Here is a 41,663-nt window from a genome sequence, read left to right as displayed (position 1 = left end):
GCTTGATTTATAGTGCTGTCCAGGAAATACTGACCAATGAATCTTATAAAGAAAAAGCCGGAAAGATTGGGGAGGGATTCAAGAAAAGCGGAGGAGCCAGGAAGGCTGCCTCTTTTATTCTTGATGTTATCGATAAGGAAGGATTAGATTAATAATATGATACCCTGAGTTGAACTTTACATCAGAGTTTTTATAGCTTATCTTTGCATTCAAAATAAAATAATTTTAAAAATAGTAGAAAATAACCGAATTTTTTCTGTTAGGGAAGCTCGTCCCCCTCATCTTCTGGTAGTATTTTATCTTCTTCTGACTATCTGCTCATTGTAATTAAAAAACTTGACTTTTTATATTTATTTAGATAAAATATAAATATGAAAAAAATTTTATATATATGAAATATTGATGATAGAGATTATCAGAAAAACAGTTAATCATAAAGTCAGATTTTCTTTCCTAACCAGAGAAATCAAAATCTCAGAATATTTAGGAACTTTTGTATATAATAGTAGGCTTTTAGATATTGCCGCAACTCTAAATATTCTAAAGAAATTCTATTTCCAACCCTAAAGGTTATGGAAAATATAACTTCATTCCAACTTATGAAATATAGATTTAATTAAGTAATGTTTAAGTTAAAACTATAAGAGATTTGTTATGTCTTATCATATGGTATAAAAAATTGAGGAGGAATTGTTATGATTTTTGATAAACTGAAAAATGCTCATAAATACTATTGTTTAAATCCCCACTTTGAAAAAGCATTTAATTTTTTAAAGACCACTGATTTAGAAAATATTGCTGCAGGTGAGTATGAAATTGATTGGAAAAATGTAGTTGTTTTAATTCAAGAGTATACCACAATGTCCGATCCTCCATGGGAGTGTCACAAATATCATATAGATCTGCAGTATCTCATCTCGGGGATTGAAAAGGTTGGTTATCGTACAATTGAGGGTACTAAACCATCTGGACCTTATAAGGCAAAAACTGATTGTTATCTTCTTGAGAAAGTTGAAGATGGTAACTATGCGACCCTTGAGGGCGATACAATTATACTTCTTTTCCCCGAAGATGCTCATCTTCCGCGCTTAGTTTACAATAAACCGATTCCGGTTAAGAAATGTGTAATAAAGATTATTATATAAGCTAATAGTAGAAAATTATTTTAGAGGTGCCAGGCTCTTTGTAATTGAACCTTAACATAATAATACAGGAGATGGTTCTCTTATGGACAGTTTTTTCTGATATTATAGACTGCTATTATATTGGTCATTTCTCAATCCAACGGGAGCATCTAATTAATAACTAAGGCAGCCTGCATCAAAACAGTTCCGAAATCTACCACATCATCATCCGAGACATCAACCGATGAATCATCTTCTCTTGTGATGATGGTTATTATGAAAGATTTCTAAATGACCTAACCAAATAATACAGGAAGAGTGCTTGTGAAATCTATACCTACTGCAAGAAGAGAAACCCTGTCTGGTAAAGTAATTAATCAACCGGCCTTAAAAATATATCATGATGTATTGTGGGAAACCTATATAAAATAACAATTAAACATGGATAGAGTGATATTACACGTATTATACGAAAACTCTAAAAATGTATGGTGAACAGTATAAGAATATGCTGTTTCCAGATAAAAACATTATAAAAGGAGGAAAATCTCAATGAAGAAAGTGTTTGCAGGAATACTTGTACTGACCTTAGTGCTTGGTATGGTTGCAATGGTAAATGCGGCGACCGTAACCATGACTCTGGGTCACTTCGGTAAGCTGCCGGAGACTGGCGATCCTTTAGGAACCGCCGCTCAGGCCTTTGCCGATAAGGTCACAGACCTCTCGGGAGGAGAGATCAAAGTTGACGTCCGTGAAGACAGCGTCTTGGGCAATGCTAAAGAGATGATCGAACAGGCCCAGCAGGGCTTGATTGAAGCCTGTCTGGTATCCCAGGGCACGCTTGACAAATTTGACATCCGCTATGCATTTGTCACTGCACCGTATATGTTCTCAGGCTATGAACAGGCTTATGCTGTGATAGACGGACCTTTTGCCGAGTGGGTGAATGACGGTACGCTGGAAGCTGCCGGCTTGCACAACCTCGGTGGGTGGGATTATGGCTTTCGTATGCTAAGTAACTCCATTCGCGAAGTGAAAACACCCGAAGACGTGGCAGGTCTGTTAATACGTACCCCTTCTGAAGTGCAAAAGGTTGCTTGCTTCGAAGCCCTGGGCGCCACCGTACAACCCCTTGCCTTCACCGAGCTTTTGCCTGCCCTCAAGCAGGGTACTTTTGACGGCCAGGAGAACCCCATCGCCACCATTGTGAGTTTCAAGATGTGGGAAGTCAACCAGAAGTACGTCAGTTTGACTCGGCACACCTGGGAATCCGTCAACCTGACGGTGAACTGGGATTGGTGGCAGAGCCTGACCGCAGAACAGCAGGGTTGGATTCAGGAAGCCCATGTGTATGCCCGTGACATGATGCGCTCCATGATTCAGGATGCTGAAGCTCAGTATGTAGAGATCCTAGAAGAGAACGGTGTCGTTGTGACTAAGGTTGACCTATCGTTGTTCAAAGACAAGATGGGTCCCGCCTGGGATGCCGTTGCCGAATATGCTGGTGATACTGAAGGATCTATGCTTGCAAAATTTCTCGAGATTGTTAGCCAAACCGAAGACTAAAATGTTTGCCTGAACACAGCTTGTAACGACGCGTGGGAACACAATCACAAGCAAAGGTTGTTTGCGCTAACGCGTTTTGCAGTAGGCATTGAGTTATTAATAGAAAAATCTGAATGGCAGCACTCCGGGTGCTGTCATTCAGCCATTTTAAGAAACTGAATGAAGGAGGCTATTCAAGATATGATTGCACTCATTGTGAGTCTGGTTCTCCTTGCGCTGATGTTTATTGGGGTTCCAGTATGCGTCACGATGGGAATTACCAGCGCCAGTGCGTTTATCGCGCTGGACATGCCCAAGATGCTGACGGCTCTGGCGCAGCGCGTATTTTATGGAACTACGGGGTTTACGATGCTGGCAATCCCGTTTTTCATTCTTGCGGGAAATCTAATGAACTGTGGTGGCATTACTGACCGCATCTTTAACTTTGCCAATGCGATGGTCGGGCACTGGCCGGGTGGGCTTGGGCAGGTGAATGTGGTTTCCTCGGTAATTTTCTCGGGTATGTCTGGTGCAGCCGTTGCAGACGCTGCAGGGCTTGGTTCTATTGAAATGAAGGCCATGAACGACGCTGGATTTGACGAAACATTTTCCGCGTCCATCACTGCCGCATCCTCTACCATCGGGCCGGTTATCCCGCCCTCGATCCCGTTCGTGGTATATTCGTCATTTACTTCCACCACCGTACCGCGCCTATTCGCGGCAGGCTTTATCCCCGGACTTTTAATGGCATTGGCCATGTCGATCTGTGTATATTTCATCTCTAAAAAGCGAAAATACCCCGTTAGCTCCAAGATGCCTTGGAAGCTACGGTTAAAATATCTATGGCAGGCGCTTCCAAGCCTGACAACGATCATCATCATCGTCGGCGGAATCCTCGGCGGCATCTTTACCCCCACCGAGGCGGCCATTATCGCAACATTCTATGCGTTATTTCTAAGCTGCCTAATATATAAGCAAATCTCCTTCAAAGGGATTTTCAAGGTGTTGTACGAAAGTCTCCTGACCAGCTGCAAGACACTGTTCATCATTGCCGTGGCTAACTTCCTGGCATGGTTTATGATCCGGCTGCGCATCCCCGATCAAATCATTTCAGGCTTGCTGAGTGTAACAACAAATCCGCAGCTGCTGATATTGATTATCATAGGTATCTTACTGATTCTGGGTATGTTCCTGGAAGGGATCGCAGTCATCTTGATTGTTACTCCCATTTTTCTGCCTATTATCGCGCAGATCGGGATGGATCAGGTGCAGTTCGGTGTAGTGCTCATACTTGCCAGTATGATTGGACTGTTGACGCCACCGGTGGGCATGAGCCTGTATGCAGTATGTTCAATCACGAATGTGGACCTGATGTCCTTATCCAAGGCAGTGCTACCGTATGTAGTCGGTATCTTCATTGTGCTGATACTATGCGCATACTGGCCTCCGTTATCAATGTGGATTCCCACACTTTTATACGGCTAAGGAGGGAATACAATGAAAATCATCACAGTTCTTAAAAAAGCCGATGAGATACTGGCCAACATTCTTAAGGGAGTCGCGGTCGGACTGTGTCTGATCATTGCATTCATGTTGCTGGGGCGTGTGATATTACGGCTGCCGTTCTTCACCTCATCGATGGCCTGGTCGGAAGAGATTGTGGAGCTGACCATGGCGTGGATGATCCTGACTGTGACGACGCTCTTGTTCCGCAGCGGCGAGCACTTTCGAGTGGAATTGCTTGAGAAAAAGTTTAAAGGAAAAGCCTTGATGAAATACGTACATCTGTTTATTACACTGGTCAACTTGCTCTTTATCGGAATGCTTTTATACTATGGAATCAAGTTTATGCTGCCCCAGACCCAGTTTTCTCCGATCCTGAAGATCAACCACCGTTTCTACTATGCCAGTATTCCCGTGAATGCTGTCTTGATTCTGTTGTACCTAATCCGTGATCTGGTACGTGATATCTTGGCGTTCCGCAGGTCGTAAATGAAAAAATGAAACAGGGGATGATTCTATCTAATGGAAACCCCAGACTTTTAATTAATCTTTGGTCTTAAGAGAAAAGAGATTAAATAATGAGAGGCTATTCCAGCTAAAAAGCCATAAAACATATTGGTAACTAAAGCAATGAGAATAGTAATAACCATAGGAATTATATTTTTACTGGTTTTTACTTCTTGTGCGAATTTCAATAACCCTATTCCTACCATAAACATCATTGTTCCAATAATAGCTGTGGGAAAAACAGAAAAAAGACTAGCAATAGAAGCTGAGAGGAAAAGTCCCAGAAAGATTTCTATCAAACCTTCCAGTATATTAGCTCCGCCGGTTCTAGCCCCAAAATAATACTGACCAGCTAATCCTCCAGCACCATGACAGGTAGGCATTCCACCCAAAAAAGGAAGGATTATATTCATAATCCCTTGATTCCAGGCTAGCTGTTTTTCGCTTACTTTTTTTTCTGGCCAATATTTTTTAATCAGTGAAGAAGTAGCTATAGTAGCATTAGTAGCAGTTAGTGGTACTTGAGCAAATCCAGCTAATAACAAGGTCTGCCATACTTCTTTTAAAGAAAAAGTAGTAAAGGCTGGAATGCTCAGAACCGGAGAACTAATTTGGTCAAACTGTCCTTGTATGAGCATAATAAATAGGCCAATAATCACCAGGATAATAGCGGCCGGAGCGTAACGGTTTTGCCTGAACAGTAATACAATAATAATAGCAACAATGCTGATAATCCAATTAGTAGAAATCATTTTATAGGCTTGAAACATTAATAATATACCCAGGGTAACCTGAATTCCCCGGATTACAGAATTCGGTGTTATTTTGGAGATTCGTTCAATGATTCCAGTTAAGGCAAGTAGAATCCAGATTATTCCCATCCCAAAACCGGATGCATAGACCATAGATGGAGTCCATTGTTGGGCAATTGCCACAATGGCAATAATTTTCATAGGTTCAATGGGAACCGGAAGACGATAGATTAAGCCGGTAATAATATTACATAAGCCCATCATGACCAGGAAGCCGGCTGGGTTCAGACCACAGATCACAATATAACCGATGGCTAAAGGGAAAAGTGTACCGAAATCTCCCATAGAACCGGCTAATTCTCTTAGATTAAATTCAAAAGATTTAATTTTCATTTCAATAACCCCAATGATCTTGATTATACAATGATTTACCGCGAAAATAAACTCTTATTCCTTTAGCATACAATGCTTACCACTCTGTTTGCTTCCTCTATATATATTGTTTTTATGGAAAGTCCGTATAAGTTAGAAAGTGTATCTGAATTGAGTGTCTCTGCTGATTGACCAATGCCAAGTACACCTTCTCGGTTTAAAATGGCTACTTTTCCATTTAGAAAGATGGCATGTTCTGGATTATGGGTAGTCATAATTAATGCATATCCTTCATCAGCCAGTTGGCGAATCATCTTCACTGCACGGTGCTGATTACCATAATCTAAGTGAGCAGTGGGTTCGTCAAGCAGAATTATCTTTGGTTGTTGAGTGATTACTCTGGCAATTAACACCATTTGTCTTTCTCCACCGGAAATTTTTGTATATGGTTTATCTCTGAGATAAGCAATATCAAGACGTTCCAGGGACTCGTCAGCAATTCTATAATCTATTTTGCTAGGAGTTTTAAAAACACCAATATATGGAGTTCTACCCATAACGGTAAATTCTCTAACAGTGAAAGCATAGGCAGGAATATGGATTTGTGGAACATATCCGATTATCTGTGCTACATCGCGAATATTCATCTTTGAAAGAGACTGACCGTTTAACCGTATTTCTCCTGATTTTGGTTTGTAAATATTAGCAATACAATTTAGAAGTGTTGATTTGCCAGAGCCGTTAGGTCCTAATATAGAAAGTATTTCACCATTATCCAGATTAAAAGTAACATTACGAAAAATCGGACGGCTATTATGGTAATTAAAACTAAGATTTTTCACTTCTAGAATCATTGCATTTGCCTCCTTTGTTTAAAAAGGATAAATATAAAAAAGGGAGCCCCTATTACTCCAGTTAGAATTCCCAGCATGAGTTCAGCGGAGGTAAGTGTTCTGCAAAATATATCTATGGTTAGCATAAAAATCCCTCCGAAGATCATAGCTATGGGAAGCATTCTTTTGTTATCAGAGCCAATAATCATTCGGGCGGTATGGGGAATAACCAAACCAACCCATCCAATTGTACCTGATAAGCAAACAGAGCTTGCTGTGATTAGAGTGGAAGATAGAATAAATATTCCTCGAGTTGTACTTAGATTAATGCCAAGCGTTTTCGCTTCATTATCACCCAGGGATAGTACATTAAGCCTGTATCTTAAAAGAAGGATTATAATCATGGGCAGCAAAATTGTAGGCAGTATAGGGATCATTGCATTAAAAGACACTTTAGCAAAAGAACCCATCATCCAATAAGTAATTTCAGCTAACTGGGTGTCTGTATCTGCTACAAATTTTATAATATTCATTATAGAAGACATCAAGCTGCCAATAACTATACCTGATAATACTAACACAATAGTAGATTGATTTCGGATCAGTCGAGGTATGGTTACAGTTATAGCTACAGCAATCAAACCTCCGGCAAATGCACTAAGTTGAATCATAGCACTATCCTGACTTAAAAGGATAGCTGTGGCAGCACCTACAGACGCACCAGCTGATACACCTAACAGATCAGGGGATACCATTGGATTTTTAAAAATACTCTGATAAGTAGCACCTGAAAGCGCTAACGCTGCTCCAATAATAATGGCAGCAATTGTTCTTGGCAAACGTAGATTCATGACTACAGCTTCTTGAATGTTATCCCAATTGTTGTCCATAGTGAAAATTTTTGAAAAAACAATCCGGAAAGTGTCTCTAAAAGGCACAGTATATTGCCCTATTGCCAGTGATATTCCTAAAACGATAAATAATAAAGCAAGTGAAAACAAAAAAATGCCATGATATCTGAAAATATCAAATATATTTTTCTTTTCTAAAACAATCTCTCCATTTAAAATGGAGAGATTGTTTCTATTTTGTTTTATTTTTTTCATTTATATAAATTTAATGATTTATTTACTGTACCGGAAATTCTGCTGAACCATCTGGACGAAGTCCGTCAAGCATATACTCAGCCTGTGTTTGGTTCAATTCAAAATTAGTGTAATGCTTATAGAAGTCAATAATTTCATTTATCATAGATTCTCTGGTAATGCCATTTTCCTTTGCTATTTCAGGTTGAATGCACATCAGGGCATAGTGGATTTGTAGTTGACTTTCCAGACCAAAGCGATCCCAGTTAAAACAACCATAAGGATTGGTGTATAGTCTGTTATTAGATAAAGCCTTTAAATCTTTCCAGCCATCAGTATTTTCCAAAGCATTTTTATTTACATGTTGATAAACACCCGCACATATTATTAGATCTGGATTTAAATCCCAAATTGCTTCAGGAGTAACTTCTCCAGAACTTAGTTTCATTACCTCAGCTGCATTATTACCACCTGCAGATCCAATCCAGTCAGAAATGATACTTCCAGCAGCCATAGTAGTGTTTACGCTGGATGTTTGTCCAGCAATGTAATATACAACCGGACGATTGTTTTCTGAAATACCGGAAGTAACTTCTCTTACTTTTTCCAGCTTAATTTCAACAGCAGAGCACCAATGGTTTAATTTATCCTGATATTCTCCTCCGAGGACTTCGCCGAGAATAGTATAGGCCTGTATCATGGTAGCATAGTCACTAAAGTTAATATTAATAGCAGGAATTCCTACATCCCGGATCTGTTGGGCAAGACCACTTGCAGCAGTGGTTGGATGAATGATAACTAAATCCGGTTCCAGATTAATAAGGTTTTCAATGGAAGGAGTTATCCCTCCCAGAGCCGGAATATTAACACAATCAGGGTAAAATAGTTGGGTCCAGGAGTTCATTGTTCCCGGGTTGTTAACGGCTAATCCAACAATTAGTTCCCCAGCTCCCATCACAAAAAATGAGGAAGTACCCGCTGGCCATAAGTTAACAATTCTCTTAACTTCACCGGTTATTGTTACTGTGTCACCACTCATATCCGTGATAGTAACAGTTCTTTCTGCTGTAACAGAGCTGGCAAAGAAAAAGAAAATTGTTATAGCTACTAAAATAAGTAATAAAGTATAATTTTTTAGTATACTGTTAATTTTTTTTATTTTCTTCATAATCTTACTCCTTATTTTATATTGTTTTACTTATTATTTAATAGGATCTTCACCAAATATTTCATTTCGGGGTATAAAACCATCAGCTTTCTTGTCAATGGCCAAAAACATCCTGGCAAATTCTTTTGCTGGGTTTTTGTGTAAAGCAGTCTTGGGGATGGCTAGAGCGTGTGCAATGGGTGTAGCAATTACAGTATTTTTTTCATCCACTGCAAAACTGACTTTTGCATATTCTTCAGCTAAAGCAGGATTAGAAAGGTTCATAATTTCAGGTAATTCAGCGTAGTTCTTGCCAAACATCTTGACTGCTGAACCATACATAAAAAGATATTTTGCCTCTTTTTGATTATGGAATGGATTAGGGTCTTTTTCCATCCCTATATGACCTGGATGGTTCATTAACCTGTCTGTAAGACCTGGCTTATAGTTGTCAGCTAAGAGCATTGTCATCACGGCACGGTAACCACCTGGATCACCATAAGGATTACTGTGTTTGAATGTTGCCTCTTCTGCCAGTAGTTTTTCTTCCCAATTGTCGCTGTTTATATCTTCTCCAATTACAACCATCCTGTTGCCAGCCCAGATACGGTAACCTTCAGCATACTCAGGTATCATCATGGAACGAATAATGGTATCATCTGCAGAAATCAATAAATCACATGCTTTTCCATTGATACAATCTCGTATGAGATCTACAGAACCACCAGGAACATAGATGGCAGGTAGATCAGGATGCAATTTATTCCATTTTTCGACAGTATCTTTAACTAACTTCATAGATACACCTGCACATAAAACATTCAAGCGATAGGGAGCGAGTTCTGCTTCAAGTGTGGAAACTGCTACTAACTTTTCTTTACGAACATCAGTTACTTTTTGTGCCAGTATACCTAAAAAATTACGTAACATAATTCCCTGTGCCTTGCTGTATTTGTTACCATAATATTTAGTGATCATTTCACCGCTCATTCGGAGTAAATATAGGTCAAATATTTCATTTCTCGGTCCACCAGGGGGAGGTCCTTTAAATTTAATTCTTGGTGCACGGCTCTTGTTCATTTCGGATAAGCAGGGGATTTCACCCATCATCATGCCTGGTTCGTTAGGCTTGGGCATGTTATACATGTCTAAGCGAGGTTCCAGCTGATCAAGGGATTTTCCCTTAAGGACTACACAGAATAGGCCTTGGTCTATATCGATTGGAAGTGTACTATATTTACCAGCTTTACGGTAGACAATTTCAGGTTTCATTACTTCTAATAGAGAGATCAGTGCCTCATCATCAATATTTTGAAACAAGGTCATGCTCTTCAATTCCGGTAGAAAATCACTATAATTTGGCATATTACCCTCCTAAGTAATTTTTGTTATATTAAAGAAATGTTATAGAAATAAAAAAACGCCTTAGAAAGGCGTTATAAAAAAAAGCTGCAAAAATACAGCCTTCTGAAACGTTTCCTTTCCAAGTGGGAGGCATGGTGGCTAATTCATGCCCTCGAATACAGTTTTCCCTGTATTACCGTTTGACAGTGCCATTTATCACTATCAAATCGGAAACAAAAACAATATTATCCTTAAGTAAATTATATTATAATGATTTATTATTAATATAATAATTATAATTCAAGTAGGGAGATTGCAAAAAACTACTAAGAATATTACCATTCTTTACCAGTGAAGTCAATAAACTTTAACTAGGGGACGGTTCTTTTGTGTTTCTTTTTGAGCTGATTTGTGTTAAAATATCCAGCAGGGGTATCACAATGCCAAGAAAAGCAAGAGTAAAAAGCAATACAGGGATTTATCATATTATTTTAAGAAGTATTAATAAACAAAATATATTTGAAGATGATGAAGATTATCAAAAATTATTAAAAACATTAAAAAAATACCAAGAAAAAAGTGGTTATGAAATTTATGCTTATTGCCTTATGAGTAATCATATTCATCTTCTGATAAAAGAAATAAAAGAAGAGTTAGGAATTGCCTTTCGTAGAATAGGAGCAAGTTTTGTATATTGGTATAATTGGAAATATGCCCGCAGTGGACATTTATTTCAAGATAGGTATAAAAGCGAAATAGTAGAATCAGATCGTTATTTTTTGACAGTTCTACGCTATATTCATCAAAACCCATTGCCAGCAGGAATAGTAAAGAATATATCTGATTATCCCTGGAGTAGCTATGGTGAATATATTGGAAAACCAAAGATTTGTAATATTAACTTTGCCCTTGGCCTGTTTTCCCCAGATAAGGAACAAGCCATAATATTGTTTAAAGAGTTTAATCTAACTGAGAATAAAGACCATTGTTTATCATATGAGGTAAAGGGAAGACTTCACGATATTGAGGCTTTAGATTTTATTAAAAGCATTTCACAGGTTAAAAGTCCTTTAGAAATACAAAATTTTGAAAAGGAAAGAAGAAAAGATATTATAAGAAAGTGCAAAGAACGAGGATTATCTCTTAGACAAATCGAAAGACTAACAAGACTAAGTTTTAGTATGATTCGTAGAATATAGTGAATGACACAAAAGAACCGTCCCCCTATGTTATGTTGTTTAATCTGGAATAATGTTGTATTATGATTATGGAATTTATTTTTTATTAAAAATAAAATATGATTATTTAGTAAAATATAATTTCAGTATGGTAAGATGACAGGATAACGAATTAAATTTCTTTGGAAAGACTTTAAATAAGAATTAATTTAGAGGAGGGCATTAGTAAAAATTTCTACCAAATTTATTAAATATAATACCTATACATTAGAGTATCTGTATATTTTTAAGAGAAACCCACATGAGTTAATTAATTTTTAAGGAGAAAAATTAAATAAAGATGGATATTAAGAAATCATTTAAATTAATAATTGCTTTTTTAGTTATAGTATTCTTTTTAAGCGGTTGTCTCTCAAGGGTAATACATGTTACCGGGGTGGCAATCAACGGAGGTAACCAAGTTTTAAAGGTGGGGCAAACACTGCAGTTATCCGTAACGATTGAGCCAATAGATGCCACAAATACGGTGGTGTTCTGGGAATCAAGTGACATTAACAAAGTAACAATAGATGAAAATGGATTAGTTGAAGCCATAGCAATGCCCGGAGCTGAGATTACTGTTATTACTGAAGATGGTGAATTTGAAGACACTATAGCAATCTCAGTGATACCGGCAAGTTCTAGCACTTCAAATAACACCTGTGACCCCTGCAACACCTGTGACCCTTGTAACACTTGTGACCCCTGCAACACATGCGAACCGGAATGTGACCCATGCGATCCATGTGGAGACTGTTATAATCCGTGTGAATGTGAATCTGATAGCTGTAGTACCTGTAATTGCTAATACTATATAAATATAAGAACAAACATTTAAGATAATTTCTGTTTTTAGAAAAGCCCGCTGATCAGGAAAAGATATGCTATCAGCGGGTTTATTGTTTACTTATAAGCTTAGTGTAAGAAGAAATACTGATGAATTTCACCCACTACAATTACTACTTCAGCAATTTAGGTACTGATTGTATTTTTTCAAAAAATACCATCCTGACTATTACTCTTTTCTAAGACCATAATACCTACCCCCTACCTATAGACAATAATTATTCAAATATGAATATACGCACTTGAATTTTTAATTGAAGAGATCACATCTGTTTAGGCATATTTAGGTATATAATTGTATTGATTTATCTTCATAACCAATATAAAATAGATGGATGTTCTCTTATAAATATTTCAACTCGTAATAAGAGCATTATTTTTAAAAGCGAGAATAAGATTAATGAATACACAAGATCAAAATACTCCTGAATGGATTATAGCAAAAATTAAAGAGTTAAAACGGAAAGATTTTCAGATTGCGAGAATTTCCGGAGTACATAAAAACAGTTTTTCAGTACAAAAGGATTCTGAGGAGATCCTGGCTGAATTATCAGGTAATTTGATGTTCAATATTGAAACAGAATTAGATTATCCCACCGTTGGAGATTGGGTATATGCCCAATTTTTTAATCAGAATAATTTAGCTATTATTCATGAGATAATCCCCAGAAGAACAATCTTAAAGCGGAAAACGGCTGGCAAAAAAATTGCTTATCAGCTGATAGCTGCCAATATTGATATTGCCTTAATTATTCAATCGCTTGATCAGGATTTCAACCTCCGTCGGCTGGAACGCTATATAACCATTGTTAAAGAGGGGAATATTCAATCGATTATTCTGTTAAGTAAAATGATTTATTATCGCAAACAGAATTAGAGGTTAAAATTTCAGATGTGCTCTCTATTATGCCAGAAGTCAGGGTGATAGCTTTCAGTAATTTGAATAAGTATAACTTGATTCAGGTATCCGAGCTACTGGAAATGGGGAAAACTTATTGTTTAATTGGTTCATCAGGAGTAGGTAAAACTACACTCCTTAACCATATTTTAGAAACAGATAAATTTAAAACACAGGAATTAAGGAGAGATGGTAAAGGAAAGCATACTACCACCAATCGGCAATTGATTAATCTTTCCCAGAAAGGAACTATAATTGATACTCCCGGTATGCGTGAGCTTGGTTTGATAGATTCTCAAAAAGGCATAAGTGGAACTTTCCAGGAAATATCAGATTTAGCTCAGAAGTGTCTTTTTAAAGATTGTACCCATACTATAGAAAAAGGATGTTCGATATTAGCTGCCTTAGCTGCTGGCACTCTTTCTCCAGAAAGATATAATAATTATATCAAGATGAAAAAGGAATCTGCTCATTATGAAATGTCTTATTTTGAAAAGAGGAAAAAGGAGAAACAAACCGGTAAATTATATAAAAATATTTTAAAGGAGCACCTTAGAAAAAAGAAGTGGCAATAATAATTAATTGCTTATTTCTCATAAAGCTCATAGTTTTCCTGTAACAGTTTCTCAGCCCAAATCAATTGCAATAAGCTTAACTCATCCTGATAATCAGTTTTTGCTTCATCTTCGTAATATTTTAGTTCTTCCAGAATTTCAAGGGAAAAGCTATCTTTGCCAAATTTTTTCCAGTCCTCCTGGAGAGTCTTTATCGGGTGGCTACCCAGTTCTAATTTGAAATTGGTCATATTTATTCTGCTTTTTAGGTCTTTTGCTGCTTCAATATAACATTTTTTATTTACCTTAGAGCGTATGGCAAATATACCCATTTTTGGTTTCATCAATTTATATTGCAATTTTAATTCCTTTTTCCTATTCATAAGTAATCACCCTTATTTTTTTGCTAAGTATTATAAAATTTTTCTACCAACTAAAAGTATAGGACTTAGAGGTCTATACCTGAATAACATTATAAATATACCATAATTTGATCCATCAGGTAGCAAAATTAATATATTGCCTTAGGTTAGTATTAGATCTTTAAGGTGTATTATAATTAAATATATATTGGTAGTATAATAAAAATTATTTTTGTATTACTCTTAACCAGATTAATTTGCTAAAAAAATATTAGTATAGAATATAGCTTACAGGTTATAGCTGATTTAAATAATTTATAAGAAAGATAGTGCTTTGGATAAGAAGAATTGTCAGATAAAAAACGCCACTACTATCGCCTCTTGGAGTGGAGGGAAAGATAGTTGTTTGGCTTGTTTTAAGGCTATGGATAAAGGGTATCAGATAGGATTTCTGTTAAATTTGATTTCCAGAAAATTCCAGCGATGCTGTTTTCATGGAATTCCCAAAAAGCTAATACAAATACAGGCGGATTTGATGGGCATTCCTTTGTTCCAAAAGGAGGTTAGCGATGATATGGCACTTTACGAGCAGGAGTTTAAGGAAGCTGTAACTTCTTTGAAATCAAAAGGTAGTCGAGAGATGGTTTTCGGCGATATATACTTAATGGAACATAAGAATTGGGTAGAAAGAGTTGGTCAAGATTTAGATATAGAAGTAATAGAACCTTTATGGGGTATAACCACTTTGAAAGTTATGGAAGAATTTATAGATTTGGGCTTTAAAGCGGTAGTAGTAAGTGCCCAAGCGTCGTTATTTAGTAAGGATATTATTGGTCAACCAGTTGACAGAGAGTTTTTGGCTATATTGAAAAGAAAAGGTATTTGTCCTTGTGGTGAAAATGGGGAATATCATACTTTTGTCCTGGGTGGACCCATCTTTAAAAAGGGGGACCTAAGAATTAAGAAAAGCCAGGTAGTTTTTAAAGAAGGCTTCTGGTCGCACTGGTTTTTAGATATTCAGGATTATATCCAAGTCCCCAAATAATATTTTTTCTTCCTACTGTTGTTAAGGTGTTAATGATAAAAAATTAATTTCGTTTAACCGGAGGAATAACTGCAGGATGAATTAGAAATAGCGTTGTTTTCTGGGAGTATCGAGGAGAAGTACCAATATAAACTAATGGCGAAGTGATTTTGGAAGGGTGTCAGCTTAAGGAGCTTAAGGAGTAGGATTAATTTATTAGTAATAATTAATAAAGGTGGAGATAATGAAAACAGAAATTTATTATTTTTCCGGAACTGGCAATTCCTTATATATGGCAAGAGAATTGCAGAAGAAAATCCCAAATTCCTCCCTAATTCCCATAATAAGGCTATTGCCTACAAAGGCTATTATTAAAACTAATGCTGAAGCGATAGGATAGTATTCCCGGTACATGGCTTGACTATTCATATAGCAGTGAAAAGATTTCTCAAAAAGGTTGATATCAGCACTGCAGAATATATTTTTGCCATTGCTACGTGTGGTTCTACTTTTTTCAGGGGATTTGAACTGATGGATAAATTATTAGCCAGAAAGAAAAAACAATTGCGTGCCCATTTTATTCTTACTATGGGTTTGAATGATCCGAAGAATGAATCTTATCAAGATCCTGATGACGATGAAATTGTCAGATTAGAAACGATTGTGCAAAAAAGATTGAATTCAATTAAGAATATCATAGTTAACAAAAGGATTAGTAGGGAAAAGGACATAGAATATACTATTGGTTTTTCCTACCATCCTCTTATTAATTATCTTTTAGAAAAGGCTGTCCTCTGGGGAATGGCCTTTTCTGAGTATATAGGAGGAGTAAATTATTTCTACACAGATGATAAATGCACAGGGTGTGGTATCTGCGAGGAAATATGCTTAGCACAAAAAATAAAGATGAGGGATAAAAGACCGGTATGGCAAAAGAATGTATTCTGTTATATGTGCTATGCCTGTATTAACTTTTGTCCAGTTAAAGCTGTACAAATCAATAGCATTCCAGGTGTTAAATCATTTACAGCAACATCAGGCAGATATTCTCATCCTTATGTAAAAGTAAAAGATATTGCTCTACAAAAGAATGAGAAAGCTGGTTAATATAATTTTAGGCTTTGATGCATTTGAAGTAAATTGGTTGATGTTAATGATTTTACAAATAACATAAAAAAGAATCTAAATAAAAAGCAATTAAAAATCTCAGTTTGAAAATAAACATTAAGAAAAAGAGATGAGGATAATTTTATGAATAAAGATAAAAAAAGAAGAATCGCTATCCTTACCGGAGGAGGAGATTGTCCGGGTATTAATGCAGTGATTCGAGCGATTACCAAGAAGGCAATTCTGGAATATGATATGGAGGTTATCGGGATAAAAGACGGATATGAAGGATTAATTCATAATCAATATCGAGCCTTGAACTATGATGATGTTTCCGGGATTCTTACTTTAGGAGGCACCATACTGGGAACAACCAATAAAGCTAATCCTTTCCAATATGCAATTAAGAAAGATAATAAACTTATATATGAAGATCGTTCCAGGGATGTTTTAAAAAATATCAATGCTTTAAAAATTGAATGCCTGGTCTGTATTGGTGGTGACGGTACACTGTGGATTTCCCATCGTTTTTATCAGGAAGGAGTGCCAATTGTAGGAGTGCCCAAGACCATTGACAATGATATCAAAGGCACCGATATTACTTTTGGATTTGATACAGCGGTTTCCATTGCTACAGAGGGAATAGACCGTATTCATACTACTGCCCAATCTCATCATCGTATTATGATGATTGAAGTTATGGGTCGTAAAGCAGGTTGGATTGCCCTTCATTCCGGAATAGCGGGAGGGGGAGATATAATTCTAATCCCGGAAATTCCTTATCAGGTTGATAAGATTATAGAATATATTAATAAGAGAAGAGATACGGGACGTCATTTCAGCATTATTGTCGTGGCAGAAGGAGCCAAACCGGTGGGGGGAGAAGTTGTGGTAAAAAGAGTAGTGAAAGATAGCGCTGATCAGGTTCGTTTAGGCGGAATTAGTTTTATTTTAGGTGAGCAGCTGGGAAAAATGATTGATTTGGAAACTCGTTCTGTAGTTATGGGGCATTTACAGCGCGGAGGTACTCCAACACCCTTTGATCGTATTCTGGCAACTCGTTTAGGTTCCAAAGCAGTTGACCTGATTGTAGGGGAAAATTATGGGAAAATGGTAAGTGTACAAGGTGATCATTTAAAAGATTTCCCCTTAGAAGAGGTTGCTACGGGTCCCCGTTTAGTTCCGACTGATCATGAGCTTATCAAGTCAGGCCGAGAAATAGGGGTATGCTTTGGAAATTAAAAAACCCTGATTAAGATTATTGACAAAAATGATTTTTCATTATATTATTAATTACTACGAAAAGAATAGTATTAGTAGTGATATAGGAGTGTAAACTTTATGAGACTATCTACGCGTTCCCGATATGGGACGAGATTAATGTTGAAGTTAGCTTTGAATTACAGTAAAGGTCCCGTTTTTTTAAAGGACATTGCTCAGGAGGAAGAAATTTCTGAGAAATATCTGAGTCACCTGGTTATCCCACTAAGAGCAAGCGGGCTAATATATTCTTTACGAGGTGCACACGGTGGATATCATTTAACCAAATCTCCTGCTCAGATAACTATAAAAGACATAGTTTGCACCTTAGAGGGAAATTTAAGCCCGGTTGAATGTGTAACAAATCCCTCCATTTGTTCAAGAGTTAACGATTGTCTGGCTCGGGATATCTGGGGAACGCTTTACGAAAAAATATCTGAAACCCTTGATTCAGTTACCTTAAAAGATTTATTAGGTTCAAAAGAATTAAAGCAACAGCGTGCTAAAGAGAAAAGAAGCGAAGAACAGTTGGAAAAATATGATAATTTACCTATTTGACTATTTACTTGCGTTGTTGAGAAATAGTTCCTCAATAGAATTTAACAGCCTTAATGCTTAATGAGAAAAAAGAAGTCAGGATTTTTAAGAGTTGATAGGGGGAGAGTTCCCTACTAACTTTAATTTTAAAAATAGCCTTGAGGAGAATAATTAAATGGTTATGCGAAGAGTGTATATGGATAATAATGCTACTACACCATTGCATCCGCAGGTAAAAGAAGAGATGATTAGAGCAATGGAGGTATTTGGCAATCCTTCCAGCATGCATCAATTTGGACGGGCTGCCAGGGTAATGATGAAAGAGGCAAGGGAAGTAGTAGCTTCTTTTATTGGGAGCAAACCGGAGGAAATTATTTTTACCGGTTCAGGGTCAGAAGCAAATAATACAGTTCTTTCTATTTTAGCATGTCCCTCCAGACAATGTAATTGTTCTGAGGCAATCAAATTTAATAAAATCATTACTTCGGTTATTGAACATCCTTGTATACTGGAGACTGTAAAGTGCTTGTCAGATAGAAATATAGAGGTAAAGTATCTTAATGTAGATAAATATGGAAAGATTAGTATAGAAGAGCTGAAACAAGAGCTAAAAAAAGGACCAGCCCTGGTATCTATTATGACTGCCAATAATGAAATAGGAACTATCCAGGATATTAATAAAATTACTAAGTTTGTACATCAATATGGAAGCCTGATCCATACAGATGCTGTTCAGGCAGTTGGGAAGATCCCGATTAGTGTCAGTGACTTAGAAGTAGACTTTTTAACTCTCTCTGCTCATAAAATTTATGGACCCAAAGGTATTGGTGCTTTATATATACGTAAAGATACACCATTTTGTCCTTTAATAAGAGGAGGACATCAGGAAAGCGGTCGTCGAGCTGGAACGGAAAATACTTTAGGTATAGTAGGATTTGGTAAGGCAATAGAGATGTGCAAAGAAGAAATGTCCTCTGAACATGAGAGACTGTTGCTATTTAAAGAAAAGCTAAAAGAAGGATTAATGAATAAAATTGAGCATGTTTACTTTAATGGTCATCCAGAAGATTGTCTGGCTAATACTTTAAATATTTCTTTTCCCGGAGCAGAAGGCGAATCAATATTGCTTTATCTTGATCTGGCGGGGATAGCAGTTTCCACCGGTTCAGCTTGTGCCTCGGGTTCACTGGATCCATCACATGTATTGATGGCAATAGGTATTCCTATAGAATATGCCCATGGATCTATCAGGATAAGTATGGGTAGAGATACTACTGAGGAGGATATTGATTATATGATTGGAGTATTACCGGGTATCATAAAGAGAATAAGAAGCATGTCTACAGTTGAGGCGGGAGGCATAAAAAATGAATGAGAGAATAGACTGGGTTTATTCTGAGAAACTAAAAGAACACTTTATAAATCCTCGTAATATCCTTAAAAATGAGGATTCTTACCAGGATGACGGCAAAGGCATAGTAGGTAATATGAAATGCGGAGATCAGATGCTTATAGTGATTAAGGTAGATAAGAAAAAAGGTATTATAACAGATTGCAAATGGAAGACTTATGGTTGTGCCAGTGCTATTGCCAGCACTTCTATCTTATCAGAGATGGTAAAAGGAATGACCCTGGAACAGGCATATCAAATTTCTCCTAAAGATATTGCGAAAGAATTAGGCGGATTACCGGTACATAAAATACACTGTTCAGTACTGGGTGATAAAGCCCTAAGAGCTGCTATTAATGACTATTATAGACGAAATGGCATGGAAGATAAAATTACAGAGGCAGAAGCAGGTATAGTATGCAAATGTATGAATGTTACTGATGAAGAAATCGAAGAAGCGGTATTAGATGGTGCCCGGACTTATCTGGATTTACAGGAAAGAACTAAAGCGGGAACGGCATGTGGGCAATGTAAAGAAGATATTTTAAGACTTCTGGATAAATACAAGAAAGAACATTTTGGAGAAAACAAAAAATAATTTAATAAAGAAGGTGAGAATATGGCTGTTGATCCGGTTTGCAATATGGAAGTTGATGAAAAGACTTGCAAGTATAAAAGTGAATACAAGGGCAAAACTTATTATTTCTGTGCTCCCGGATGCAAAATGGATTTTAACGAAAATCCTGAAAAGTACCTAAAAGAACCATCCGGAAGAAAAGAAAGAAAAGAACCACCACCATATGGACCCTGTTAGTGAAAAGAATTAGGATTGGGTCTGAACTGAATTAACTTAATACTTATTTCAAAGCCCAATCCTGATTTATTTTTAATTATATTTTAACGGATTTATTGTTCATAATTTTTTCCAGGGAAAAATACCGGTCATAAATCAAAAGTCCTAAATTGGCAAGGGCAAGGGCGACAAAACCAGCCAATCCGGTTATGCCTACTGTCAGGTCATTCCCTCCCTTAATGACCATTAACGGTATACCAAAAGTTGCATTAAGAGAACCGTGAAGGATAGCTGCTGCTATAACCGATTTTGCCTTTAAGCGTATATAGCTGAGGATTGGTGAAAGAAGCAGTATAAAGATAACCATCATTATAACACCGATTTGGGGATGGCTGGGGTAATTATGTCCCTGCAGTATAAGGGGTGCATGCCATAGTCCCCAAATCAGGCCAATACAAATGGAGGATTTCCAGAATCCCAGATGAGCTAATTCTTTTTGCAGTAATCCTCTCCAGCCCAGTTCTTCTCCAAATCCAGCTACTGCATTAATGGTAATCCCAGCTATAAGTGCCTGCAATACTGCAATCCATAAAGGGTGAACCGGAAATGCTGCAGCTTGAGCTTTCATCTTTTCTATCTGTTCAGGGCTAAGAGTAGATTCCAAGTTTTCATAAAAACCGGCCAGTTCCGGAGAATATTCCACGGTAGGTAAAAACAAACTAATTCCCAGGGCCATAAAAGCTATAATAATCGGGAGCAGCCATGCTATAAAAAACCACCGATTCAATTTGAAGGATATACCTAGTGGTTCTTTAATGCTTTCTTTATACATAACCTTCTGAACAATGATAGCCGCCAGCATAGGGATAAACATATATGTCGTTGCTATGATGAGTGAACCAGGCATAATCCATTTGCCACCCAGAGAAAAATAAATAAATACCAAAAGATAACTCAAGGATAAGGTTAATCCAATGAAAATAATTGCTTTCTTCGTTTTTTTATTCATTAAAATTATTCCTCACCCGGCAAAAAGATTATTCTTCAGCCATTAAAAAGTCTTTAGTTCGATTCTTTTCCATAGTAAAAATTATAGGATAGATTACTAACTCATTCAAATAAAATGTTAGTAATTATCATTGTTAAGTCATAAAATTTGAAAAGTTTAAAAAATGTTGAGAATTCAAGGTTATACCCAGATTTGTAATATGACTGCGGGGAAGGATCAGCGTACTTATGATTTAGCCCTGGCTATTTTTAATGATGAAATTGAACATGAATCTTGGTTTTCTGAGTTCTTAGGAGAAGGGTCCTCGGGTCACTTTTTGCGACGTGGTGAAACATCTCCTTTTGTATCAAAGTTTTTAAGATAAATGTATACTTTTAAAATATAGGAAGCTAAATATTTAAATATAAATACTTGAGTAATTAAATTAGGGGCATCATTTATAGCAAATATTATAATACTTGATACCCTAATTTTTTTCTTTTTTTTCTATTATTTATAGTATAATTATTTTATACAATTATACTTTTATTTATATTAAAGCATAAAACTAACTTTATGGAATGTTGCGGTAATATTAATTAAACTATTTTTTATAAGATGAGGAGAGAAAAAGAAAAAGTTTGAATAATAAAATTCATTATAAAAGTGGTTTAATCTTTTTAATTTTACTATTTTTCTTTTTATTGTATTCTCTAGTCTTATTTGCGCAAGAACGTAGTTTTCAGATTACTGATTACCAGGCGCAAGTTCAGATTCTAGAAAATGGAGATGCCCGAGTCAGCGAAATATTTACTTATGAATTTAGCGGAAATTTTAATGGTATTATTAGAAGTATAGGACTTAAGGGTTCAGATGGATTAGAATATTTTAATGCCTCTCAATATTCCCCTCAAAAAAGAACTTTAGAAACAACCCAGGAAATCGAAGACGGAATGATTGCCTTTCGTATTTATGATCAGTCTTTCAATGAAAGAAAATCCTTTCTGTTAGAATATCAACTAAAGAATGTAATAACAAAATATAATGATATTGCTGAGTTTTACTGGAATTTTTTTGACTATACCAATGCCTCACCCATTGACCGATTAAAAATTGAGGTTTTTTTCCCCAATAGAACTGTTTTTAAAGATGAGTTCAGAGTTTTTGGTCACGGACCCTCCCATGGTCAGGTATCAATCGAAGATCAGGGAGTTGTGCTCTATAAAGTAGATGGTTTCCCATCCGGTGAAATGATGGAAGCCAGAATTCTCTTTCCTATTGCCTTAGTTCCCAATGCCCGCAGAGTAATTAATGAAGAACGGTTGGAAAAAATTATGGAGGAGGAATTAAACTGGGCTAAAGGTTCTGAGTGGCAGCAAAATTTAATTATTTTAGGCTTGGTGTTTATACCATTAATTATTATTTTAAATATTATAATGGTTATCCGGCTTTATTTTAAATATGACCGAGAACTAAAACCGGAAATGCAGTTAGATTATTATCGGGAATTACCGGAGGATATTACTCCGGCAGTTGTAAGCCAATTGATGAGTATCCAGGGGGCCACTAACAAAGATATAATGGCTACCTTAATGGATCTGGCCAGAAAGGGTTATTTAAAAATTGAAGAAGAAACGGTTGGAAGGAAGAAGGATTATCGCTTTAGACTATTAAAAAAAGAGACAGATTCTCTCAAGCAGCATGAAGAGAACCTAATTGTCTGGCTTTTTTATACTATTGGAAACGGAGAATCAATTTCTTTGCAAGAAATTGAAGGTTATGCTAAATCAACTGCCAAATCCTCCTGGACCCAGGGCTCTTTTTATAATCAGTATATCCAGTGGCAGAAAACCGTGAAAGATGAATTTAAAAAGTATAATTATTTTAATGAATCAAAACCAGGATTAAAGGCTGCTGTAAAGATAGTCCTGGGTGAATTGGTTTTTGTTTTGGTATTAATGTTAATAGCTATATTATTAGGGATGCCCTGGTATATATTGATACCGCTGTTGTTTGCAGTTGGTATAACAGGGGTAGGATTGATTATTTATGGGGCAATGATTAGAAAAAAGACCCAGACTGGAGTTAATGAATATAATAAGTGGATGGCTTTTAAGAGGTTTTTGCTGCATTTCAGTAATATGAAAGATTACGAGATACCTTCTCTGGTGGTCTGGGAACATTATTTAGTCTATGCCATATCTCTGGGTATTGCCGAAAAAGTAATTGCCAAATTAAGACCGGTGCTGGCTAATCAAGACATCAATATGAGGAATTCTGCTCTACTTTATCATATGACCAGCCAGAATGGGCAATTAAATGCAGCCACTTTCCGTTCTTTTGATAGAGCATTCAGCAGTGCTTTTGTTCAGGTTAAGCCCTCCACCGGTTCCGGTGGAGGATTCTCCTCTGGAGGTGGAAGAGGAGGAGGTGGCGGTGGAGCCGGCGCCTTCTGAGGCACAATTTTTTATCATAAATTTAAAAAAAGGAGTAATCATATGAATTTTATTTTAATCTTTTTAGTACTTATCGCTATGTGGGTTGTGGTAACATATAATAGTCTGGTTTCCTTAAGAGCAAGAGTGGATAACGCCTGGGCTCAGATTGATGTCCAACTTAAAAGAAGATTTGACCTGATACCCAATTTAGTAAATACGGTCAAAGGGTATGCTCAACATGAGAAAGAAACACTGGAAAAAGTGACTGAAGCGAGAACCAAATACATGTCTGCCCAAACTCCTGACGAAAAAATGGAGGCAAATTCACAATTAGCAGGAGTCTTAGGTAGGTTATTTGCAGTGGCAGAAAGCTATCCTGATTTAAAAGCCAATACTAGCTTTCTGGATTTACAAAAACAATTAAAGGAAACTGAAGACAAGATTGGATTTTCAAGGCAATTTTACAATGATACAGCTATGAAATACAATATAAGCATTGTTAAAGTGCCAGCATCAATTATTGCCAATCTCTTTGGGTTTAAAAGTCGTTCTTACTTTGAAGCAGAGGGAGAAAGCAGAGAGAATGTGGAGGTTAAGTTTTAATAAAATAAAATATTGTTAATATTTGACAAAAAGATATTTTATTAGTTAGAATAGATAAGATTTTTAAAAATCTTATCAAATCAAAACAAAAGAGAATTAGATGTTTTTTTCAGCAATACCAAAGCAGATGCAGAAATATAAACAGGGACAGGTATTTTTTTTACGAATTCACGAGAGAATCTGTTCCTGTTTCTTTATTTTCTTTATGGTATTGTTTTTCTTTCTTCCTTCAGTTGTTTACAGTGAGGCAACACCAAAATTTCTTATCATTCATCTGGATGCCATTCCCTCTCGTTATTTCTTTCAATATATGGAAGATGGATATCTACCCAATGTAAAAGCTGTATTTGAAAACGGACATATGATTCAGTATGGTTTAAGTCTATTTCCAGGTGGAACAGAGACCATTTACCCCCGACTGAAAGAAGGTCTGGGAAATGAAACAGGAGAAAGCGTTGGCTGGGGTTATTATGATCGGGAGAAAGAGAGAGTGGTATCAGATTTAAAAACTTTTTCTCATTTATTTTCTTCTCTTCCCCGCAGGGCAAGAGCCAGCTTTATTTATGGAATTCCCTGGCTAGATACATTTATGTTTTTACCAATGGTCAATGTTCCCCAACTTTTAGCAACCTATGGGGTAATTGAGCTAATCTGGTTTGCTACTGATGCTACCGGGCATGCTCTGAGTGAAAAGATATATCTTGACAGCATAAAAAGATTTGACAGTTATTTTGGTAAATTGTTAAAAAGACTGAATATGGAAGAGATTAATCTGATTCTATATTGTGATCACGGGATGTCCTTTGATAATGAGATAAATATTAACCATGTTCCAGAAATTAAAAGAGTTGTAGGGGAAGGGCTAAACGCCTTTCTTTTTCCCAATATATATCTAAAAGATGTGAACTTAAAGGAGTACTATGCTCAAAAGATTGTTCAGGAAACTGAAATTGATTTGGCTTTTTATCAGGAGAATGAGAATCCAGGTCGGGTAACAGGATATTCAGTTTCCAGCAAAGTAATTTTCGAAGAAAATACAGAAGGTCAAATAAGATACCTTTTTAAAGGAGAGGACTTTTTTAATTATTATAAAAATGGTTACCAGGGCGAATGGTTAACTGATTCAGAATGGCTCTCTCTAACCAGTAATAGTAAATTTCCTGGAGTCCCACCAAATATTTTCAGGCTTCTTTCTAATAAAAATGCCGGAGACCTTGTTATAGTAGTAAATCCACCTAAAATTATTCATACCAAATTAAGATATTCAGCTAATCACCATGGAGTAACTGATACAGATCTATTAGTACCAATATTACTGAGGGGGAAAGAACTGGAGCATCTTTATGAGCGGGAGGAAATGTGGCTACATACCCTCTTTGCCAGTATTCCAGCCCTAAGCTTTGCTAATATTGAACCGAAAAGAGAAAGTAATACCTTTTCTTTCTGGGGCAGTGTTAGTGAGGAATATTCACCTGGTTTTGAAGTATCGCTTTCTCCGGCTTATCGCTGGAATTTTGCCCTACGTTATGAACAGGATATTTATAAAGGCTGGTTTGAATATGATGTATACAGCTCCTATGTCATCAGATTATGGACCGGTGCAGGATTACAGTATCAGTATGAAGAGAATAATTTTGAACCCTTTTTAAATGCTCGTTTACAGATGGACTTTGGAAAAATTCAATTTAATTATGGTGGACAGGTTAATTTCAATAATCTGAAAGATTGGCAGGAAAATCGGAAAGAAATTATTTACCGAATAAATGACCAACTCTCCTTTAACTGGCAGATACCCAATCGTTTTGGCTTTACCCTTCAGTGGTAGTTTGGTAGCAAGGAAGCATAGTTACTACTCCCAAGATTTATTATTTAATACCTATAAGGCATAAAAGAATTAGCATCTTTTCTGTATCAATAACAAGAAAAAAAATATTTTAAAAAATATTTGACAGAAGCTGATTATTCCTTTATTATTATGCTTAAAATAAACATTGTTTCCTTGGTAGAAGTAAGCTTGACCAGAGCTTTAAGAGAGAGATAGATTCGGTGAAAATATCTTAGCTCAGGTGAACTGAAAAGAAAACCTTATGATGAAAAGGTTGGTTACCTGTAAAAAACCGATAATGAGTGGGATAAGTTATTTATCCAATTCCAGGTGGCACCGCGAGATTTACTCTCGTCCTTAAAGATTATCTCCAACAGAGATATTCAAGGGGGACGAGATTTTTTATTAATAATTGAGGTTACTCGAATTAAGGTTTGGTTTTGGTAAATAACTTATTCAAGGTGGGTGGCACCGCGAGAGCTTAAACTTATATCTCGTCCCTTCAGGATAATAATCTATAAATTATTCGGGACGAGATTTTTTATTCTTTGATAAGGGAGGAGATTAAAATGGGGAAAATAAGAGTTAGCATTGTTGGGGCAACCGGTTATTCCGGCAAGGAGTTAGTCAGAATATTATTGAGACATCCTCAGATAGAGTTGATGCATTTAGTCTCAGCCAGCTATGTAGGCCAGAATATCTGTGATGTCTATCCGGAATTTATCAATCAATTGGATAAAAAGCTTATTGAGCTGGATATAGATAAAATAGTACAGGATTCGGACCTGGTATTTACTGCTTTACCTCATACCATTTCTCTTAATATTATTCCGGACATATTTGCCAGGGGGGAGGTAAAAGTTGTTGACCTCAGCGCTGATTTTCGTCTCAGAGATGCTGATAATTACGCTAACTGGTATCAAAAAGAGCATAACGAAAAAAGCAGAGAATTATTGAAGGAAGCAGTATACGGATTGCCGGAATTATACAAGAAGGAGATACGGAAAGCTACTTTAGTAGCCAATCCGGGATGCTATCCCACCAGTGCCATATTAGGTATAGTTCCTTTATTGGCTAATCATCTGGTGGAATCGAATAATATAATCATTGATGCCAAATCAGGTACCAGTGGTGCCGGCAGAAAGCTCTCCTTAGGTTTACATTTTTCTGAGTGCAATGAAAGCTTTAAAGCCTATAAATGTGTCAAGCATAATCATATTCCTGAAATTGAACAGGAATTATCTTTCTGGTATAACTCCTATCAGGGAAAGGGGAAACAGGATAGATATGAAGAGATTGTAATATCCTTTACACCACATCTCCTTCCGATTAGCAGGGGAATTTTATCTACCTGTTATCTAAACTTACTTGGCCCATATAATGAGAAAGACATTGTGGATTTATATCAGAATTTTTATCAGGATGCGCCATTTGTCAGAATATTTAATCCACCTGATTTACCGGAAATTCGTTTTGTGCAATTAACCAATTATTGTGATATAGGTTTTGCCCTAGACCGGAGAGTGGGTAAAATCAAGATAATTTCAGCTCTGGATAATCTTACCAAAGGAGCCTCCGGACAAGCGGTTGAGAATATGAATATTATGTTTAATTTACCGGAAGAAATGGGGCTTGTTTAGCTTTAATTTTAGAGAATTAGAATTAACAGTCTAAACAGATTTTGTGAGGTATAAAAAAGGGAAAGGAGTAGAAGAATGAGCATTAGTTTTCAGGAAAGCGAGATAAAGATAATAAAGGGGCATGGTATAACCTACCCTAAAGGATTAAAGGCTGCCGGCATAAACTGTGGTATCAGAGTAAAGAGAAAAGACTTAGCATTAGTCTATTCAGAAAAGATTGCCAGTGCTGGTGCAGTATATACTAAAAATCAATTTAAAGCAGCACCTTTATGGATTACTAAAGATAATCTGGCACGTTCCGGTGGTAAAATACAGGCAATTGTGGTAAACAGCGGGATTGCCAATGCCTGTACCGGAGAGAAGGGATTACAGGACGCCCGGGATACTGTTGATTATGTATCTCAATATTTAAAGGTTAAACCAGAAAATGTTGCTGTAACCTCAACCGGGAAGATCGGAGAGTTTCTTCCTCTAGAGAAGATAAAACAAGGAATCCAAGAGGCAGTAAAGAAGTTAAGTGTTGCGGGAGGAACTGAGGCGGCAGAGGCAATATTAACCACAGATACCAGGAAAAAGGAGATAGCAGTTAGTTTTGATTTAAGAGGTAAGGAAATTAGGATAGGGGGAATGGCAAAAGGTTCAGGTATGATTCATCCTGACATGGCTACCATGCTGGGTTTTATTACCACTGATATAGCCATAGAAAGTAATCTGTTACAGGAAGCTTTGGTTGAAGTTATAGCTAAAACCTTTAATATGATCAGTGTAGATGGTGATACCAGTACCAACGACATGGTTTTACTGTTAGCTAATGGATTGGCGGGGAATTCATTAATCACTGCCAAGAATGAAGATTATGACCGTTTTATTACAGCACTATACCTGATTGCAGAGTATTTAGCTAAGGAAATTGTGCGAGATGGAGAGGGAGCAACTAAACTGGTTGAGGTAGAGGTACAACATGCCCTGTCTCGTAGTGATGCGGAGATAGCTGCCAAGGCTGTTATAAATTCTCTTCTGGTAAAAACTGCCATCTTTGGACATGATCCTAATTGGGGCAGGATTTTAGCAGCTGTGGGCTATTCCGGAGTAGAAATAGAGATACAAAAAGTAGATCTCTATCTAAAAGAAAAGATAGTTTCAGATGGACAACCACTCTTATTTTCCAAAGAAATTGTTCGAAAATATCTCGAAGAATCCCCTGAAATTAAAATAGTGATTGATTTAAAGATTGGTGAAGGAAAAGCAACAGCATGGGGATGTGACCTTACTTACGGCTACATTGACATTAATACTAAATATAATTAGACCAGATATTGGAGGTAAAAAATGTTAAAAAATGATGCTTTACGGGCAGAGATTTTAGTAGAGGCATTGCCCTATATAAAAAAATTCCGGAACATGATAGTGGTGATAAAATACGGCGGCAGTGCTATGGAGGATAGGCAACTGGAGAAATCAATAATAAGAGATATAATTTTATTGCGCTATATAGGAATGAAACCGGTGATTGTGCATGGTGGTGGTCCGGAAATTTCTCAGGAAATGAAAAAACAGCATAAGATTCCCCAATTTATCAATGGATTAAGAGTTACTGACCGCGACACTATGGAGATTACCGAGATGGTTTTAACTGGTAAAATCAATACCCGTCTGGTAGCTGAGATTAACTTGTGTATTTCTGAAGACCAGGGAAATGGAATAAAAGGAATTGGTTTAAGCGGTGAAGATGCACAACTGCTTATGGTAAAAAAATATGACTCCATTGATTTAGGATTTGTAGGTGAGATTGAAAAGATTAATCCGGAGATATTATTTTTACTTTTAGAAAAAGATTATGTCCCGGTTATAGCTACCATCGGTGTTGATGCCAGAGGTGAGAGATTCAACATCAATGCAGATACAGTTGCAGGCGAGCTGGCTGTTGCTTTGAAAGCAGAGAAATTAATCTATCTTACTGATGTGGATGGAATATTTCGAAAGATGGAAGACGCAAATTCTCTCATCAGTAGTGTAAATATTGAAGAAGCCAAAGAATTGTTTGAATCAGGTCAAATCCAGAAAGGCATGATTCCCAAGGTAAAATCAGCACTGAGAGCCTTAGAAGGAGGTGTTAAAAAGGTACATTTTCTCAATGGTAAGTGTGCTCACTCCATTCTATTAGAGATCTTCACAGATAAAGGAATTGGCACTGAATTTGTTATCAGCAGGAATGAGAGTTTTAATTTATAGAGATTAGTATAGGGAGGAGAACTATGGAAAGTAAAGAATTAATTGCTGATGAGCAAAATTATTTAGTTCACACTTATAAAAGACCAGCAATGATATTAGACCATGGCGAGGGAATGAAGGTTTGGGATTTAGGGGGGAGACAATACTATGATTTTATCGGTGGCATTGCTGTTAATAGTCTTGGTTATAGTCATCCCAGGATTGTGCAAGCTATTTGCCAGCAAGCCGGGAAATTGGTTCATTGTTCCAACCTTTTTTATAACGCTCCCCAAATATTGTTAGGGAAAAAACTGGTGGAAATATCCTGCGGGGATAAGGCATTTTTTGCCAACAGCGGGGCAGAGGTAAACGAAGCAGCCTTAAAGATGGCGGTTAAGTATTATAGAGAACAGAATAAAGAAAAGTATAAGATAATATATATGGAAAATTCCTTTCATGGTAGAACCATTGCTACTCTGGCTGCAACCGGAAAATATAAATACCAGAAAGATTATCTTCTTCTTCTACCGTCTTTCAAACAGGCTATTTTCAATGATTTAAATTCTGTGCAAGAAGCCTATGACGAGAAGGTTGCTGCGGTAATAGTGGAGCCGATACAGGGAGAAGGAGGGATTAATCTTGCTTCTGCTGATTTTTTAGAGGGATTAAGAGATTTTTGTAATAGTAAGGATTTACTGCTAATTTTCGATGAGATTCAATGTGGTCTGGGTAGAACGGGAAAGATGTTTGCCTATCAACATTATAATATTGAGCCTGATATTCTTACTCTGGCTAAACCAATAGCGGGAGGATTACCGCTGGGTGCCTTAATTGCCAAAGAGAAAGTTGCCTCAGTATTTAAACCGGGTGACCATGGTACTACCTTTGGTGGAAATCCAGTAGCCTGTGCTACTGCTTTAGCTTTTTTAGAAGTATTGCAGGAGGACAATCTCTTGACTGAATGTCAGCAAAAAGGAGAATACTTTAAGAAAAGATTGGAAGAACTGAAAGTAAAATACCCAGATTTAGTCAAGGAGGTAAGGGTGATAGGGCTTATGGCCGGATTAGAAGTGGCCAAAGAGGGTTCGGCGATAGTTCAAAAAATGCTGGATAAGGGTATATTAATTAACTGTACTGCTGAGAAGGTGCTCCGCTTTTTACCACCTTTAATAGTAGAGAAAAATGAGATTGATTTACTCATTAGAACATTAGATGAAGTAATATCTGATCTAAAATAAAATAGAAAATCAATCAGGTAAAAATGAAAAACTACACAAAACAAGGAGAATAATATGAATAAACTTAAAAAGGTGATACTGGCTTATTCAGGAGGTCTGGATACCTCAATAGCTATTAGATGGTTAAAAGAGAATTATTGTGATGAAGTTATTGCTGTCACTATTGATGTAGGTCAAGAAATTGACCTGGAATTTGTAAAAGAAAAGGCATTAAAAGTAGGAGCAAGTAAATCCTATATTGTAGATGCCAGAGAGGAGTTTGCCAGGGATTATGTTCTACTGGGATTACAGGCGGGAGCGGTTTATGAGGAACATTATCCCTTAGCTACTGCTTATTCCCGACCTTTGATAGCAAAAATTTTAGTAGATTTAGCAGAAAAAGAGCAAGCACAGGCCATAGCTCATGGCTGTACCGGCAAGGGTAATGACCAGGTAAGATTTGAAGTATCAACAGCTACTTTAAATCCAGATCTTGAAGTAATTGCACCAGCCAGAGAGTGGGGATTTACTAGAGAAGAGGAGATCCAGTATGCCAGGCAATATGATATTCCCATTCCTGTTGATGTAGATAATCCATACAGCGTTGACCAGAATATATGGGGAAGGTCCTGTGAATGTGGAATATTGGAAGATCCCTGGATAGAACCACCAGAAGAAGCATATGAATGGACAGTAAAACCGGAGGATGCTGTTAATAAACCTGTTTATCTGGAAATTTATTTGGAAAGGGGTGTCCCCATCCAGGTCAATGGACAGGAAAAACCGCTTGTTCAGCTTATTTCCTATTTAAATAAGGTAGGAGGGGAAAATGCAATAGGTAGAGTAGATATGGTGGAGAATAGACTGGTTGGTATCAAATCAAGGGAAATATATGAATGTCCCGGTGCTATAATATTATTGAATGCTTATAAGGCACTGGAAAGTATGGTTTTCACAAGAGATTTGCTACATTTTAAACAAATTATATCCCAAAAATATGCTGAATTGACCTATAATGGATTATGGTTTTCGCCTTTAAAAGAAGCCTTGGATGGTTTTATAGGGATCATCAAAGATAAAGTGACCGGTACAGTGAGAGTTAAGTTGCTTAAAGGACGGTGTGAGGTAGCAGGAAGAAAATCGGTTAATTCCCTCTATGATTTTAACCTGGCAACCTATGACCAAGGAGATACTTTCAACCAGGATTTTGCTAAAGGTTTTATCCAGTTATGGGGTTTACCAAGCAAAGTCTATGCCTCCGTTAATAGAAAAAGCAAATAAAAAGGGGTTAAAGATGGAAAAATTATGGGGTGGCAGATTTAAAAAAGATACCAGCAAGGTGATGCAAAGATTTATTTCCTCCATTTCTTTTGATAAAAGACTGGTCAGATATGATATTGCTGGCAGTATTGCTCATGCCCTGATGTTGGGTAAATGCGGAATAATAAACAAAGAGGAATCTCAGAAAATTGTACAGGGATTAAAAGAACTTCTCCAGGAGATAGAACGGGGTATCTTGCCAGTAGATGATAAGGCAGAGGATATTCATACCTGGGTAGAAAATAAACTAAAGGAAAAGATAGGGGAAATTGCCGGGAAACTTCATACCGCCCGCAGTCGAAATGACCAGGTTGCTCTTGATGAAAGAATGTATTTAAAAGAAGAGCTTGCTAATATCCAGCAGGTATTAAGTGATTTATTAAAAACCATTTTAACTGCAGCCCGTAATTATCTGGGAGTGATTATGTCCGGTTATACTCATTTGCAACATGCCCAACCGGTTCTCTTTTCACACCATTTGCTGGCTTATTTTTTCAAATTTAAGCGGGATTGGCAGAGGCTACAGGATTTATATTCCAGAGTAGATGTATTACCTTTAGGCTCTGCTGCTCTTGCTGGAACATCCCATCCTATTGACCGGGATTTTGTTAGAAAAAAGCTTAAATTCAGTCAGATTTCCCAAAACAGTCTAGATGCAGTAAGTGACCGGGATTTTATAATTGAATTTCTTGCTGATGTATCATTAATTATGTTACATCTAAGTAGCCTGAGTGAGGAATTGATTTTATGGTCTTCCCGAGAGTTTAACTTCATTGAGTTGGATGAATCTTTTTGTACCGGTAGCAGTATTATGCCACAGAAAAAGAATCCCGATGCTGCAGAATTGATAAGGGGGAAGACGGGCAGAATTTATGGTCATTTACTATCCATGCTTACCACAATGAAGGCTTTGCCCCTGGCTTATAATCATGATTTGCAGGAAGATAAGGAGCCTCTCTTTGATACTGTAGAGGTGGTAAAAAGTTCACTTACAATTATGAGAGGTATGATTGAAACTTTGCAGGTCAAATCAGATAACATGAAACAAAGCCTGGAGGGAGATTTATCCAATGCCACTGAACTGGCTGATTATTTGGTACGCAAAGGTTTATCTTTTCGAGAAGCACATAGCGTAGTCGGAGAGATAGTAATATACTGTCTTGATAGAAAAAAGAGCTTAGAACAACTGACCTTAGAAGAATTACAACAATTTCAAAGTGTTTTTCAGCAGGATGTTTTTTCTTTACTCACGCCGGAGGCAGTTATTAATGCCAAGAATTCCTTTGGCGGAACCTCATTAAAGAAAGTTAGAGAAATTATAGAAGAAGAGGAAAAAACTATTAAAATAATAAAAAACTAAAAGAAAATTTCATCAACTGCTAATCAATTTTTGTATTTTTCCATTTGACTTTCTTGTTGCTGGTTCGTATCATAATAAAAGTTACGATATTCGTATGATAAGATTTTTTCTTCAGGTACAAAGATGAGTGAGGAAGTTAAACAAGGGGAAAATATTGCTCCTGAAATTGATGACCTTTTTCTACAGTTAACAGAAATGCTATGGACACATGTTTCCAGATGTTATAGTGTTAACGAGAAAAAATCTTTCACTATTACTGAATATTTTATTATCGAATATTTAGGTAAAGAATCATTTGTTTCCATGAGTAAACTCTCTAAAATAATCCATGTTGCTCCAACTACTATGACCAGTATTGTTGATCGTTTAATTAAACGTGGTTTGTTGCAGAGGCGTCGTGCTCAGCACGATCGAAGGAAAGTGCTGGTTACTCTTTCAGAAGAAGGAAGGCAATTTTACAGCAGATATCACCATCGTTCCACAGAAATATATGCCCATTTTTTATCTAAACTGCCGGATAATGGGAAGACATTTAATCAAAGCCTGAGAGAAATAAAAAAGAGCATTTTTTATCTGAAAAAACATTTTAAGGAAAGTTAAAAAAACAATTAGAGGAGTATCCATTGAAAATAAGTGACGAGAAAGAGAATCAAACTAATAAATATTATTTAAAGACAGCACTAGAAGCGGAGAAGGAGTTAAACACTTCTTTAAAGGTGGGACTAAGTTCTTCTGAGGTTAAACAGCGTCTGGAAAAAATTGGACCAAATCAATTAAAGGAAGGCAAAAAAAGAACTGTTTGGCATATGCTGATAGACCAGTTTAAAGATGTCTTAATCATTATTTTATTGGCTTCTGCGGTAATATCTGTACTCTTGGGGGAGGTAACTGATGCCATTGTCATTGGCATCATTGTTATTTTAAATGCCATCTTAAGTGTGTTACAAGAATATAGAGCGGAAAAATCTCTGGATGCCTTAAAAAAAATGACAGTTCCCGAAACATTAGTTATGAGAGATGGGAAACAGAAAAAAATAAAATCTACTCAATTAGTTCCAGGAGATTTAGTGCTTTTAGAATCTGGTGATCGAATTCCAGCAGATCTACGTCTGGTTGAGGTAACTGATTTAAGTATTCAGGAGGCAATTTTGACTGGGGAGTCAGAACCAGCTGAAAAAACTAATCGGGAGATAGTTAGTAAGGAAGAAATTCCGCTGGGTGATCGTCTCAATATAGCTTACATGGGTACTACAGTAATAGCTGGTCGTGGTAGAGGAATAGTTGTTGCTACCGGAATGGATACTGAAATGGGTCAGATTGCCAGTATGCTTCAGGAACAGAAAAAAGAATTAACTCCTCTCCAAAAGAAATTAAATCAGGTTGGGAAAAACCTGGGAATCATTATCCTGTTTGTGATAGCGATTGTCGTTTTACTGGGTTGTTTACGGGGGATTCCCTTTTTTGATATGTTTCTTACTGGAATTTCTCTAGCAGTGGCAGCAGTTCCAGAGGGATTACCGGCTGTTGTTACTATTGTACTGGCATTAGGTGTACAACAGATGATTAAGAAAAATGCTATAATTAGGCGTCTTCCAGCAGTGGAGACCTTAGGTGCCACTACAGTAATCTGTTCGGATAAGACTGGAACATTGACTCAAAACCAGATGACTGTTCAAAAACTGGTTTTGGTCGATCGAGAGATCGAGGTGGAAGGTGTCGGTTATCAACCTTTTGGACAATTCCGTCAGAATAATCAATACATTCAACCAAGTGATGACCAGGCCATATCTCTTTTGCTAAAGGCAGCGACGCTTTGTAACAATTCTTACTTAAAACAAAATGAAGAAAATAATCAGTGGGAGATTATCGGAGATCCAACCGAGGGGGCATTGGTAGTAGTTGCAGCCAAGGCCGGGTATCAAAAGGAGGGATTAGAAAATAAGTATCCTCGCTTAAGAGAGTTGCCCTTTGATTCGGAGCGAAAAAGAATGTCAACAGTACATCGAACTCCAGAAGGGGATGAGATTCTATTTGTCAAGGGCGCTCCTGATCAGATTATTGAACGTTGCAGCAGTTTTAGAAGTAATAGTAAAGAAAAAGCTTGGTCTCAATCCCTAAAAGGAAAAATCGCTGAACAGAATAAAAAATTAGCTTCAGAGGCACTTCGGGTACTGGCTGTTGCTTATCGGGAAATAAATTCCCAGGAAAAAGAATATATAAAAGAGAATAAAAAATTAAATATTGAGAAAACAGAAAGCGAGTTAACTTTTTTAGGATTAGTAGCAATGATAGATCCACCCAGGAAAGAGGCAAAAGAAGCGGTAAAGACATGTCGCAAAGCAGGGATTCGTCCGATTATGATAACAGGAGACTATTCACTAACTGCTCAGGCCATTGCAGATCAGATAGGGATTTATCAGCTTGGAGATCGTATCATTACCGGTTCAGAATTAGAGAAAATGCCTCAGGAAGAACTGGAGAAAGTAGTAATGAAAACCACCATTTTTGCTCGAGTATCACCTCGGCATAAAATGAGAATTGTTCATGCTTTACAAAAGAACAATCAGGTAGTAGCCATGACCGGAGACGGCGTCAATGATGCCCCAGCACTAAAAGAATCTGATATTGGGGTAGCTATGGGAATTACCGGAACCGATGTTTCTAAAGAAGCGGCAGACATGATTTTAACTGATGACAATTTTTCCTCTATTGTCTCGGCAGTACAGGAAGGAAGAAAAATATATCAAAATATTCAGAAATTTATTCGGTATTTATTATCCTGTAATTTAGGAGAAATCTTAACAATATTTGTTGCTATTCTAATTGGTTTACCCCGTCCTTTACTCCCCATTCAAATTCTCTGGGTGAATCTGGTAACAGATGGACTTCCTGCTCTGGCTTTAGGATTGGATCCCGCAGAGAAGGATGTGATGATACAACCTCCCAGGAATCCTAAGGAAGGTATTTTTTCTGGCAAGATGGGATTTAATATCTTTTCTCAGGGAATATTTATTGGAATTATAACTTTAATTGCCTTTTACTATGGTTATAGCCAGTATTCTTTAGTGGTAGGAGAGACAATGGCTTTTGGTACCCTCAGTTTTACTCAATTATGGCAATCATTGAATTCCCGCTCTGATAAATTTTCTATATTCAGGCTGGGTATTTTTAGTAACCGTTATTTAGTGCTGGCTATACTGGGTTCCGGTATATTGCAGTTAATGGTAATGTTAGTACCTTTTTTACAATCAGTGTTTCAGGTTACAGCTCTTACCTTTTCTCAATGGCTGGTGGTCATTCTAATTTCCTTAACGGCTATTCCCTATGTGGAGTTATTAAAAAAGTTGAAATTAACCTATTTCTTTAAATAGAGAAAATATTTAGCAGAAAATTAGAGACCATAATTTATTATAGTGCGAATATGATATACTATAAAATTAGAGTTGGAGGAAGATTCATGATTTTACACAATAGCAGGAAATACTACTATGGCATGTGATGTTAAAGCTATAATTCAGGAGTTGGAGCAAGATTATACTATCCGTCCTTATTTAACAGCCCTGGAACATATACCAGCTCAGGATGCTCGTTTAAATGATTTTCCGGCTTGGCTGCATATAGGATTAATTGATCAACTAAAACAAGATGGTATAAATAGACTCTATTCACATCAGGCCAGCGCTCTACAGGCTATTAATGAGGGGAAGAATGTCGTTGTAGTTACCCCCACTGCTTCCGGAAAAACACTCTGTTATAATCTACCCGTTCTGGATAAGATTATTAAAGAACCAGAAAGCCGGGCAATTTATCTGTTTCCTACTAAAGCTCTTTCTCAGGATCAGCTGGGAGAACTTTACCGCATGGTGGAGGCATTGAATAAGCCTATAAGTACTTTCACTTATGATGGGGATACACCTGTCTCTGCCCGCTCTGCTATTCGTAATCAGGGTAATATTGTGGTTACCAATCCTGACATGCTACATACTGGTATACTACCCCATCATACTAAGTGGTATAGATTGTTTCAAAATTTAAGATATGTTGTGGTGGATGAAATACATATTTATAGAGGTGTATTTGGTAGTCATATGGCTAATGTGCTACGCAGGTTAAGGCGAATTTGCGAATTCTATGGCTCCAAGCCTCAATTCATCTGTTGTTCTGCTACTATTGCTAATCCTCTGGAATTGGCAGAAAAAATTACTGAGAAAAAATTTACTCTGATTAATAATAATGGTGCCCCTAGTGGTGAAAAATATTTTCTATTCTATAATCCTCCGGTGGTAAACAGGCAACTTGGTATCCGAAAAAGTTTAATTAAAGAAACAGCAAGCCTGGTAAGTAAGTTTTTGAATCATGATATACAAACGATTGTTTTTGCTCGTAGCCGCCTGACCACTGAGCTTCTGACCAGTTATCTCAAAGACTATTTAGATAAAATTGGCCAGGATCGCGATTTGGTAAGGGGGTATCGGGGAGGATATCTACCCAATTTACGTAGAGAGATTGAAAAGGGACTTAAAGAAGGACTAATTAAAGGGGTAATCAGTACCAATGCCTTGGAATTAGGAGTGGATATTGGTCAACTGGATGCCTGTTTTATCACTGGTTATCCGGGTACCATTACCAGTACCTGGCAGCAAGCTGGTCGAGCTGGCAGACGTACCCATTCTTCTGTAGCTATTCTAGTTGCTTCCAGCGTACCTCTGGATCAGTATATTATTAATTCGCCTGATTACTTTTTTAAAGAGATTCCGGAAAGTGCTGTAATAGATCCTGATAATTTGAGTATATTAATCAGTCATATAAAGTGTGCTGCTTTTGAACTGCCGTTTGTCCCAGAGGAAAAATTTGGTTCAGAAGAGCTGGAAGATATATTACAATTTTTAGAAGATAAAGGAATAATCCATTTTACTCAGAATAAATGGCATTGGATGAGTGAGGCTTACCCTGCTGATGAGATTAGTTTGCGCAGTGCTTCCACTGAGAACTTCACTATTATTGATATAGAAGAAGGTGAAAATAAGGTTATCGGGGAAGTAGACCGTGAGAGCGCATCTACCACCATTTATGAAGGTGCCATTTATATTCATGAGGGAGAACAATATACTATTACCAAACTTGATTATGACGATAACAAGGCCTATGCTAAACAGGTAGAGGTAAATTATTATACTGATGCGCAGGTAGAAAGTCATATCAAGATTCTGGATGTCTTTGATTTACACGAGGAAGAAAACATCAAACATCAGTATGGAGAGATAGCTATTACCACTATTTCCACTATGTATAAAAAAGTAAAATTCTATACCCATGAAAATTTAGGTTATGGAAAAATTAATTTACCAGCTGAAGATATGCATACCACTGCCTATTGGCTGATTTTATCAGAAACATTCTCTAACCTGGTGGGAGGTAAAATATCGAAAGGATTTACCTTTGACCTGGCTGGAGGTTTATTAGCCCTCTCTAATGTTATGGTAAATGTGGCACCTTTATTTGTTATGTGTGATCCGAAAGATATCAGGGCAGTAGCTCAAATTCGTTCCCCCTTTACCGATTTACCCACTCTTTACATCTATGATAATTATCCGGGAGGAGTTGGCTTTAGTGAGAAGATTTTTGAACTGCGGGATAAAATCTTAGTCGCTGCTAGGGAGTTAATTGAAAATTGCGGTTGCGATGAAGGATGTCCCTCCTGTGTTGGCCCTATTAATCAGGTAGGAAATCAGGGGAAACAAAGTGCCCTGTTTATTCTGAAGGAGGCAATCCGCTAATTATGGATTTAAGAAATCGTTTAGAGAAGATTGAGAGCTTAAAAAAAAGGGTTCAGCAAATTAATAATGCCCATCAGAAAAAGAGTGATTTCTATTCCCAAACCAGGAAAACAATTCCCATTTCTGAAGTTATTCCTGGAAATGCCATAGATACACCGCATGGTTCCTGTTTTTTTACGGAAAAAACATTTCCCTTAGAAACCTCCTCCTATGGTGATTATTCCCTGTTAGATATGCAAAAATATTTTCCCTCAGGTTTGCATTTCTGGATTCCTCAATTTAAAAGTGGAAACGAGGAAATTAAACTGGAAGAAATCCTATTTTTTGATACCGAAACGACTGGATTAGCAGGAGGATCAGGGACCTATATTTTTTTATTAGGTCTGGGCTATTTCAAGGGAGAAAACTTTTATATCAGACAATATTTTATGTCAGACTATCATGAAGAAGAAGCACTGTTGTGGGCTGTTAATCAACTATTTGCGCAGGATTTTAAATTACTTGTGTCCTATAATGGAAAAAGTTATGATTTTCCATTACTGCAGACTCGTTATATTATGACGCGCTTACCATTACAATTAAATACTTCTTATCACCTTGATTTATTATTTCCTACCAGAAGATTATGGAAGAGAAGATTACAGGATTGTTCTTTAGCTAATATAGAGAAAAAGATACTAAAAATCTATAGAGAGGAAGATATACCTGGATATCTTATACCTCATGTCTATTTTCGTTATCTTCAAGATAAAGATAGCCGTTCCCTCAAACCTATCTTTACTCATAACTTACAGGACATTATTTCTTTAGTCCTGCTCACAACCAAGATTAGTCAAACACTGGATGATCCCTTGAGCATGGGAAAATTCGCCCTGGACTTATGCAGTATTGGCAAGATTTATGAAGGATATAAGGATTTTCAGTACAGTAGCAAATGTTATGAAGAGGCATTAAAAGGTAATTTATCAGATGAGGAGACACTGGATGCTTTAAAATTATGTTCTTTTGCCTATAAAAGACAGGGGGAATGGGAAAAGGCGGAAGTAGCCTGGCGTGAAATTATTTCCTTAAATGGCCAATTTAATCTTTACCCCTATGAAGAATTAGCAAAATATTATGAGCATAAGCTGAAAGATTATCAGCAGGCAGGCGCAATAGTTGAAGAGGCATTACAGAGACTGACCAAGGAAAATATATCCTGGAGCATTAAGGAACAGTGGCAAAACTCCCTCTATTTCCGGCTGGAAAGGATAAAGCGGAAACAGAGATTGATGAGTGCTAATAGTAAAGATAACCAGGGTGAATAAAAAGGACAATTGAATATGGAGAAAGGCAAAAAGAATTATACTATTAAGGACTGGCCAGAATATGAAAGACCCAGGGAAAGATTATTGTATCATGGTCCTGAATTTCTGACTGATGCCGAGTTGCTGGCTATTATAATTGCCAAGGGATATTCCGGGGAAACATCAGTAGAGGTAGCGAGAAGCTTATTAGCTAAATATGGAACTTTAAGAAATTTAATGAGTGTTTCCTACTCAGAGATGAAACAGATCAACGGTATTGGTAAGGCTAAATATGCTCAAATAAAAGCGGCTCTGGAAATGGGAATAAGATTATCAAAGGAAAAGATATTACCTGGAAAGAAAATACAAAAAGCTCAGGACGTAGTGGATTACTATTATGCGGAAATGAAGAATAAGAAAAAAGAACTTTTTCACATTATTTTATTGGATGTACGCTATCAGATTATTCGCGATGTACTTATTTCTATGGGTAGTTTAAGTGAAACTACTGTTCACCCCCGTGAGGTAATGAAAGAGGTTATCAAGGAATCAGCTGCCGCTGTTATCTTTCTGCATAATCATCCCAGCGGGGATCCCCAACCCAGTCAACAGGATAGGGAATTAACCAGAAGATTAAGTGAATCCTGTAGTATGCTGGGAGTCAAGGTTCTAGATCATATTATTATAGGTGAGGAATGTTTTTATAGCTTTGCCCAGATGGGGCAAATTTGACAAAAAAAGCTAATCGTATAAGGAGAAAATAAAGGGTAGAGGAGAATAGGATGAAACAGGTTGATA

At 36.9% G+C, this 41,663-nt stretch carries 37 protein-coding genes and 1 pseudogene; 30 read left to right on the top strand and 8 right to left on the bottom strand.

The genetic code is table 11. The features are described from left to right. The first annotated feature begins 695 nt into the window (after positions 1-695). The 4 genes from PHD84_05925 (at position 696) to PHD84_05910 (ending at position 4,661) form a co-directional block, all read left to right on the top strand. On the top strand, positions 696-1,145 hold the full coding sequence (locus PHD84_05925; protein MDD5637333.1) for a YhcH/YjgK/YiaL family protein: 450 nt from the start codon (positions 696-698) through the stop codon (positions 1,143-1,145). Positions 1,146-1,676: 531 nt separating this feature from the next. Next, positions 1,677-2,690, top strand: a complete 1,014-nt coding sequence (locus PHD84_05920; protein MDD5637332.1) for a DctP family TRAP transporter solute-binding subunit — start codon at positions 1,677-1,679, stop codon at positions 2,688-2,690. A 180-nt stretch (positions 2,691-2,870) separates the two neighbouring features. Further along, positions 2,871-4,154, top strand: a complete 1,284-nt coding sequence (locus PHD84_05915) for a TRAP transporter large permease (protein MDD5637331.1) — start codon at positions 2,871-2,873, stop codon at positions 4,152-4,154. Between the two features lie 12 nt (positions 4,155-4,166). Next, entirely contained in the window at positions 4,167-4,661 is a 495-nt protein-coding gene (locus PHD84_05910) for a TRAP transporter small permease subunit (GenBank protein ID MDD5637330.1), read from the top strand. Between the two features lie 50 nt (positions 4,662-4,711). On the opposite strand, the gene PHD84_05905 is transcribed toward PHD84_05910, so the two are convergent. The 5 genes from PHD84_05905 to PHD84_05885 all read right to left on the bottom strand — a co-directional run bounded on the left by PHD84_05905 (position 4,712) and on the right by PHD84_05885 (position 10,233). Continuing rightward, the gene (locus PHD84_05905) at positions 4,712-5,824 is read right to left on the bottom strand and encodes a putative sulfate/molybdate transporter (GenBank protein ID MDD5637329.1); all 1,113 of its coding nucleotides are present in this window, start codon (positions 5,822-5,824) and stop codon (positions 4,712-4,714) included. A gap of 62 nt (positions 5,825-5,886) precedes the next feature. Continuing rightward, positions 5,887-6,657 (bottom strand): ABC transporter ATP-binding protein, encoded by a 771-nt coding sequence (locus PHD84_05900; GenBank protein MDD5637328.1) that lies wholly within the window; start codon positions 6,655-6,657, stop codon positions 5,887-5,889. After that, positions 6,654-7,742, bottom strand: a complete 1,089-nt coding sequence (locus tag PHD84_05895) for an iron ABC transporter permease (protein ID MDD5637327.1) — start codon at positions 7,740-7,742, stop codon at positions 6,654-6,656. The genes PHD84_05900 and PHD84_05895 overlap by 4 nt, the downstream gene beginning before the upstream one ends. Before the next feature lie 22 nt (positions 7,743-7,764). Further along, on the bottom strand, positions 7,765-8,889 hold the full coding sequence (locus tag PHD84_05890; GenBank protein MDD5637326.1) for an ABC transporter substrate-binding protein: 1,125 nt from the start codon (positions 8,887-8,889) through the stop codon (positions 7,765-7,767). Positions 8,890-8,922: 33 nt separating this feature from the next. Continuing rightward, positions 8,923-10,233 (bottom strand): substrate-binding domain-containing protein, encoded by a 1,311-nt coding sequence (locus PHD84_05885; GenBank protein MDD5637325.1) that lies wholly within the window; start codon positions 10,231-10,233, stop codon positions 8,923-8,925. Positions 10,234-10,652: 419 nt separating this feature from the next. On the opposite strand from PHD84_05885, the gene PHD84_05880 reads away from it, so the two are divergent. Beyond that, positions 10,653-11,411, top strand: coding sequence for a transposase (locus PHD84_05880; protein MDD5637324.1), 759 nt, complete (start codon positions 10,653-10,655; stop codon positions 11,409-11,411). 309 nt (positions 11,412-11,720) lie between these two features. On the opposite strand, the gene PHD84_05875 is transcribed toward PHD84_05880, so the two are convergent. Continuing rightward, positions 11,721-12,125 carry a hypothetical protein gene (locus PHD84_05875; protein ID MDD5637323.1) on the bottom strand — a complete coding sequence of 135 codons (405 nt, stop codon included), beginning with the start codon at positions 12,123-12,125 and terminating at the stop codon, positions 11,721-11,723. A gap of 550 nt (positions 12,126-12,675) precedes the next feature. Between PHD84_05875 and rsgA (PHD84_05870) the strand changes: the two genes are divergently transcribed. Continuing rightward, entirely contained in the window at positions 12,676-13,152 is a 477-nt protein-coding gene (gene rsgA / locus PHD84_05870) for a GTPase RsgA (GenBank protein ID MDD5637322.1), read from the top strand. A 29-nt stretch (positions 13,153-13,181) separates the two neighbouring features. Then, complete coding sequence (rsgA, locus tag PHD84_05865; GenBank protein MDD5637321.1) at positions 13,182-13,748, top strand: ribosome small subunit-dependent GTPase A; 567 nt, start codon at positions 13,182-13,184, stop codon at positions 13,746-13,748. A gap of 11 nt (positions 13,749-13,759) precedes the next feature. Here rsgA (PHD84_05865) and PHD84_05860 read toward each other — a convergent pair whose 3' ends face one another. Continuing rightward, the gene (locus tag PHD84_05860; GenBank protein MDD5637320.1) at positions 13,760-14,110 is read right to left on the bottom strand and encodes a GIY-YIG nuclease family protein; all 351 of its coding nucleotides are present in this window, start codon (positions 14,108-14,110) and stop codon (positions 13,760-13,762) included. 313 nt (positions 14,111-14,423) lie between these two features. On the opposite strand from PHD84_05860, the gene PHD84_05855 reads away from it, so the two are divergent. The 8 genes from PHD84_05855 to PHD84_05820 all read left to right on the top strand — a co-directional run bounded on the left by PHD84_05855 (position 14,424) and on the right by PHD84_05820 (position 20,221). Next, positions 14,424-15,134 carry a diphthine--ammonia ligase gene (locus PHD84_05855; GenBank protein ID MDD5637319.1) on the top strand — a complete coding sequence of 237 codons (711 nt, stop codon included), beginning with the start codon at positions 14,424-14,426 and terminating at the stop codon, positions 15,132-15,134. 223 nt (positions 15,135-15,357) lie between these two features. Then, positions 15,358-15,513, top strand: coding sequence for a hypothetical protein (locus PHD84_05850; protein MDD5637318.1), 156 nt, complete (start codon positions 15,358-15,360; stop codon positions 15,511-15,513). 17 nt (positions 15,514-15,530) lie between these two features. Then, positions 15,531-16,220: an EFR1 family ferrodoxin gene (locus tag PHD84_05845; GenBank protein ID MDD5637317.1), complete on the top strand. Its 690-nt coding sequence runs from the start codon at positions 15,531-15,533 to the stop codon at positions 16,218-16,220. A gap of 144 nt (positions 16,221-16,364) precedes the next feature. Further along, a complete protein-coding gene (locus tag PHD84_05840; protein MDD5637316.1) occupies positions 16,365-17,462 on the top strand; it encodes an ATP-dependent 6-phosphofructokinase in 1,098 nt (365 codons plus the stop codon). A gap of 99 nt (positions 17,463-17,561) precedes the next feature. Further along, the gene (locus tag PHD84_05835) at positions 17,562-18,038 is read left to right on the top strand and encodes an RrF2 family transcriptional regulator (GenBank protein MDD5637315.1); all 477 of its coding nucleotides are present in this window, start codon (positions 17,562-17,564) and stop codon (positions 18,036-18,038) included. A 154-nt stretch (positions 18,039-18,192) separates the two neighbouring features. Further along, complete coding sequence (locus PHD84_05830) at positions 18,193-19,392, top strand: aminotransferase class V-fold PLP-dependent enzyme (protein MDD5637314.1); 1,200 nt, start codon at positions 18,193-18,195, stop codon at positions 19,390-19,392. Further along, positions 19,385-20,005 carry an iron-sulfur cluster assembly scaffold protein gene (locus PHD84_05825; protein MDD5637313.1) on the top strand — a complete coding sequence of 207 codons (621 nt, stop codon included), beginning with the start codon at positions 19,385-19,387 and terminating at the stop codon, positions 20,003-20,005. Before PHD84_05830 ends, PHD84_05825 begins: the two co-directional genes overlap by 8 nt. A gap of 21 nt (positions 20,006-20,026) precedes the next feature. Next, on the top strand, positions 20,027-20,221 hold the full coding sequence (locus PHD84_05820; GenBank protein ID MDD5637312.1) for a YHS domain-containing protein: 195 nt from the start codon (positions 20,027-20,029) through the stop codon (positions 20,219-20,221). 76 nt (positions 20,222-20,297) lie between these two features. Here the strand turns inward: PHD84_05820 and PHD84_05815 are convergent, their stop codons facing one another. Then, positions 20,298-21,209, bottom strand: a complete 912-nt coding sequence (locus PHD84_05815) for a type II CAAX endopeptidase family protein (protein MDD5637311.1) — start codon at positions 21,207-21,209, stop codon at positions 20,298-20,300. A gap of 172 nt (positions 21,210-21,381) precedes the next feature. Between PHD84_05815 and PHD84_05810 the strand changes: the two are divergent. The 15 genes and pseudogenes from PHD84_05810 (at position 21,382) to radC (ending at position 41,597) form a co-directional block, all read left to right on the top strand. Then, a pseudogene (locus PHD84_05810) lies at positions 21,382-21,573 on the top strand (DNA protection protein DPS). 256 nt (positions 21,574-21,829) lie between these two features. After that, entirely contained in the window at positions 21,830-23,644 is a 1,815-nt protein-coding gene (locus PHD84_05805; protein MDD5637310.1) for a DUF2207 domain-containing protein, read from the top strand. A gap of 42 nt (positions 23,645-23,686) precedes the next feature. Beyond that, entirely contained in the window at positions 23,687-24,229 is a 543-nt protein-coding gene (locus PHD84_05800) for a LemA family protein (GenBank protein ID MDD5637309.1), read from the top strand. Between the two features lie 100 nt (positions 24,230-24,329). Next, complete coding sequence (locus tag PHD84_05795) at positions 24,330-26,054, top strand: alkaline phosphatase family protein (GenBank protein ID MDD5637308.1); 1,725 nt, start codon at positions 24,330-24,332, stop codon at positions 26,052-26,054. A 569-nt stretch (positions 26,055-26,623) separates the two neighbouring features. Beyond that, a complete protein-coding gene (gene argC / locus PHD84_05790; GenBank protein MDD5637307.1) occupies positions 26,624-27,694 on the top strand; it encodes an N-acetyl-gamma-glutamyl-phosphate reductase in 1,071 nt (356 codons plus the stop codon). Positions 27,695-27,769: 75 nt separating this feature from the next. Continuing rightward, on the top strand, positions 27,770-29,002 hold the full coding sequence (argJ, locus tag PHD84_05785; GenBank protein MDD5637306.1) for a bifunctional glutamate N-acetyltransferase/amino-acid acetyltransferase ArgJ: 1,233 nt from the start codon (positions 27,770-27,772) through the stop codon (positions 29,000-29,002). A gap of 21 nt (positions 29,003-29,023) precedes the next feature. Then, positions 29,024-29,926: an acetylglutamate kinase gene (gene argB / locus PHD84_05780; GenBank protein MDD5637305.1), complete on the top strand. Its 903-nt coding sequence runs from the start codon at positions 29,024-29,026 to the stop codon at positions 29,924-29,926. Between the two features lie 23 nt (positions 29,927-29,949). Continuing rightward, complete coding sequence (locus PHD84_05775) at positions 29,950-31,143, top strand: aspartate aminotransferase family protein (protein ID MDD5637304.1); 1,194 nt, start codon at positions 29,950-29,952, stop codon at positions 31,141-31,143. A gap of 54 nt (positions 31,144-31,197) precedes the next feature. After that, positions 31,198-32,403: an argininosuccinate synthase gene (locus tag PHD84_05770; GenBank protein ID MDD5637303.1), complete on the top strand. Its 1,206-nt coding sequence runs from the start codon at positions 31,198-31,200 to the stop codon at positions 32,401-32,403. A 13-nt stretch (positions 32,404-32,416) separates the two neighbouring features. After that, positions 32,417-33,802, top strand: a complete 1,386-nt coding sequence (gene argH / locus PHD84_05765) for an argininosuccinate lyase (protein ID MDD5637302.1) — start codon at positions 32,417-32,419, stop codon at positions 33,800-33,802. A 123-nt stretch (positions 33,803-33,925) separates the two neighbouring features. Next, positions 33,926-34,402: a MarR family transcriptional regulator gene (locus PHD84_05760; protein ID MDD5637301.1), complete on the top strand. Its 477-nt coding sequence runs from the start codon at positions 33,926-33,928 to the stop codon at positions 34,400-34,402. Between the two features lie 23 nt (positions 34,403-34,425). Next, positions 34,426-37,173 carry a calcium-transporting P-type ATPase, PMR1-type gene (locus PHD84_05755; GenBank protein MDD5637300.1) on the top strand — a complete coding sequence of 916 codons (2,748 nt, stop codon included), beginning with the start codon at positions 34,426-34,428 and terminating at the stop codon, positions 37,171-37,173. A 117-nt stretch (positions 37,174-37,290) separates the two neighbouring features. Then, positions 37,291-39,579, top strand: a complete 2,289-nt coding sequence (locus PHD84_05750) for a DEAD/DEAH box helicase (GenBank protein ID MDD5637299.1) — start codon at positions 37,291-37,293, stop codon at positions 39,577-39,579. 2 nt (positions 39,580-39,581) lie between these two features. Next, the gene (locus PHD84_05745; protein ID MDD5637298.1) at positions 39,582-40,886 is read left to right on the top strand and encodes a ribonuclease H-like domain-containing protein; all 1,305 of its coding nucleotides are present in this window, start codon (positions 39,582-39,584) and stop codon (positions 40,884-40,886) included. A gap of 15 nt (positions 40,887-40,901) precedes the next feature. Further along, the gene (gene radC / locus PHD84_05740) at positions 40,902-41,597 is read left to right on the top strand and encodes a DNA repair protein RadC (protein ID MDD5637297.1); all 696 of its coding nucleotides are present in this window, start codon (positions 40,902-40,904) and stop codon (positions 41,595-41,597) included. Positions 41,598-41,663 lie beyond the last annotated feature (66 nt).

It is taken from the genome of Atribacterota bacterium (assembly GCA_028717805.1).
Taxonomy (GTDB): Bacteria; Atribacterota; Phoenicimicrobiia; order Phoenicimicrobiales; family Stramentimicrobiaceae; genus Stramentimicrobium.
Note: the sequence above shows the minus strand (reverse complement) of the source record. Positions and strands in the feature narration are given on the sequence as shown.

Excerpts from the sequence above, each read along its gene's own strand:
- PHD84_05835 (MDD5637315.1), top strand. The coding sequence starts at position 17,562 with ATGAGACTATCTACGCGTTCCCGATATGGGACGAGATTAATGTTGAAG.
- PHD84_05760 (MDD5637301.1), top strand. The coding sequence starts at position 33,926 with ATGAGTGAGGAAGTTAAACAAGGGGAAAATATTGCTCCTGAAATTGAT.
- PHD84_05800 (MDD5637309.1), top strand. The coding sequence starts at position 23,687 with ATGAATTTTATTTTAATCTTTTTAGTACTTATCGCTATGTGGGTTGTG.
- argC (MDD5637307.1), top strand. The coding sequence starts at position 26,624 with ATGGGGAAAATAAGAGTTAGCATTGTTGGGGCAACCGGTTATTCCGGC.
- PHD84_05920 (MDD5637332.1), top strand. The coding sequence starts at position 1,677 with ATGAAGAAAGTGTTTGCAGGAATACTTGTACTGACCTTAGTGCTTGGT.
- PHD84_05880 (MDD5637324.1), top strand. The coding sequence starts at position 10,653 with ATGCCAAGAAAAGCAAGAGTAAAAAGCAATACAGGGATTTATCATATT.
- PHD84_05885 (MDD5637325.1), bottom strand. The coding sequence starts at position 10,233 with ATGCCAAATTATAGTGATTTTCTACCGGAATTGAAGAGCATGACCTTG.
- argJ (MDD5637306.1), top strand. The coding sequence starts at position 27,770 with ATGAGCATTAGTTTTCAGGAAAGCGAGATAAAGATAATAAAGGGGCAT.
- PHD84_05770 (MDD5637303.1), top strand. The coding sequence starts at position 31,198 with ATGAATAAACTTAAAAAGGTGATACTGGCTTATTCAGGAGGTCTGGAT.
- PHD84_05925 (MDD5637333.1), top strand. The coding sequence starts at position 696 with ATGATTTTTGATAAACTGAAAAATGCTCATAAATACTATTGTTTAAAT.
- PHD84_05900 (MDD5637328.1), bottom strand. The coding sequence starts at position 6,657 with ATGATTCTAGAAGTGAAAAATCTTAGTTTTAATTACCATAATAGCCGT.
- PHD84_05910 (MDD5637330.1), top strand. The coding sequence starts at position 4,167 with ATGAAAATCATCACAGTTCTTAAAAAAGCCGATGAGATACTGGCCAAC.
- PHD84_05820 (MDD5637312.1), top strand. The coding sequence starts at position 20,027 with ATGGCTGTTGATCCGGTTTGCAATATGGAAGTTGATGAAAAGACTTGC.
- PHD84_05745 (MDD5637298.1), top strand. The coding sequence starts at position 39,582 with ATGGATTTAAGAAATCGTTTAGAGAAGATTGAGAGCTTAAAAAAAAGG.
- PHD84_05750 (MDD5637299.1), top strand. The coding sequence starts at position 37,291 with ATGGCATGTGATGTTAAAGCTATAATTCAGGAGTTGGAGCAAGATTAT.
- PHD84_05905 (MDD5637329.1), bottom strand. The coding sequence starts at position 5,824 with ATGAAAATTAAATCTTTTGAATTTAATCTAAGAGAATTAGCCGGTTCT.
- PHD84_05860 (MDD5637320.1), bottom strand. The coding sequence starts at position 14,110 with ATGAATAGGAAAAAGGAATTAAAATTGCAATATAAATTGATGAAACCA.
- rsgA (MDD5637321.1), top strand. The coding sequence starts at position 13,182 with ATGCCAGAAGTCAGGGTGATAGCTTTCAGTAATTTGAATAAGTATAAC.
- PHD84_05895 (MDD5637327.1), bottom strand. The coding sequence starts at position 7,742 with ATGAAAAAAATAAAACAAAATAGAAACAATCTCTCCATTTTAAATGGA.
- PHD84_05850 (MDD5637318.1), top strand. The coding sequence starts at position 15,358 with ATGAAAACAGAAATTTATTATTTTTCCGGAACTGGCAATTCCTTATAT.
- radC (MDD5637297.1), top strand. The coding sequence starts at position 40,902 with ATGGAGAAAGGCAAAAAGAATTATACTATTAAGGACTGGCCAGAATAT.
- argB (MDD5637305.1), top strand. The coding sequence starts at position 29,024 with ATGTTAAAAAATGATGCTTTACGGGCAGAGATTTTAGTAGAGGCATTG.
- argH (MDD5637302.1), top strand. The coding sequence starts at position 32,417 with ATGGAAAAATTATGGGGTGGCAGATTTAAAAAAGATACCAGCAAGGTG.
- PHD84_05815 (MDD5637311.1), bottom strand. The coding sequence starts at position 21,209 with ATGAATAAAAAAACGAAGAAAGCAATTATTTTCATTGGATTAACCTTA.
- PHD84_05915 (MDD5637331.1), top strand. The coding sequence starts at position 2,871 with ATGATTGCACTCATTGTGAGTCTGGTTCTCCTTGCGCTGATGTTTATT.
- PHD84_05840 (MDD5637316.1), top strand. The coding sequence starts at position 16,365 with ATGAATAAAGATAAAAAAAGAAGAATCGCTATCCTTACCGGAGGAGGA.
- PHD84_05890 (MDD5637326.1), bottom strand. The coding sequence starts at position 8,889 with ATGAAGAAAATAAAAAAAATTAACAGTATACTAAAAAATTATACTTTA.
- PHD84_05775 (MDD5637304.1), top strand. The coding sequence starts at position 29,950 with ATGGAAAGTAAAGAATTAATTGCTGATGAGCAAAATTATTTAGTTCAC.
- PHD84_05830 (MDD5637314.1), top strand. The coding sequence starts at position 18,193 with ATGGTTATGCGAAGAGTGTATATGGATAATAATGCTACTACACCATTG.
- rsgA (MDD5637322.1), top strand. The coding sequence starts at position 12,676 with ATGAATACACAAGATCAAAATACTCCTGAATGGATTATAGCAAAAATT.
- PHD84_05795 (MDD5637308.1), top strand. The coding sequence starts at position 24,330 with ATGTTTTTTTCAGCAATACCAAAGCAGATGCAGAAATATAAACAGGGA.
- PHD84_05825 (MDD5637313.1), top strand. The coding sequence starts at position 19,385 with ATGAATGAGAGAATAGACTGGGTTTATTCTGAGAAACTAAAAGAACAC.